This is a genomic window from Streptomyces sp. NPDC005803, from assembly GCF_040630435.1.
GTDB lineage: Bacteria > Actinomycetota > Actinomycetes > Streptomycetales > Streptomycetaceae > Streptomyces.
On the sequence record NZ_JBEXXO010000001.1, the window covers coordinates 1 to 57,453 of the forward strand.

The window sequence follows — 57,453 nt, forward strand, 5'->3', positions numbered from 1 at the left end:
ACAGCCGGCCGCGGTCGGCGCGGCCCGGGGGGCGGGGGGCGCCCCCCCGGTTACGGGAAGGGGCGGGGAGGGGACAAGGCCCGCCGCAGGCGCCCCCACCCGCACCCTGCCCCCACGACGCGGCAACGCCGGAGGGGGCTGGATCGGCGTCCAGCCCCCTCCGGCGTACAAACTCCATGCCCGGCCCAAGCCCGGCCCAGGCAACCCGGCCCCAAGCCCCCAGGAAGGACGTCAGTCCTCCGTGGACGCCGCAGAAGCCGCCTTCTTCGCCGTCGCCTTCTTGGCCGGAGCCTTCTTCGCCACGGTCTTCTTCGCCGCCGTCGTCGACTTCGTCGCCGAGCTGGCCGCCTTCTTCGCCGCGGTCGCCTTCTTGGCCGGCGCCTTCTTGGCCGTGGCCTTCTTCGCCGGAGCCTTCTTCGCCGTCTTCTTCTTGGCGGGCCCCTTGGCACGCTTCTCGGCGAGCAGCTCGTAGCCGCGCTCCGGCGTGATGTCCTCGACGCTGTCGTCGGTGCGCAGCGTGGCGTTCGTCTCGCCGTCGGTGACGTACGCGCCGAAGCGCCCGTCCTTGACGACGACCGGGGCCCCGCTCACCGGGTCCGTGCCCAGTTCCTTCAGCGGCGGCTTGGCGGCGGCCCGCCCGCGCTGCTTGGGCTGGGCGTAGATGGCGAGGGCCTCTTCGAGCGTGATGTCGAAGAGCTGGTCCTCGGAGGTCAGCGACCGCGAGTCCGTGCCCTTCTTCAGGTACGGGCCGTAGCGGCCGTTCTGCGCGGTGATCTCGACGCCCTCGGCGTCCTCGCCGACGACGCGCGGCAGCGACATCAGCTTCAGCGCGTCGGCCAGCGTCACCGTGTCCAGCGACATCGACTTGAAGAGCGAGGCCGTCCGCGGCTTCACCGCGTTCTTGCCGGTCTTCGGGGTGCCCTCGGGCAGCACCTCCGTGACGTACGGGCCGTAACGCCCGTCCTTGGCGATGATCTGGTTCCCGCTGACCGGGTCCGCACCGAGCTCGAAGTCGCCGCTCGGCTTGGCCAGCAGCTCCTCCGCGTACTCGACGGACAGCTCGTCGGGTGCCAGGTCCTCGGGGACGTCCGCGCGCTGGTGGCCCTCGGAGTCCTTCTCGCCGCGCTCGATGTACGGGCCGTACCGGCCGACCCGCAGCTTGATGTCGTTGCCGACCGGGAACGAGGAGATCTCCCGGGCGTCGATGGCGCCGAGGTCGGTGACGAGCTCCTTGAGCCCGCCGAGGTGGTCACCGTCGCCGTTGCCCGCGTCGGAGGCCCTTCCGGCACCGGCCGCGTCCTCGCCTGCCTGCGCGCCGAAGTAGAAGCGCTTCAGCCACGGCACGGACTGGGCCTCACCGCGGGCGATGCGGTCGAGGTCGTCCTCCATGCGCGCCGTGAAGTCGTAGTCCACGAGCCGGCCGAAGTGCTTCTCCAGCAGGTTGACGACGGCGAACGACAGGAACGACGGTACGAGCGCCGTGCCCTTCTTGAAGACGTAGCCGCGGTCGAGGATCGTCCCGATGATCGACGCGTACGTCGACGGCCGGCCGATCTCGCGCTCTTCGAGCTCCTTGACCAGCGACGCCTCGGTGTAGCGGGCCGGCGGCTTGGTGGCGTGGCCGTCGACCGTGACCTCGTCGGCGGTCAGCGCGTCGCCCTCGGCGACCTGCGGCAGCCGGCGCTCACGGTCGTCGAGCTCGGCGTTCGGGTCGTCGGCGCCTTCGACGTACGCCTTCATGAAGCCGTGGAACGTGATCGTCTTGCCGGACGCGGAGAACTCGGCGTCCCGGCCGTCGCTCGCCCGGCCGCCGATCTTGACGGTGACGGAGTTGCCGACCGCGTCCTTCATCTGGGAGGCGACGGTCCGCTTCCAGATCAGCTCGTAGAGCCGGAACTGGTCACCGGTGAGGCCGGTCTCGGCCGGGGTGCGGAAGCGGTCCCCGGAGGGGCGGATCGCCTCGTGCGCCTCCTGCGCGTTCTTGACCTTGCCGGCGTACGTGCGGGGCTTGTCCGGCAGGTAATTCGCCCCGTACAACTGCGTGACCTGGGCGCGGGCCGCGGAGATCGCGGTGTCCGACAGGGTCGTGGAGTCCGTACGCATGTAGGTGATGAAGCCGTTCTCGTACAGCTTCTGCGCGACCTGCATGGTGGCCTTCGCCCCGAAGCCCAGCTTGCGGCTCGCCTCCTGCTGGAGGGTCGTCGTGCGGAAGGGCGCGTACGGGGAGCGGCGGTACGGCTTCGACTCGACGGAGCGCACGGCGAACGCGGAGTCGGCGAGCGCGGCGGCCAGGGCGCGGGCGTTCGTCTCGTCCAGGTGCAGCGTCTGGCCGGAGCCGGCCTTGAGCAGGCCGTCGGGACCGAAGTCGCGGCCCTGTGCGATGCGGCGCCCGTCGACCGCGCTGAGGCGGGCGGTGAGCGTCGAGGGGTCGGAGGCGTCACCGGTCCGGCCGGTGGCGAAGGTGCCGGTCAGGTCCCAGTACTCGGCGGAGCGGAAGGCGATGCGCTCGCGCTCCCGCTCGACGACGAGGCGGGTGGCGACGGACTGGACGCGGCCCGCCGACAGCCGCGGCATGACCTTCTTCCAGAGGACCGGCGAGACCTCGTAGCCGTAGAGGCGGTCGAGGATGCGGCGGGTCTCCTGGGCGTCGACCATGCGCTGGTTGAGCTCGCGCGGGCTGGCGACGGCGGCCCGGATCGCATCCTTGGTGATCTCGTGGAAGACCATCCGGTGGACCGGGACCTTGGGCTTGAGCACTTCCTGCAGGTGCCACGCGATGGCTTCGCCCTCGCGGTCCTCATCGGTGGCGAGGAAGAGTTCGTCGGACTCGGCCAGAAGCTGCTTGAGCTTCCTGACCTGGGCCTTCTTGTCGGCATTGACGACATAGATCGGCTGGAAGTCGTTCTCGACGTCGACGCCGAGACGGCGTACCTCGCCGGTGTACTCGTCCGGCACCTCGGCGGCGCCGTTCGGGAGGTCGCGGATGTGCCCGACGCTCGCCTCGACGACGTATCCGGGGCCGAGATAGCCCTTGATCGTCTTCGCCTTGGCAGGCGACTCGACGATGACGAGTCGGCGGCCGCCCTGTGCGGTCTCGCTGGTCGGGGACAACTTCGCTCTTCTCTCCGGTCGACGCTCGGTGGGCATCAGGGCAGCGCGATGGCGCTGCCGACAGTGCTGTCGCTGCGGAGTGTGACGGTACAACCCGCCCCCGTGTCAAACGGCAAAAGCCCGCAACGGCCACTCGAACGGTAACCCGACTTCCGCCATTCCTGCCGCCCGGCCCGCTCCCTGCGCCCCGCACGCGGCCGCTGCCTGCGGGTTTCGGCGGCGCTGTGGCCGCCCTGCGGGTGCCGGGGGCGAGGGGCGGTCGGCCCGGGCGTGTTCCTGGGCCGGAGAGGGTGGCCGGGGCCGGAGCGGGTTCAGACGCGGGTGAGGCACCACACCCCGAGGACGAGAAAAAGTACGCCGAACACAGTGGCGAGTGCGGTGGAGGCGACGGGGCTCACCCTGTGCGCCACCGGCGCGCGGTGCAGCACGCGCGCCCCCGTCCACAGCAGCAGTGCGGCGCCGAACAGCGCGAACACCGCTCCGGCGAAGACAGCAGGTCCGCTCTCCATGCCCGTACGCCTCCCCGTCCCCCCGGCGCGGCCCGGCACGGTCCGCCCGCACGGTGCCGCTCGGATACCGGGGAGGTTCCCACCGCGGAACGGCGCGGGTGCGAACTCCGGATGAACAGCCGGCCGGACCTCGCGGGCGCGCCACCGCGGCACTCGGCCGGTCATGGCCGAATTCACATCACGTCGAGGGTCGCGCGCCGCCTGCTGCCGCGTTCGAACCATGTGAGCAGTACGACGGCGAGCAGGACGTACCCCGCCCCTGTCAGCAGCTCCGCGGCGATGCCCCGGCCGTCGAGGCCGCCGCCGGCGGACAACTCACGTGCCGCCGCGGCCGCGTGGGTCATCGGCAGGACGTCGCCGACGGCCCGCATCCACTCCGGGAGGCTCTCCCGCGGCACGTTCGCCCCGGTCAGGAGCAGGAGTCCGGAACTGGCCACGTTCGAGATGAGGAAGACATCACGGAACCGCAGTCCCAGCGCCCCCAGCGCCAGGCCGAAGGCGGAGCACCCCGCCGCAGCGGCGAGCAGGACCGCGGCCAGTCCGGGCAACGCCCCAAGCGGAATCCGGAGCCCGAGCAGCAGACAGGCCACCGTAAGCGTGAAGACGCTGATGACAAGGCCGTTCAGTACATACGGAAGAGCGCGACCGAACCAGAGCGGAGCCCGGTTCCGAGGGCTCAGCAACACGGCGCCGAGGGTCCCGTACCGGCGTTCGTTGGCGATGGCCATCGTGCCGCCGTACACACAGGCGGTCGACGCGGAGACGACGGCGTTGCCGAGCAGATAGAACCGGTCGTCGGCGACCTGGAGCTGCCGTCCCAGGAAGACGAAGAACAGCAGTTGCAGCAGCGGCCCGACCAGCAGGGTGCCGATGAACATGGGCGGTGTCGTCCAGTTGAAGAGGGCCCGGTAGGACAGTCCGCCGCCGATCACGACGAGACGCACCGCGGAAACGGTTCTCCGACGCAGGCCGGGCGCGGGGCCGAGATCGGGGGCGGAGGCGGGCGCCAGGTCTGCGACGGCCGGTGCCGGGGCCGATGTGGGCGAAGGCATGCGGGACAACTCCTGAGGTGGGGCGCGGCGGTAGGCCAGGGGTGGGCTTCAGGCGAGAAGGAGGAACTTCAGGCGAGGGAGAGCGTGGCGGCGGCCCGCGCACGCTGCTCGACCCGCCCCAGGACCAGGACGGCGACCGTCGCGTACAAGGTGCCGAGGGCGAGCGCCGCCGCCATCGGGACCAGCACCTCAGCGGTTCCCGCCCCGCCCGAGGTCGCCGCGTGCACCGCCCGCGAACCCCAGGTGGTGGGCAGCGCCCAGGAAACCGGACGCGTCCAGTCCGGCAGCACGGTGACGGGCACGAGCATCCCGGACAGCAGCCACACCGGCGCGTCGAGCGGGTTGGCGAGTGCGTTGGCGTTGCGCAGCAGCACGAACGTGGCCGCCAGCAGCAGCCCCATCATCCCGAGCGACAGGACGCACACGGGGACGGCGGCCAGGAAGAGCAGCGGGTGCGCGAAGTCCAGCGGCACGTCGAAGAGCACAGCGCCCCAGATCACCGTCGCCCCCATGGCGTACGTACCGATCACAGCGGTGGCCAGGGTGATCGGCAGCAGGACGAGGGAGAGCGGCGTGGGCGAGGCCACCAGCGTCTCCAGCGTGCCGAGCCACCGCTGATTCTGTACGGCTCCGCCCGATCCGAAGAGCACCGAGGACCAGATGCCCATCAGCCCGGCGCCGACGGCCGCCGCGAGCAGGCGGCCGGGGTCGTCGGCAGCGCGGAAGAGATAGACGGCGAGGGTCGCGTACACGAGGGGCACGAGGACGGCGAAGGTGATTTCGAGCGGTGAACGGCTCATGTACGAGACGTGGGTACGCACTCCGACGACGATCAGGCGCAAGGCCCGGGCGGCGGTCATGCCGCGGCCTCGTCGCTGGGACGGCCGGCCCGAACGGGCTGAGCGGCCACGGGCGCCGGCCCCCGACCGGCAGGCTTCTCCGTACGTCCACCGGCCCCCGTCTCCGCCCCCGAACCCGCGTCCTCGGCCTCCCCGTACGCCGCGTCCCCGTGACCGGTGCCCCCGTCGCCCGGGTCCCCGTGACCCGTGCCCCGTCCACCCGCGTCCCCGCTGCCCGCCTCCGCCTCCTGCTCTTCCACCGCCTCTGCCTCCGCCTCCTCGACGATGGCGATGTAGGCGTCCTCCAGCGTGGGTTCGCGCGTGACGACGCTTCCGACCCGAACGCCGGAAAGCTCCGCCAGTACCTGCGCGTGCAGTTCCGCGCCCCGTTCCGTCTGCACGATGACGGCCTGCCGGCTGCCCCGGTCCTCGGCGGCCACCCCGTGCACACCCTCCAGGCCTCGGATACGGCCGAGGTGTTCCTCGCCCGCCCCGTACGCCTCGATCTCCAGGATGCCGCGCTCCTGGACCCTGGACTTGAGCCGGTCCGGGGTGCCCAGCGCGCAGATCGTGCCACCGGCGATGACCGCGATCCGGTCGCACAGCTCATCCGCCTCGGCCATGTAATGGGTGGTCAGCAGCACGGTGGTCCCGCCGGCCCGCAGATCGGCCACGGTGCGTCGCAGATCGCGCGCCGCCACCGGGTCGACGCCGATGGACGGTTCGTCCAGGAACAGCACGTCGGGCCGGTGCAGCAGTCCGCGCGCGATGTGCAGCCGCTGCCGCATCCCGCGCGAGTAGCCCTCCACGCGCTCCCTCTCCCGGCCGGTGAGGCCGACCAGGTCGAGCAGTTCGGCTATCCGTCGCTTCTGGTCGCGTGGTTCGACGGCGTACAACTCGGCGAAGTAGCGCAGGTTGTCGAGGGCGGAGAGCCGGTCGTACAGACCCCGGTCGCCGCCGAAGACGTAGCCGATCCTGCGGCGTACGGCGACCGGATCGGACGCCACGTCGTGGCCCAGCACCCGGGCGGTGCCCGAGGTGGGCAGCAGCAGGGTGTTGAGCATCTTGATGGTGGTGGTCTTGCCCGCGCCGTTGGGGCCGAGGAGGCCGAAGAGCTCGCCGCGCGCCACCTCGAAGGTGACCCCGCGCACGGCCTCGGTCTCGGTGCGGCGCGGACGCAGGAAGCCGGTCCGGCTGGTGTAGGTGCGGCGCAGGTTCTTCGCCTCGATCGCAAGCATGGCGGGCACGCTAGGTCCGGCCGTGCCGCGCCCGCCATCAATTCGGGGGCCACCGAATCGTCCCGGCTTCCCGGCCCCCTTGGGCCTGCTTGTGCTGCCACCCCACGCTTACGGCTGCTCAGGACACCGCGCGGAGCACGTCCTCCCCCGAGAGCAGCGCGAGCAGGGCCCGGCCGGTGTCCGTGAGCTGGTAATACACGCTGCGGCCGACCCGGTGCCGGGTGACGACGTCCGCCTCGGCGAGGACCGACAGGTGCTCGGAGACCGTGCTGGGCGCGAGCCCCAGCCGGTCGGCTATCCCGGCCGTGGTGAGCGGCCCGCCCAGCTGTCGCAGGACCGAGGCGCGGCCCCTGCCCAGCAGCAGCCCGAGCCGGTCACCGCTCTCGGGGCGCTCCGCGGAGCGTTCGCGCAGCGCACCCGCACCGCGGGCCTGGAAGGAGACCGTCAGGACCTCGGGGTCGTCGGTGGAGTAGAGCCGGCAGCCCTCGGCGAAGACGAGCGGGACGAGCAGCAGCCGGCGCTCACCCGCCCGGTACTCCGCGTCGATGTGCTTCGTCAGTTCGAGGACGGGCGGCGTCCACCTGGCGCGGCTCTCCAGACCGGTGAAGAGCGCGTCGATGCCTTCGGTGGCGAAGGTACGGGCTCTGATCAGGACCTCGTCCTCGACGAGCCGGCGCATGGTGGGCCAGTGCGCCGCCATCGCGCCGTCCCAGTAGGCCGCGTACGCGTCGGCGAGATCCGCGCAGGCCGCCTCGGGGTCCTCCAGGTACGGGCGGACGCGGGGGTGGTCCTCGAGCCCCGGATAGTGCTCGGCGACCCCTGCCCGCACGACATCGCCCGGCGTCGCCCGGACGGTGTCCAGCTCCGCCTCGACCGACGTCGCGCCGACCGGACGGGGCAGCAGGAAGTCCGGGAAATTGTGCGGCCCGTCGATCAGCAGCCGCAAGGCGTCCGTCCGCTCGTCCTCCCGCAGCACCTCGCGGGCGCGCACCACCCACTCCTCGTAGGGCCGGGAGGGGAGGCGGTGCGGCATGGCCAGGTGCAGGCTGCAGAACGCGTCCCACAGGGGGCTGATGGCGATCCGTGTCGCGCCGAGCGACGCCTCGTCCAGCTCGATACGGATCATCCGGCCACCCGGCCGGCCGGGGGCAGGGGCTCCAGGAAGCCCTCCTCGACCAGCAGCCGGATGGCCTGGGGGGTGCGGTCGCGCAACAGGACCGGGTCCTCGTTCATCAACTGGGCGATCGCGTCCAGGATCCGGCCGGCCGGCAGCGACCCGTCGCACACGCCCGCGAACCCGGCGCCGACCGCGTCGACCTTCGTCGCGCGCCGCATACCGCGGTTCTGACGCAGCACCACATGCTCCGGGTCCTCGGCCCCCGGCAGCCCCACCTGCTCCTGTACGACCTCGGCGGCGAGGGAGAAGTGCGCGGCCAACAACCCCGCGTCGTCCTGTTCCCGCAGGTAGTCCTGGCGGGCGAAGTGCGCTTCCACGGCCGGTCCGAGCGGCTGCTCCACCGCGTGGGGCCACTCCTCGATCACGACCGAGGGTTCCCCGGCGGCCGCCGCGGCGGACTTGCGCAGGGTGATCCACCCGAAGCCGACCGCCTTCGTCCCGTGGGCCTCGAACTCGTCGAGCCAGGCGTCGTACCGCGCGGCGTACTCCGCGGGGTCCGTGCGGTGGTCGCCGCTGTCGCGGAGCCACAGCTCCGCGTACTGCGTGATGTCCTGCACCTCGCGCTGCACGATCCACGCGTCACAGCCGTACGGGATCCAGGACCGCAGCCTTTCCTGCCACTCCTGGTCCTCGGTGTGCTGCCAGTTGGCCAGGAAGTGGGCGTATCCGCCCTCGTTGAGGCGGTCGCCGGTCTGCTGCACCAGGGTCCGGCACAGGTCGTCGCCCGCCATGCCGCCGTCGCGGTAGGTGAGGCGGGCGCCGGGCGAGATGACGAAGGGCGGGTTGGAGACGATGAGGTCGTACGTCTCGGTGCCGACGGGGTCGTACAGGGAGCCCTCGCGGAGGTCGGCCGGGGCAGCGCCGGACAGGGCGAGGGTGAGCCGGGTGAAGTCGAGGGCACGCGGGTTGAGGTCGGTGGCGGTGACCCGGCTCGCGTGCTGCGAGGCGTGCAACGCCTGGATGCCGGAGCCCGTACCGACGTCCAGGGCGGACCCGACGGGCCTGCGGACGGTGATCCCGGCGAGTGTGGTGGAGGCTCCGCCGATCCCGAGGACGACGCCCTCCTCGTGTGAACCGATCCCACCGGCGCCGCCCACCGCGCAGCCCAGGTCGGAGACGATGAACCAGTCCTGGCCGTCCGGCCCGCTGTAAGGGCGCACGTCGACGGTGGCCCGCACCTCGCCGCCCGCCTCGGTCAGCCAGCCGTCGGCCACGCACTCCTCCAGCGGCAGCACGGCCGCTGCCCGCCCGGCCGGGACCGGGCGCTGGAGCAGGAAGAGGCGCACCAGCGTGTCGAGCGGCGCGTCACCGCGGGTGGCCCGCAGCGCCGGGACCGTCTCGCTGCGGGCGAGCGCGGCGTAGGCAGGTGCGCCGAGCAGGTCGAGGAGCCCGTCGGCGGTGAAGGCGGCGGCGAGCAGGGCTTCGCGGAGCCCGGTCGCGTGGTCTGCTGCGGGAAGGCTGGTCTTACTCACATGCCCATTGTGACGGCTCCCACTGACAACGGCAGCGGCCCGGCGCCCCGCCAGGGCGCCGGGCCGGTCCTACGCCTGCCGGACGGCGGACGCACAGCTGCTCGTGAAGGGTCCGCGACCCCGGCGGGAGCCGCCGGGTCACGACGCCTTGCTGGACGAGGCGGACGCCTCCTTGGAGGGCGTCGCCTCCTTCGACGAGCCGGCCGTGGGCGACGCGGAGGCCGTCGGCTTCTGGCAGCCCTTCTGCTTGGCCATCGCGGTACCGACCTCGCCGGACTGGAGCCTCTTCAGCGCCTGGTCACCATTGGTGCTGATCTTGTTCAGCTCGTCCGCGATGCCCTTGAGACCGTCGGCGAACTTCGCCTGGTCCTTCGTGTCCAGCGCGTCGACCTTCTTCTGCAGGTTCGCGTAGGCCACGGAGGAGGCGTTGAGCTCCTTCACGGCCTCCTTCTGCGTCGTCTCGCCGTCGTCGACCGGCGGCGGTCCGGCCGAGTCGACGGCCGTGCCCAGCGCCTTGTACGCCTGCGAGATCTGCTGGAAGGCGGCCGAGTCGGTCTCCTGGACGTCGGCGGGCTTGCTGTTGTCGGCGGTCTGCTGCTGGATGGAGGCGTTGGCGTTCGCGATCTTCTGCAGCTGGGGCTGGACCTGGTCACAGACCTTCTTGGCCCAGTCGTTCACCTTGTTGTCGCTGTCGTCGCTGCAGCCCGACAGCGTAAGTACCAGTACCGCACCGCCGGACAGTGCGGCCGCAAGCTTCTTGTTCACCGGATCGGTCCCTTCCAAGGCTCTCGGCCCCGGAACTTACACGCCGAACGCCCTCCATCCGGGTGCCGGGCGTCCGACGGGTGACCTTTTGAAGCCATTTGCACCAAGGGAAATGAGGGAGATACAACTCACCCGCACGGCCCGATACGTGGGAACTCCTGATCGATTCGTCACTCGCGCGGACAGGCGGCGGGCGGACAGGCGGCGGGCGGACCGGCAAAGGGGCGGGCGGGCGGACAGGCGGCGGGCAGACGGGCGGCGGGCGGACGTGACATCAGAGTGCCGCGTCCGCCCGCCTTCTGAAGGAGCGTCGCCTAGTGGGCGTGTACGCCGTGCGGCTGCCGGGTCACTGAGCGGCTGCCGGGTCAGCCGGCCTGGTGGCGCCCTCCCCGCCCCCGCCGTCGGAATCACCCTCGTCGCCCACTGCGATCCCCCGCCTCTTGGAGACGTAGACCGCGCCGACGATGACCGCGATGGCCAGCGCCGCCACCACCGCACGCACCCCCGCGCTCGCGTCCTCGCCGTAGCTGAACTGCACCACCGCGGGCGCGATGAGCAGCGCCACCAGGTTCATCACCTTGAGCAGAGGGTTGATCGCCGGCCCGGCCGTGTCCTTGAACGGATCACCGACCGTGTCACCGATGACGGTCGCGGCATGGGCGTCACTGCCCTTGCCACCGTGATGACCGTCCTCGACCAGCTTCTTGGCGTTGTCCCACGCGCCGCCGGAGTTCGCGAGGAAGACGGCCATCAGCGTCCCGGTGCCGATCGCGCCCGCCAGGTACGAGCCGAGTGCCCCGACCCCGAAGGTGAAGCCGACCGCGATCGGCGCCAGCACCGCCAGCAGACCGGGGGTGGCCAGCTCGCGCAGCGCGTCCTTGGTGCAGATGTCGACGACGCGCCCGTACTCCGGCTTCTCCGTGTAATCCATGATCCCGGGATGCTCGCGGAACTGCCGCCGCACCTCGTAGACCACGGCGCCCGCGGACCGGGACACCGCGTTGATGGCCAGGCCGGAGAAGAGGAAGACCACTGCGGCGCCCAGGATCAGGCCGACCAGGTTGTTGGGCTGGGAGATGTCCAGACTCAGCCCCATCTCCCCGGCCGAGGCGCCGACGTCGTCGACCGCGGTGGCGATCGCGTCACGGTAGGACCCGAAGAGGGCCGCCGCCGCCAGGACGGCCGTGGCGATCGCGATGCCCTTGGTGATGGCCTTGGTGGTGTTGCCCACGGCGTCCAGGTCGGTGAGGACCTGTGCGCCCGCTCCGGTGACGTCACCGGACATTTCGGCGATGCCCTGCGCGTTGTCGGAGACCGGACCGAACGTGTCCATGGCGACGATCACGCCGACGGTGGTGAGCAGCCCCGTACCGGCCAGTGCCACCGCGAAGAGCGCCAGCATGATCGACGTACCGCCGAGCAGGAACGCTCCGTACACGCCGAGCCCGATCAGCAGCGCGGTGTAGACGGCGGATTCGAGACCGATCGAGATGCCGGCGAGCACGACCGTTGCCGGTCCGGTCAGTGAGGACTTGCCGATGTCCCGGACAGGGCGCCGGTTGGTCTCGGTGAAGTAGCCGGTCAGCTGCTGGATCAGGGCTGCCAGCACGATGCCGATGGCGACGGCGACCAGCGCGAAGACCCGTGGGTCCCCGCCGTGCGAGGTGATGGCCCCTTCGGTGACCCCGTCCAGTTCCGCGTACGAGGACGGCAGGTAGACGAAGACCGCGACCGCGACCAAGGCGAGCGAAATGACGGCGGAGATGAAGAATCCCCGGTTGATGGCGGTCATTCCGCTCCGGTCGGCGCGCCGTGGAGCGACCGCGAAAATCCCGATCATCGCGGTGACCACACCGATCGCCGGCACGATCAGGGGGAACGCCAGCCCCGAGTCGCCGAAGGCCGCCTTTCCCAGGATGAGCGCGGCGACCAGCGTGACGGCGTACGACTCGAAGAGGTCGGCCGCCATGCCCGCGCAGTCCCCGACGTTGTCGCCCACGTTGTCGGCGATGGTGGCGGCGTTGCGGGGGTCGTCCTCCGGGATGCCCTGCTCCACCTTGCCGACCAGGTCGGCACCGACGTCCGCCGCCTTGGTGAAGATGCCCCCGCCGACCCTCATGAACATGGCGATCAGCGCCGCACCGAGTCCGAAGCCCTCCAGCACCTTCGGCGCGTCGGCGGCATAGACGAGCACCACACAGGAGGCGCCGAGAAGGCCCAGCCCTACGGTGATCATGCCGACCACCCCGCCCGTCCGGAAAGCGATCTTCATCGCTTTGTGCGAAACGGCGGTGAGATCCTTTTCCGGTTCGCCTTCCGCAGGAGTCGCCTCACGCGCGGCGGCCGCCACCCGGACATTACTTCGTACGGCCAACCGCATGCCGATGTATCCGGTGGCAGCCGAGAAGAGCGCACCCACCAGGAAGAACACCGAACGGCCGGCACGCTGCGACCAGTTGTCGGCCGGAAGCAGCAGAAGCAGGAAGAAGACCACGACGGCGAATACGCCGACCGTGCGCAACTGTCGCGCCAGATAGGCATTCGCGCCCTCCTGGACCGCCGCCGCGATCTCCTTCATGCGCTCGGTGCCCTCACCCGCTGCCAGCACCTGACGTACCAGCAGCTGGGCGACGATCAGTGCGGCGACGGCGACGGCCGCGACGACGATGACGATCACGCGGTTGTCATCGGTGAGTACCGCGGCCGCGAGAGTGGTGGGTGGGTCGGAAGGTACGGAATACTGCGTCAGTTCTGCCAGTGGTGTGGTGCCGAACCCCGCCATACGTCCTCCTTGACGCTCAGCGCTCAAGACGTGGACGGATTGTAGGGAGCGGAACACGATCAAAACAGTGCGCGGTAAATGTAATTGGTCTTCATCCACCGAACGGCAATTGATCGAGTTCTCCGCATGGACCGAATGCAGTAATGGGGCAGGCGCATTTCCGGAAGAGCACCGTCGGGGCAGACATGCAAAAAGGCCCTGCTCAGCAGGGCCTCAGAAAACTGGATCAGGGCCGGCCGACTACGCCGTCCGGGTGGCACGACCACCGCCTGACAGCCGCCGCCTCATGCAGAAAAGGCGGCCGCCCTCCGGTCGGCTCAGGCTGGGACGGCTGCCGACAGCCGACGCCTGCGGCTTCTTCGGCTACCTCAGCCGCCTCAGCTGCCTCAGGGGAGAACGGTGACCAGCGCCTCCAGCCACCTCTGAGGGCGAGAGCGGGGTTACAGCAGCGGCTGGCGCTCAGCCCACCTCAGAGGGGAGAGCAGCGGCATCGGGCGTCTCTGCCCGCCTCAGGGAGGTGACAGTGGGCAACGCCTCCGCCCATGTCAGGCGAGAAACGGCAGCCGACATCTCCGGCCGGCCCAAGGAACGGCAGCCGAGCCCTCGACCGACACACAGAACGGCGGCCGACGTCTTCGGCCGACTCACAGAACAGCGGCCGGTGTCTTCGGCCGACTCACAGAACGGCGGCCGGGGTCTTCGGCCAGCTCATACGGATGACTCCACCATCCGCACCCGACCTGACCTCCACGTCGTCGACCAGACCGCTGATGACCGCCAGGCCCATCTCGTCCTCACCGTCGGCGTCCGGCTCGGATTCGTCAGGTCCCACCCCGGGCGTGGCGTCGTGGTGTCCGGAGACGCTGCCGGGTACGGACCCGTCGGCACCCGGGCCCGGGACCTCGTCGCCGACCTCGATGGCGAAGGACTTCTCGTCCTCGATCAGGACGACCGTGACAGGTGCCGTGATGCCGTGGCTGCGGTGCAGCCCGACCGCGCGACTGCAGGCCTCTCCCACGGCGAGTCTGACCTCGTCGAGCACGGCTTCGTCGACCCCGGCCCGGCGCGCCACGGCGGCCGCCACGAGGCGGGCCGTTCTGACGTGTTCGGGCTGGGCGCTGAAGCGGAGTTCAACGGTGGCCATGCGATCCCCCTCGAGCGTACGTAAGTGCATCCTCAGGTGCCGGACACGCGGCCCACAATCCTGAGCTCTGTCTTCGGCGGCTGGTCGAGCGGTCGGCCCACCGGACCGACACCGCCCGGCCGTCCGTGCCGCCCGGACGACGAGCGCCGTCCGACCGTCGTTCGGCCGCCTGCCTGCCGCCGCACCGCAGACCGATCGCGCGCCCCTGCGGCAGCCGACAGATTAATGTCAGCCACGGGCCGCCGAACGGATGAAGGACCGCTGCCGGACATTCGGCCACCGGATCACCGGCCACCGATGAACGGCCACCGTCACCCCGGCCGCCCTGGTACGACACCGCTGTCGCACCGACCACCGCCGGGCCGGCTCAGAGCCGGCCCGACCGCGGGCGGGACGTCAGTCGGTCGCCGCCACGGCCTCATCGACCGTGGTGTGGATCGGGAACACCTTCGTCAGACCGGTGATCCGGAAAATCTTGAGAATGCGCTCCTGGTTGCACACCAGGCGCAACGAGCCCTCATGAGCCCGCACACGCTTCAAGCCACCCACGAGCACGCCGAGGCCGGTGGAGTCGAGGAAGTCGACACCCTCCATGTCGACAACCAAGTGGTAGCTGCCGTCATTCACCAACTCGACCAACTGCTCGCGCAGCTTGGGCGCGGTATACACATCAATCTCGCCACCGACCTCGACGACCGTACGGTCGCCACCAGGGCCGGACACATTGCGAGTCGACAAGGACAGGTCCACGGATCCTCCAGCACCTTGCTATCGAGCGGTCGCCCCTCGGTCTCCCCGGCGGAGCCAGGGGATGGATCGCCAGCCGCGATGGCATTCAATCACTTACGGGCAGCCATGCACGACGCCTTGGGACCATTGTCCGCCTCGCCAGTGACACACTCGGTGCCGATGGCCAAGAATCACCGCCCCAGTCGACCGCCCGAGAACGGGGGCTTCCGCCCCTCTCCCGAGGCGGTCCTCGACCGGCTCGCCGCAGGGGCGAGCCGGTCCGCGCGCATCACTCATACGGAGCACTTGCCCCCGCGTAAGGGAACCCATGCCATCTGGCCCGATCGCATCCGTCCGGAAGTGATCGCCGCCATCCAGAGGGCCGGTATCGATCACCCCTGGGCGCATCAGGCCACCGCGGCGGAGCACGCGCTGGACGGCGAGTCGGTCGTGATCGCCACCGGCACGGCTTCCGGCAAGTCGCTGGCCTACCTCGCCCCGGTCCTCAGCGCCCTCCTGGACGGCTCCGAGGCCCCGAACGGCCGTGGGGCGACCGCGCTCTACCTCTCCCCCACCAAGGCCCTCGCCGCCGACCAGCGGCGCTCGGTGAAGGAACTGGCGGCTCCGCTCGGCAACGGGATCCGGCCCGCCGTCTACGACGGCGACACCCCCGTCGAAGAACGCGAATGGGTACGCCAGTACGCCAACTACGTCCTCACCAATCCCGACATGCTGCACCGCGGGATACTCCCGTCCCATCCCCGCTGGTCCTCCTTCCTGCGCGCCCTGCGCTATGTCGTCATCGACGAGTGCCACACCTACCGGGGCGTCTTCGGCTCGCATGTCGCCCAGGTGGTGCGCCGGCTCCGCCGCCTGTGCGCCCGCTACGGCGCCGATCCCGTCTTCCTCCTCGCCTCGGCCACCGCCGCGGAACCCTCGGTCGCGGCAGGCCGTCTCACCGGCCTCCGCGTCACCGAGGTCGCCGACGACGCCTCCCCGCGCGGCGAGCTGGTCTTCGCCCTGTGGGAGCCGCCCCTGACCGAACTGTCCGGTGAGAAGGGCGCTCCCGTCCGCCGTACCGCCACGGCCGAGACCGCCGATCTGCTCACCGACCTGACCGTGCAGGGCGTACGCTCCGTCGCCTTCGTACGCTCGCGGCGCGGCGCGGAGCTCATTTCCGTCATCGCCAAGGAACGCCTCGCCGAGGTCGACCGCACCCTGCCTTCCAGGGTCGCCGCCTACCGCGGGGGTTATCTCCCCGAAGAACGCCGCGCCCTGGAGCGCGCACTGCACTCCGGCAGCCTGCTCGGCCTGGCCGCCACGACCGCCCTCGAGCTCGGCATCGACGTCTCCGGCCTGGATGCCGTCGTCATCGCGGGGTACCCCGGCACCAGGGCTTCGCTGTGGCAGCAGGCCGGCCGCGCCGGTCGGGCCGGCCAGGGCGCCCTCGCCATCCTGGTGGCCCGCGACGACCCACTGGACACCTTTCTCGTCCACCACCCCGAAGCGCTGTTCCAACAGCCCGTGGAGTCGACCGTCCTCGATCCGGACAACCCGTACGTCCTGGCCCCCCATCTGTGCGCCGCCGCCGCGGAACTACCGCTGACCGAATCCGACCTCCGCCTCTTCGGCCCCGCCGTGGCCGAGCTGCTGCCGCAGCTGGAAGCCGCGAAGCTGCTCCGCAAACGGACGTCGGGCTGGCACTGGACCCGGCGCGAGCGGGCCGCCGACCTCACGGACATCCGGGGCGAGGGCGGCCGCCCCGTCCAGATCGTCGAAGAGGGCACCGGCCGGCTGCTGGGCACCGTCGACGAGTCCGCCGCGCACACCGCCGTCCACGAAGGCGCCGTCCACCTCCACCAGGGCCGCACCTACCTGGTCCGGAAACTGGATCTGGAGGACTCGGTCGCGCTGGTCGAGGAGGCCAGTCCGCCGTACTCGACGACCGCGCGCGACACCACGGCCATCGCCGTCCTGGACACCGATACCGAGATCCCCTGGGGGGACGGGCGGCTCTGCTACGGCTCCGTCGAAGTGACCAACCAGGTCGTCTCCTTCCTCCGTCGCAGACTGATCACCGGCGAGGTGCTCGGCGAGACCAAGCTGGACCTTCCGCCCCGCACCCTGCGCACCCGGGCCGTGTGGTGGACGGTCACCCAGGACCAGCTCGACGCGGCACGGATCAACCCTGAAATCCTCGGCGGCGCGTTGCACGCCGCCGAGCACGCGTCGATCGGGATGCTGCCGCTCTTCGCCACCTGCGACCGCTGGGACATCGGCGGGGTGTCCGTACCCCTGCACCCGGACACCCTGCTGCCGACCGTATTCGTGTACGACGGCCACCCCGGCGGCGCCGGCTTCGCCGAACGCGCCTTCCACACCGCCCGGGCCTGGCTGACCGCGACGCGACAGGCGATCGCGTCCTGCGAGTGCGAGGCGGGCTGCCCCTCGTGTGTCCAGTCCCCCAAGTGCGGCAACGGCAATGAGCCCCTGCACAAGCGAGGCGCCGTCCGCCTGCTCACCGAACTCCTCCGGTCCTCGTCGCCGGACCCGGGTGCGAACTCCGCCGGCGAGCCAGATCCCGCGGAGGAACCGAACTCTTCGCGGTGATCCAGTCGCTTCTTCCCGTTCCCCGGCGTGGCAGGGCGGCCTGCTTGTCCCGCCCGAGCCGACCCTCGGGCGGGGCGGGGGTTCCTGGGGGGCCCACCACGGTCTCCGGAGGGACCGGGCTGCCGGCAGACCCGAGCGACCCGGTGGGCGCTGCCGTCGGCGGACCCGCCCGAGACCTGACCTCGGGCCCGTACGGTCCATGGCGCACCCGTGCCGTCACATCGGCGATCTCCCCCTGGACGACGCATCGCACCACCTCAGCCCCCTGCGCCGCTGCCACCTCCCGGGCCGACCGGCACGCGATGGCGGACCCCTCCAGAGCGCGGTCGGCCGCAGCCAGCGCGGCCAGGTCGGCCGCGCCTCCGGCCCGGTGCCGCACCACGACCACCTCTCCGAGAGTCAGGATCACCGCGAAGACCACGCACAGCGTCGCCGTGGTCACCGCAGCCCACACCGTCGCCAGCCCCTGATCCCGCCACCTCCCGCACACCCGCAACCGGCGCAACGCGTGCAAACCCAGGAGCAGCCGCCCAAGGCCGGGCCGTATTGCGGCGCCGTCCCCACCCCGGTGCAACTCCCTTCGGATCCGGGTTCGCGGACTGGGCCGCATCACAACGCCACCCCCCTCGCGGTCCAGGCCCAGAACTTGGCTTCGCGGACTGGGCCGCATCACGAGGCCGCCCCCGCCATAGCCTCGGTCGCCGCTGTGTCCTCTGCTGCCGCTGCGTCCTCCGCTGCCGCAGCGGCCTCCGAGCGCAGCGTCACGGCCAGCGGCCCGAGGCCGGGGGCTGGTGCGACCACGGTGACGTGCCACAACTCCCCGACCCGCTCCACGTCGACCCGGGCGCGCGCAGGCGCCGCCGAAAGGGCTGCCTCCCTCACCTGCGCCTCCGGTTCTGATCGGGCTGCCGCCCGGGCGCCGGCCCGAGCCGCGTCCACACACCGGATCTGGGCCGAGGCGGCCATCAATGCCCAGAGCAGGGCAAGTACGAAGATCACCAGAACCGGGACGGCCATGGCCGCCTCGGCCGTCACCGCCCCCTTGTCCTGTCGCCCCGCCGGCCCAGCCCTCGCCCGGTCCTGTCCGTGCCGGGCGTGTCTGACCCGCCCGCCTCTTTCGCCGCGGCCCTCCAGCTCTCCGGCACCGCTCTCAGAACTTCGCATCGAGCGCGTCCTTGAGCAGCGATTGCAGCTGTGCCATGACGGGCGGACTGGTGACCACCTTGTAGAGCACCGCGGCGAACGCACAGGCCGCGATGGTTCCGACCGCATATTCGGATGTCGTCATCCCGGTGTCAGCCCGTACCTTGCGAGCCACGGACCTCACCCAGCACGTGATTGTGCGCATCACTCAAAACCCCCGTAAAGCGTCGTTTCTCGGAAATTGCTTTCAACGAAATTGGGTGGATGATCAGGGCTGCAGCAGCCCTCCTGCCAGCCCGATCACCACAGGCGCCACACCCACGGTCAGGAAGGCGGGAAGGAAGCAGAGCCCGACAGGTGCCGTGATCAGCACGGCAGCCCGCTGGGCCCGCGCCACCGCCACGCTCGCCCTCTCCGCCCTCATGGCCTCGGCCAGTCGGGCCACCGATTCCGCAGCGGGAGCGCCGGTCGACCCAGCCCGGTCCAGGCAGCGCGCGAGGGCGGCTGCGCCCGGTATCGCCCCGAACCTCCCCCAGGCGATGCCCGGATCGCCGCCGAGCCTGATCTCTGCCGCCGTTCGGGCCAGTTGCTCACCTACCGGCCCGCCCAGCGACACACCGACCGCCTCGGCCGCCTCACGAGGACCAGCACCCGCCGAGATGCAGGCCGCCAGCAGATCGGCCGCCAGTGGAAGCTGACGCATCGACTCAATCCCTCGAGCCGCCTCCTCGGCTGCGGCTCGCGGTGCCTGCCTGAGTCGCGCCCGCTGCCACCTCCAAGTGCCGCAGGCCGCCACCAGCCCAGTAACCCACCCGGCGGGGCCACCCACCAGAACCCAGCCCGTCAGCACGGCACCCAGCACCACCGCCCACTGTTTGGCACCGGCAGCGGAGACGGAGACCGGCAGCAACCGCATGCGCCCCGAAGGCACACCCCTTCGGCCCGCGTGACCGCCCAGGGGCATGGGCGCGGTAGGGGATACGGCAAGGAGCGTCAGGCCTCGCCGCCGCACCCGCTGCCCGGTCCGGCGACGCGCCATGGCGAGAGCCGGCTGGACACACACGCCCAGCAGCAGTCCCACGACCGCCGCCCTGTGGACCACTTCACCGCCCAGGGTGCTCACGCCACTTCCCCTTTGCGGACGATCCGAGTCGCCCAGACCAACCCCACCGCTTCCAGCGACGCGCCCGCCATCAGACAGGCCAGCCCGACGGGCCTGTGCAGCAACACCTCCAGCGGATGCGCCCCTAGGGCCGCTCCCAGCCCCAGGCCCAGCACCGGAAGCAGGGCCAGCACCACGACGGTCGACCAGGCACCGGCCAGCTGTGCCCGCAGCTCCTCCCGTCGACGCCGCTCAGCTCGTAACGCGCCCTCCAGCCGGTCCAGACCGGCTGCGAGACCGGCGCCGCCATCGGCCGCCACCCGCCAGCAGGCGGCCACTCCCGCGAGGCCATCCAGGCCCGGCTCGCATGCCGCTTGCCCCAGTGCCCGCGGCACATCGCCCCCGAACCGCGCCGCAGCCGACACCCCCGGCCCCGCCGCGCCCAGCGCCTCCGTGCCGTGGACCGCGACAAGCAGCGCCTGCCCCGGTTCGTGCCCGGCCCTCAGCTCGCCCACCACCGCGCCGCACAGGTCCACCACCCCGTCGGCCCTGCGCTCCCGCTCCCTGCGCAGCTGCCTTGTCCGGAGCCACCGGCGCACCAGGGGGACCGCGACCATCCCCGCGATCACCGGCAACACCGACGCTCCAAGGATGGCCAGAAGCAGGGCCACCGGCAGGCACCACCACTCCCGCCGCCCCCGCAACCACGTTCCCAGCCTGATCCGGCCGCTCTCCCAGGTCTCCCGAACGGGCGTCTGCACCACCCCGTCGCCGAACAGCACCCGGGCTCTCCGGGGCCCCTGACTGCGCCCGGCCACCACCAGTCCGGCCGACGCCCCCGCACACAGCGCGGCCACGTACGCCGCGTCCGGCCCTCCCCCCGGCACACCGCTCACCGCTCACCGCCGATCAGCGCCCTCAGCCGCTCCCAGCCCCGCTCCCGCTCGAATCCGGCCGCCCCCCAGCGCAGTGCGGGGACGGTCACCACCAGCCCCGCCCTATCGCGCTCGAGCACCTGAATCTCGGAGATCCTCCGCCGGCCGGTCCGGTCCCGTACGAGATGGACCACCACCGACAACGCTGCCGCCAGCTGACTGTGAAGCGCCGTCCGGTCCAGACCCGCAGCGGTTCCCAGCGCCTCCAATCGGGCGGGCACATGTTCGGCGGCATTGGCGTGAACCGTTCCGCAGCCCCCCTCGTGTCCCGTGTTCAGAGCCGCCAGCAGTTCGGTGACCTCGGCGCCTCGCACCTCTCCGACCACCAGCCTGTCGGGCCGCATGCGCAGGGCCTGCCGCACCAGGTCCCGGAGAGTCACCAGCCCGGCCCCCTCCTGATTGGCAGGGCGCGATTCGAGGCGCACCACGTGCGGGTGGTCCGGCCGGAGCTCGGCCGAATCCTCGGCGAGCACGATCCGCTCCTGCACCCCCACCACACCCAGCAAGCTGGACAGGAGCGTCGTCTTTCCCGCTCCGGTCCCCCCACTGATGAGGTAGGAGACCCGGGCCTCCACCAACGCCCGCAACACCTGGTCGCCGCCCGGCGGCACCGTCCCCGCCACGACGAGTTCCCCCAGCGAGAAGGCCTTCGGCCGCACCACCCGGAGCGACAGACACGTCGATCCGACCGATACCGGCGGCAGCACGGCGTGCATCCGGGTGCCGTCCGGAAGCCGGGCGTCCACCCAGGGCCTGGCGTCGTCCAGGCGTCGCCCCGCGACGGCCGCCAGCCGCTGCGCGAGTCTGCGGATCGCCGCCGCGTCCGCGAAGGTCACCGCGGACAGTTCGAGCCCTCGGCCCCGGTCCACCCACACCCGGTCGGGAGCGGACACCAGCACATCCGTGACCGCCGGATCGGCGAGCAACGGCTCCAGCACACCGGTCCCGATCAGTTCGCCGCGCAGCTCGTCCGCCGCCCCGAGCACTTCGGTGTCTCCGAGCAACCGCCCCTGCGCCCGCAACGCGGCCGCCACCCCTGCCGGAGTCGGCGCCGCACCACTCTGTGCCAGCCGCTGCCGCACCGCGTCGAGCAAGCCCTCGGTCATGACACGCCCCCCACGGACCGGCCTCCGGCCCCCTCGCCGACGAGGGCCTGCTCCCAGAACGCCGAACAGAACCTGGCCAGCGGCCCACGGGGACTTCTACCGGGCGGCTCCCCCATGTCCTGTTCGGCCAGCAGTCCCGGCTCCAGGGGGAGTTCACCGACGAGCGGCAGCCCCATGGCGTGGGCCACCCACTGTTGGTCGAGGCCGGACGCGTACGGTCCGCGCGCCACCACACGGAGGTCCTCCAACACCATGCCCGCCATCGATGCCACCCGTTTCGCCGCGGCGACCGCCCGCAGCTCCCCGGGGACCACCAGGAGCCCGAGGTCCAACTGCGCCAGGGCCTCGGCCACCGCCTCGTCGATGCGGCGCGGCAGATCGACCACCACCACCCCGCCGAGCCTGCGCGCGGCTGCAAGGACTGCCTGCATGGCTTGCGGTGGGATGACCACCCAGTCGTCACGGCCCCAGCTGAGCACCCGCAGCCCGTGCAGGGCGGGCAACGACTCCTCCAGCGCGCCGCCACCGACCCGCCCCTTGGAATGGGCGAAATCAGGCCACCTCATTCCCTCGGCCCGTTCGGCGCCGAGCAGCACGTCGATGCCTCCACCCAGCGGATCGCCGTCGATCAGCATCGTCCGCCGCCCGGCCCTCGCCGCGGTCACCGCCAGCGCACAGGCCAGCGTGGACGCGCCGGAACCGCCCCGGCCACCGATCACCCCGACGGTCAGCGCGGGCCGGCCGACCCCCTCAGCCGCGTTGGCGATCTGATCGACCAGCCAGGTCTCCGAATCGGGTAGCCGCAGTACGTACTCAGCTCCGATCTCCACCGCCCTGCGCCACACGTCCGGAGCGTCCTGGTCCCGTCCGACAAGCATCACGCCCCGCCTGCGAGCCGCCCCGCGGCACCGCGCCGCCGCGTCGTCCCCCACGAGGACCATGGGGGCCTGCTCCCACCCCCCTCTGCGTTCCGGCAGGGTGTGGTGAACCTCGGGCTCCGCTCCGGCGGCCGCGCACAGCCTCAGCAGATCGTCGAGCAGTTCCAGATCCTCGGTCACGATCAGCGGTCCGCCCCGCCGCGCGTCGGCGGCCGGCAGACGATCTCGTGCACTCGATTCAGCCACGATCTCCGCCCCCTTCTTCACTCACCTTCACCGCGGTTCGCGGCGATCTCGGCGCTCCCGAGAACGGTGATTCCGGAACCCGTGGACTTCACGGGTGGAATCACGGTGCAGCGCTTCCGGAAATCGTGTGGATCTTGCTCGCAAACTGTGGACAACTCCACCGTTGTGAATAACTTCGTAGCTCGAACCGGCGACTTCCGAGAGCACCCCTTCCGCTACGCACCGTGACAGTGCATGCTGATGGCAGGCGTCCGCAGGCGCAGGCCATCACGGCCGAAAGGAGGAGAAATGCGTGATTCAGAGCGACAGAACAGCGGCAGAACCGTGTCCGGACATGCGACGACCCCCGCCGGGGGGGAGAGCGGGGGTCGTCCCCACGGCCGACTCGGGGGGGGAGGAGTCGGACCGGGTTAGCACGGTCGCGAACGATCCGTGACTTCCATGGTGTACCCGAGAGCTCTCTCAGGCAAACCCACGCACCGGAGTTTACGCCGAATGGCGGGCCCCTATGCTCTGCCTTGTGGAAAACCGCTTCTTGCCGCGCACAGCCGCCTTCTTCGATCTGGACAAGACGGTCATTGCGAAGTCATCGACGCTGACCTTCAGCAAGTCCTTCTACCAAGGCGGGCTGATCAACCGCCGCGCCGTACTGCGCACGGCGTACGCACAGTTCGTGTTCCTTGCCGGGGGCGCGGATCACGACCAGATGGAGCGGATGCGTGAATATCTCTCGTCACTCTGCAAGGGCTGGAACGTGCAGCAGGTGAAGGAGATCGTCGCCGAAACGCTGCACGATCTGATCGACCCGATCATCTACGACGAAGCAGCGACACTCATCGAGGAGCACCACACCGCCGGACGCGATGTGGTGATCGTGTCGACCTCGGGCGCCGAGGTGGTCGAACCGATCGGGGAGCTGCTGGGCGCCGACCGAGTCGTCGCCACCCGAATGGTCGTCGGGGACGACGGATGCTTCACGGGCGAGGTGGAGTACTACGCGTACGGGCCGACGAAGGCCGAGGCCATCAGGGCTCTCGCTGTGTCCGAGGGCTACGACCTCGCCCGCTGCTACGCGTACAGCGATTCAGCCACCGACGTCCCCATGCTGGAATCCGTCGGCCATCCACATGCGGTCAATCCGGACCGCGCACTGCGGCGCGAGGCGACTCTGCGGGAATGGCCGATTCTCGTCTTCAACCGCCCGGTGCGGCTCAAGCAACGCCTGCCCACCCTCTCGATGCCGCCACGGCCGGCACTCGTGGCCGCTGCGGCGGTGGGCGCAGCGGCCCTCACGGCCGGGCTCGTCTGGTACACCGCCCGCCGCCGCGCCACCGCGCCCTCGGCGTGAAGGGTTCCGCGCAGGGGGCCGCCGGGTTCGCCGCCCTGCGCAGAGGCCATACCCGTACGGCGTCGGACGCCGGGGAAGCAGCATGCAGCGGCACCCAACCTGCCCCTGCCCGCAGCTGCCCATGTGGGCTCGGCGCCGAGCCCACACCGAGTCCCCGGCTCGCAGCTGCTCGTTTGGGCCGACTCGTCCGTAATTGAACCTAAAAGTAAAGAAGTGCGGCCAGCACTTCCGCTCTCCCAGCGCCTGGAGTACAAAGGAGTCAACGGCCCGCGAGACCAAGGACATCCGAGAGGATGACCTGTAACGCAGAGAAGGCCCCACGGACCGCGCATGAACGCCGGGCACCCACGCGACGTCGACCCGTCGATTACGGGCCAGCCGCACCAGGGACGGGCAAAGCACCCGACCTGATGGGCATATATCGAGGACGCTTGGTAACCGGGTGGTCATGCCAGCGGCGGTACCGAGGACGGTACCGCCGCAACCCTTGCCACCGGCACAAGCCGACCCGCCCGCAGGCCACTGAGGACCGGTCGACAGAGCGTGCTAACAGCAGGCGCCGTGCCCCCTCCCGCGGTGGGTTAAGCGGCTCCGCGCTGCAGCGCCTCACACACAGCGGTCGACTCCCGGACTCCCAGTTCCGCCGCCCGCCCGCAATGGGCGATCCAGGCGCCCATACCTTCCGGCGTCCCCGCCAGGTACCCCTCGAAAGCCGCGACGTAAGCGGCCCGGCCCTGCTCTGCGTGCCCGACCTCGGATGGGCAGATCGCCTTCGGATCGAGCCCGCTTCCGATCAGGACGATCCGCTCGGCAGTCCGCGCCACCAGGCCGTTGTACGAACCGAAGGGGCGCAGCGCCAGCAACTCGCCGTGCACGACGGCGGCCGTCACCAGGGCGGGCGCGGCACCGCCCGAAAGAATGATGCCGCTGAGCCCTTCGAGCCGCCCTGCGACCTCGTCAGCGTCCGGCAGGGGCGCCTCGATCAGTGGCTCATCCACCGGCTCGCCTGCCAGCCGGGGCCGCCCGACCGCGTCTTCAGGCGCCGCACCACCAGCTGCCACCAGATGAAGCCGCGCGAGGACGCGCAAGGGTGACTGCCGCCAGATGGAGAGGAGTTGGCCCGCTTCGGCCGTCAGCCGCAGAGCCGCCCCGATCACGTGCGCCTCACCGTCACCACTGAAGTCGGTGCGGCGGCGCACCTCCTCGAGATTCCAGTCGGCACCGGAAAGCGCAGCCGAACCACGCGCGCCCCGCAGGGCCGCCTCGGCGGTCACCTCATTGCTGCGACGCCGCATGACACGGTGTCCGTAGACCCGGTCGACAGCCTTGCGCACGGAGTCCACCGCGTCGGCCACCCCTGGCAAGGTGCCCAGGGCGGCGAGCGGGTCCGGGGAAGTCGTACTCATAAGTAGCGAGGCTACGCGCCCCCGGTGGACCTACCGGCTCGAAGTGGCCTTCTTCACGAACCCTGACAACGGAATGCGTTCATACCGCTACCGTAGGTGAACATGAAGATCGCTTTCGTAGGGAAGGGCGGCAGCGGAAAGACCACGCTGTCCTCGCTCTTCATCCGCCACCTTGCCGCCAATGAGGCTCACGTCATCGCGGTGGACGCCGACATCAACCAGCATCTCGGGGCCGCGCTCGGCCTCGCCGAAAGGGAGGCGGCCGACCTCCCTGCCATGGGAGCGCAGCTGCCACTGATCAAGGAGTATCTGCGGGGCAGCAATCCTCGCATCGCCTCCACCGAGACGATGATCAAGACGACACCGCCGGGCGAGGGATCCCGGTTGTTGCGGGTGTGCGAGGACAATCCCGTCTACGACGCCTGCGCCCGCACGGTCGCTCTCGACGACGGGGACATCCGGCTGATGGTCACGGGGCCGTTCACCGAGTCGGACCTGGGAGTGGCCTGCTACCACTCCAAGGTCGGCGCGGTCGAGCTCTGCCTCAACCACCTCGTCGACGGGCAGGAGGAGTACGTGGTGGTCGACATGACCGCCGGTTCGGACTCCTTCGCCTCCGGGATGTTCACCCGTTTCGACATGACCTTCCTGGTTGCCGAGCCGACCCGCAAGGGCGTCTCCGTCTATCGCCAGTACAAGGAGTACGCACAGGACTTCGGCGTTGCGCTGAAGGTGGTCGGCAACAAGGTGCAGGGAGAGGACGACCTGGAGTTCCTGCGCGCCGAGGTCGGCGACGATCTACTGGTCACGATCGGTCACTCCGACTGGGTGCGCGGCATGGAGAAGGGACGTCCTGCCCGCTTCGAGCTCCTGGAGGCGGACAACCGGATGGCCTTGCAGGCCCTGCAGAACGCCGCGGAGGACTCGTACGGCCAGCGGGACTGGGAGCGCTACACGCGGCAGATGGTGCATTTCCATCTGAAGAACGCGGAGAGCTGGGGCAATGAGAAGACGGGGGCCGATCTAGCCGCCCAAGTGGACCCCGCCTTTGTCCTGGACGAGCGATACGCGCAGGCCGAGGCCGTCCAGCCCGCCTGAGCTACCGCCGCTCGGGCTGGTGTGCCCTGTCCCGGCCGGCGGGGTACGACGTCTACCCGCCCCGGCTGGCCGGGCACGGCATCTACCCCGTCGGCTGGCGGGGCAGGGCAGGCCCTGAGGGAACAGGCCAGCGGCCGCCCCACCCCCCGAGGTCGCCCGATGCCCGAGGTCGCCCGCTTCCCCGAGGGCAGTCCAGCAGCCGCCCGCTTCCGCGCGGGCGGCTCAGCAGTCGGCCTAGCGGCCTGCCTGCCTGCCCTCGGGGCCGGCGGGCGCCTTCGCCTCAGCCCGGCCCTCGCCTTGGCCCGCGCTCTTGCCGGGGCTCGCGGCCCCGCCGAGGAACGACGCCCAACCCGTCTTCGGTGCCTTGCCGACCTTCAGCGTGCCGAGCTTGGCGAGCGTGGCCGGGTCCTGGGCGTCCAGCCAGTCCGCGAGCTGCCGGAAGGACACGCAGCGCACGTCCTCCTTGGTGCACACCCTCGCGATCGTCTCCTCGATGGCGCGCATGTACGTGCCGCCGTTCCAGGACTCGAAGTGGTTGCCGATGATGAGAGGGGCACGGTTCCCGTCGTAGGCACGGTCGAAGGCCTGGATCAGGCCGTCCCGCATCTGCTTGCCCCAGTACTCGTGCTGGTCGGGGTCACCCTGGGTCGTACCGGACTGGTTGAACATGAAGTTGTAGTCCATCGACAGCGTTTCGAATGCACGCCCCGGCACCGGCACGAGCTGCATCGAGAGGTCCCAGATGCCGTCCTTCTTCTTCGGCCAGACCTGGTCGTTGACTCCACTCGAGTCGTAGCGGAAGCCCAACGAACGCGCCGCCGCGACCATGTTCTTCTGACCTTCCAGACAGGGAGTCCGGCCGCCGATCAGCTCCTTGTCGTAGTCGAAGGGCAGCGACTTCTCGTTCTTGAGGTCGGGGTCGTTGCTCTTCCAGCCCTTCACGAACGACTTGGCCTGACTGATCTCGCTCTTCCACTCGTCGACGGACCAGGTGCCGACCCCACCGTCCTGGCCGCAGAAGTGACCGTTGAAGTGGGTACCGATCTCGTTGCCGTCCAGCCAGGCACCACGGACCTGGGTCAGGGTGTCCCTGATGCCTTCGGTGTCGTTGAAGCCGATGTCGGAACTGCCCGCGTTGTGCTTGGGCGGGTCGTAGAGCTTGCGCTTCGCCTCCGGCAGCAGGTACACGCCGCTCAGGAAGTACGTCATGCTCGCGTGATACTTCTTGCCCACCTCACGGAAGTGCGAGAAGAGCCGCTGGCTGTCCTCTCCTGCGCCGTCCCAGGAGAACACCACGAACTGTGGGGGTTTCTGGCCGGCCGCGAGGCGGTGTACGGCCGGCTGCTTCGGCTGAGCACCCGTGAAGGCGGTCGACCCGTCGCCGATGAGCCGGACCGCGCTCTTGGGAGCCGCTTCCGCCGCCTTCTTCTTCGCCCCCGCAGCACCGTTCGCGGCACCGAGGCCGGGGTCGCCCGGATCAGAATCCGCCCCGGCACAGCCGGCCACTCCAGCGGCCAACGCCACGGCCACGACGCCCCAGGCGAACCTCTTCGTGGCGGCCATCATCCGCCCACCCTCTTCCTTGCAGAACTTGCACTGAAGTGCCGAAGTGCCGACACGGCGCGGCCAAAGTCGCACGCACTGCACATGAATTCGAGCGACAAGCCGCATGAAAAGATGCTTATTCACTGGAACGGGTGCTTAAATGACCCATTTGCCCCCAACCCTGGACACACCTCTTTACTCTCCATTACGATCTGTTTACCGAGAGTTGAGATATCCCGCCGCTGCACGCCGTGACCCACGGCCGCGTCCCCACGTTCCGCGACCGCGCTGCCCCGGAGGAGACGGGAAACATGTCTGCCTGCGTCCCCACTCGCCATGACCACTCATCCCGCAGTTCGCGCCCTCCCCGATCATCGGGAGTCAAGCGACCGCACAGCCCGCCCCCGCCGCACCGCGGTGGACGATTCCGCATCGCGGGCGCCGACCTGTCCGCATCGATCACTGTCTTCCTGCTTGCCGTCCCCATGTCGCTCGGCCTGGCCGTCGCCATGGACGCACCGTTGGAGGCAGGCCTCATCTCCGCAGCAGTCGGCGGCATCGTCGCCGGACTGCTCGGGGGAACCCCTCTGCAGGTCTCCGGCCCGTCCGCCGGACTGACTGTGGTGACAGCCGAGTTGATCCAGATCTACGGCTGGCGCACCACCTGCGCGATCACCATCGGCGCGGGACTGCTGCAAATCGTCCTGGGCTCGCTGCGGACCGCCCGCAGCGCACTGGCCGTCAGCCCCGCCATCGTCCATGGCACGCTCGCCGGTATCGGCGTGGCGATCGCACTCGCTCAATTGCACATCGTGCTCGGTGGATCGCCACAGAGCTCGGCCGTCTCCAACGCCCTGCATCTCCCCGCCCAGTTGGAGCGGGTGGCCCCGGCAGCACCGTTGATCGGCGGGCTCACCGTCGCCGTCCTGGTGCTGTGGCCGCGGATTCCGGGGCGGGCCGGGCGGATCATGCGGCGCATCCCCGCAGCCTTGGCCGCGGTGGCCATGGCCACCGCCGTGGCCGCGCTCGCGGCCCCCTCGATCGCCCGGGTCGATCTGCCGTCCTGGCGTTCACACGCACTGCCGGAATGGCCTCAGGGCCCTGTGCTCGGCCTGGCCACGGCGGTATTCACGATGATGCTGGTAGCCAGTCTGGAGTCCCTGCTCGCCGCCGTCGCGGTGGACAAGCTGGCTGCGGACCGGAGCCGTGAGCGGTCAACCGCGTCCGTCGTCGCGGGCGACGACAGACAGCCTGCCGAACCGGCCACCGGCATCCCCGGAGCGAATCCCGTCGCGGCCGCTCCCCCGGTCAAACGCGCCGACCTCGACCGTGAGCTCCGCGCCCAGGGCATCGCCAACGCCGTCTCCGGCCTGCTCGGCGGACTGGCGGTCTCCGGCGGGGCGGTGCGCAGTTCGGCGAACGTACGGGCCGGCGCGACCGGGCGCGCCTCGACGGTGCTGCACGGCGTCTGGGTCCTGCTCGCCACGGGCTTTCTGGTCACCGCACTCGAGTGGATCCCGCTGGCCGCCCTTGGCGCGCTCGTGATGGTGGTCGGCATCCAGATGGTGAACTTCGCGCACATCCGTAACGTCCACCGGCACCGTGAATTCCTGGTGTACGGCGCGACGATCACCGGAGTTCTGCTCTTCGGCGTGCTCAAGGGTGTGACGATCGGGATCGCCGTAGCGGTGGCCGTCGCGTTGCAGCGACTGGCCCGGACCCGGATCACCGTCTCCGACCATGCGGGACAGCATGTGGTGAGCGTGCGGGGGCAGTTGACTTTTCTCGCCGTTCCCCGTCTCAGCAGGGCACTGGGCCAGCTCCCACAGGAGGCGGACGTAGTGGTCGAGTTGGACGGTTTCTTCATGGATCACGCGGCCTACGAACTGATCCATGACTGGAGCAACGCGCATGCCGCCCATGGTGGCCGGGTCGCCTTCACCGGCAGGTCCGGGGGGAAAATCGCCGAACCCCCCTCTGCGGCACACTCCTGCTGCCGCCCCTGGACCCCGTGGCGCAACCACCACTGTCACGACCGGCCCGAGAACATGCCCGTTGCCGCCCCGGCTGCGCGTACACAGGCACACGGAGGCACGGGTACGAGCGCGGCGTTGCCGGTGACCGCCACTGCCCTTGCGGTTACCCCTGAGACTGCCTCCGACGCCGACCCCGTCCCTCCCGCTGTCGCCCCACCGGAACCAGGCCCCGCACATGCGGTGTCGCATGCACACGGGGCGGACTTGGACGGGACACGGCCCGGCCCCTTCCCACCCACCCCGCAATCACTCCACCGTACGCAGGGAGACACGCCGCAGGCCGCGCCCGATCACCCAGGCGACTTCACACCCGACCACCGCGCCGCCCGGACGTCGCCGACCGGCAGTCAACGGCTGATCAGTGGCCTCACCTCGTTCCAGCGCCATACGGCTCCGCTGGTCCGTGAGGAGCTGGCGAGACTGGCCAGAGAAGGCCAGCACCCCTCGCAGTTGTTCATCACCTGCGCGGATTCCCGACTGGTCACGAGCATGATCACGGCAAGCGGCCCCGGCGACCTGTTCACCGTCCGCAACATCGGCAATCTCGTGCCTCCACCCGACTCCGAGACCGGCGACCACTCGGTCGGTGCGGCCATCGAGTACGCGGTGGACGTGCTGGGGGTCGAATCCATCACCATCTGCGGGCACTCAGGCTGCGGGGCGATGAACGCGTTGCTGGGCACCAGGCCCGAGGGTCCGGCAACGGCCCTCTGGCGGTGGCTCCGGCACGGACTCCCCAGTCTGGAGCGGATGGCCTCGCGCGACCGGGCCTGGGCCCGGATTTCCGGCCGGATGCCCGCCGATGCGCTGGAACAGCTCTGCCTCACCAACATCGTCCAGCAGCTCGACCATCTACGGGCGCACACCTCGGTGGCGCGACGCCTCGCAGAGGGCACCATCCAGCTCCACGGCATGTATTTCCATGTGGCCGAGGCACAGTCGTATCTGCTGACCGAGGGCGCGAGTGCCGGCAGCGGGTTCGACGAGGTGTTCGATCCGATCACCCCGTCCTCTCCGTCTCCGGCTCCGTCTCCGTCAACCGACACCATTGACCCGGCTGACCAGTCCCACTCCTCTCACCCGTCCCACCCATCTGATCCGTCCCATTCCCACCTCGCTCATCCGTCTCATCTCTCTCACCCCTCCCACTCGGCCCACCCGGGCAGCGCGGGGGACCGATCGCATCCGGGTGACCCGCCCGACCCGGCCACGTTGGCGCGTACCGGCGCCTGAACCACCTGACCCTCGGGTCCGTGAGACCTTGTGGTCCCGCTTCCGCACGCATCACCGCACACACCAGCACCGCACCGCACACCAGCACGGCGCACCAGCTACAGCTACAACCGCACCAGCCCGAGCAACGTGCACCACAGCCCCGCCGCGGAAGCGGGATCGTGCCTCCATACACGAAGACACAGGTCTAAACCAATTCCCGGCAGACACTTGTCACCTGGCCGTCGGCCTGATGAGCTATGCCCCGGGACACAACGGACACCCTGGGAATGGGAGATGTCGTGAGCAACGAAAGCTTGGCCAATCTGCTTCGTGAGGAGCGGCGGTTCGCACCGCCTGCCGATCTGGCCGCGAACGCCAACGTCACAGCGGAGGCGTACGAGCAGGCCAAGGCGGACCGGCTGGGCTTCTGGGCCGAGCAGGCCCGCCGCCTGACCTGGGCCACCGAGCCGACCGAGACGCTCGACTGGAGCAATCCGCCCTTCGCGAAGTGGTTCGCGGACGGCGAGCTCAACGTCGCGTACAACTGCGTGGACCGTCACGTCGAGGCGGGCAACGGCGACCGGGTCGCCATTCACTTCGAGGGCGAGCCCGGCGACAGCCGTTCTCTCACCTACGCGGAGCTGAAGGACGAGGTCTCGCGCGCCGCCAACGCCCTCACCGAGCTCGGTGTCGTCAAGGGCGACCGGGTCGCCGTCTACCTGCCGATGATCCCCGAGGCCGCCATCGCGATGCTGGCCTGCGCCCGCATCGGCGCCGCCCACTCGGTCGTCTTCGGCGGCTTCTCCGCCGACGCCATCGCCACCCGCATCCAGGACGCGGACGCGAAGATCGTCATCACGTCCGACGGCGGATACCGCCGCGGCAAGCCCTCAGCCCTCAAGCCGGCCGTCGACGAAGCGGTCTCCCGCATCGAGAGCGTCGAACACGTTCTCGTCGTCCGCCGCACCGGCCAGGACACCGCCTGGACCGAGGGCCGCGACGTCTGGTGGCACGAGATCACCGCCCGCCAGTCCACCGACCACACCCCCGAGGCCTTCGAGGCCGAGCAGCCGCTGTTCATCCTCTACACCTCGGGCACCACCGGGAAGCCCAAGGGCATCCTGCACACCTCCGGCGGATACCTCACGCAGGCGGCGTACACCCACCACGCGGTCTTCGACCTCAAGCCCGAGACCGACGTCTACTGGTGCACCGCCGACATCGGCTGGGTCACCGGGCACTCGTACATCGTCTACGGCCCGCTGGCCAACGGCGCGACGCAGGTCATGTACGAAGGAACGCCCGACACCCCGCACCAGGGACGCTTCTGGGAGATCGTCCAGAAGTACGGCGTCACGATCCTCTACACCGCGCCGACCGCCATCCGCACCTTCATGAAGTGGGGTGACGACATCCCCGCCAAGTTCGACCTGTCGTCACTGCGCGTCCTGGGTTCGGTCGGCGAACCGATCAACCCCGAAGCCTGGATGTGGTACCGCAAGCACATCGGCGCCGACAAGTGCCCCATCGTGGACACCTGGTGGCAGACCGAGACGGGCGCGATGATGATCTCGCCGCTCCCCGGAGTCACCGAGACCAAGCCCGGCAGCGCCCAGCGCGCCCTGCCCGGCATCAGCGCCACCGTCGTCGACGACGAAGCACGCGAGGTCCCCGACGGCGGCGGCGGCTACCTCGTCCTCACCGAACCGTGGCCCTCGATGCTGCGCACCATCTGGCGCGACGATCAGCGCTTCCTCGACACCTACTGGTCCCGCTTCGAAGGCAAGTACTTCGCGGGCGACGGCGCCAAGAAGGACGAGGACGGCGACATCTGGCTGCTCGGCCGGGTCGACGACGTCATGCTCGTGTCCGGGCACAACATCTCGACCACCGAGGTCGAGTCGGCACTCGTGTCCCACCCGGCGGTCGCCGAGGCCGCCGTCGTCGGCGCGGCCGACGAGACGACCGGCCAGGCCATCGTCGCGTTCGTGATCCTGCGGGGCACCGCCACCAGCTCGGACGAACTGGTCGCCGAGCTCCGCAACCACGTCGGCACCACACTCGGCCCGATCGCCAAGCCGAAGCGGATCATGCCGGTCGCCGAACTGCCCAAGACCCGCTCCGGCAAGATCATGCGACGCCTGCTCCGCGACGTCGCGGAGAACCGAGTCCTGGGAGACGTCACCACGCTCACCGACTCCTCGGTCATGGACCTTATCCAGAACCAGCTCCCCCAGTCCCCCTCCGAGGACTAGGACCGAAACCCGGGCCACACAGAGCACCCGAAGCCCCGGACCACGGAGCGCCCGAAGCCCCGGGCCGCAGAGCACCCGAGGCCCGGGGCCACAAAAGCACCCGAGCCTCCGGGCCGCCGAGCACCCCAAGCTCCGGCCCGGGACAGGCTCCGAAAGACAGGGCCGCCCCCGAAGGGCATCCGCAACGCGCCGGATGCCCTTCGGGCATTTAGTGTGAAGATCACCGGTCACCGCCCCACGAGCCCCGGGTACAGTGGGCAGCTGATCAACAAAAAACGACAAGAAGTCTCCACAGGGTGTGCCGGGAAGTCTGGTCGGCAAGTGCATCAGCCATGCCATCGCTGCCGTACCGACCCGGAGGTCTTCCCCCGTGGCCACGCCCACACCCCCGCCCCCCTCTGCCCGCCGTACCTTCCTGGCACGCCTGCCACTCCCCGAGCGCAACTACCTCACGGACGCCCTGCGTACGGAGACCGTCGGTGGAGTCATCCTGCTGGTCGCCGCCGTGGCCGCGCTCGTCTGGGCGAACACCTTCGGATCGAGCTATACGGCCGTCAGCGACTTCCACTTCGGGCCGGGGGCGCTCGGCCTCGACCTGTCCGTGGCGCACTGGGCGTCCGAGGGTCTGCTCGCCATCTTCTTCTTCGTCGCGGGTGTCGAGCTCAAGCGTGAACTGGTCGCGGGGGAACTCCGGGACCCCAGGGCCGCCTCGCTCCCGGTGATCGCCGCGTTGTGCGGCATGGCCGTGCCGGCGGTCGTCTACACGCTGGTGAACATCGCCGGCGACGGATCCACGGTCGGCTGGGCCGTCCCCACGGCCACGGACATCGCCTTCGCACTGGCCGTCCTCGCCGTCATCGGCACCTCGCTTCCGGCCGCGCTCCGCGCGTTCCTGCTGACGCTCGCCGTCGTCGACGACCTCTTCGCGATCCTGATCATCGCGGTCTTCTTCACCGAGGACATCGACTTCGTGGCGCTCCTCGGCTCATTCGTCGGCCTCGCCGTCTTCTACCTGCTGCTGCGGTTCGGTGTCCGTGGCTGGTACGTCTACGTACCGCTCGCCCTGGTCATCTGGGGGCTGATGTACAACAGCGGCATCCACGCCACCATCGCCGGTGTCGCCATGGGCCTGATGCTGCGCTGCACCCGGCGCGAGGGGGAGGACCGCTCGCCCGGCGAACGCATCGAGCACCTGATCCGTCCGCTGTCGGCCGGTTTCGCCGTGCCGCTGTTCGCGCTCTTCTCCGCCGGCGTCTCGCTCTCCGGCGGAGCGCTGGCCGGCGTGTTCACCCGGCCCGAAACGCTCGGGGTCGTCCTGGGTCTCGTCGTGGGCAAGACGATCGGCATCTTCGGCGGTACGTGGCTGGCCACCCGGTTCACCAAGGCGGAGCTCAACAAGGACCTGGCCTGGGCCGATGTCTTCGCGGTCGCCTCACTCGCCGGCATCGGTTTCACGGTCTCGCTGCTGATCGGGGAGCTCGCCTTCACCGGCGACGACGAAATGATCAACGAGATCAAGGCGTCGGTTCTGCTCGGCTCCGTGATTGCCGCCGTACTCTCCGGTGTACTGCTCAAACTGCGGGTACGCACCTACCGGACGCTGTTCGACGCCGAGGAACTCGACGAGGACGCGTCCGGTGTTCCGGACATCTACGAACAGGACGATCCGGAGTACCACCTGCGGATGGCCGCGCTCTACGAGAAGAAGGCGGCCGAGCACCGCCGCCTTGCCCGACTGGCGGGGGCAGCGAGCAGCAAGCCGGACAGTCCGGCATGATCTGACATCGGACGTGTTGAACAGGAGAGGGAGTCAGGGATGAGCGACCCCGGCAATTACGCGGGCAGCGCGGACCGCAGTCTCGGCCAGTTGGTCGCCTCGGCGACGGCGGAATTGTCGGCGCTGGTGCACGACGAGATCGCCCTGGCCAAGGCCGAGGTGCGACAGGACGTCAAGCGCGGCGCGATCGGCAGCGCGGCCTTCATCGTCACGGGCGTGCTGCTTCTGTTCGCGATCCCGGTGCTGAGCTTCGCGGCCGCGTACGGAATCCACAACCTGGGCCTGGGGCTCGCCTGGTCGTTCCTGATCGTGGGCGGTGCGTTCATCCTGCTGGGCATCCTGCTCGCGCTCTTCGGGTACGCCAAGTTCAAGAAGGTCAAGCCGCCGGAGAAGTCCATCGCCTCGGCCAAGCAGACCGCCGCCGTCCTGCAGGGCGTCAAGCCGCACCCCCGTGCGAGCATCGGCGCCGACGTCATCCTGCCGGTGGGCGGCAGCACAGTTTCGGACAAGGCGATCGAGAACCGTCCGGTCCAGGACAAGGCGTCGGTTGTGGCACGCTCATCCACATGACGGTCCCCGATTCCAGCGCATTCCGCCCTGTGGGCCCGCACGACCGGGCGGGCGAGAGGCCGGCCGGTCCGGCAGGCCCCGCCCCCGCCCCGTCCGCCCCGGTTCCCGGTGGCCCGCAGGGCCCCGCGGCCATCACCGGCGGGCCCGTGCGTCTCGACGGCCCCTGGACGCACCGGGACGTCGCGGCCAACGGCGCCCGCTTCCACATCGCCGAAATGGGTGAGGGGCCGCTGGTGCTCCTCCTGCATGGCTTTCCGCAGTTCTGGTGGACCTGGCGCCACCAGCTTCCGGCACTCGCCGACGCGGGCTACAGGGCCGTGGCGATGGACCTGCGTGGGGTGGGCGGCAGCGACCGGACGCCACGCGGTTACGACCCCGCCAACCTGGCGCTCGACATCACCGGCGTCATCCGCTCGCTCGGCGAACCGGACGCCGCGCTGGTCGGCCACGACATGGGCGGCTACCTGGCCTGGACGGCCGCGGTGATGCGGCCGAAGCTGGTGCGCCGCCTGGTGGTCTCCTCGATGCCGCATCCGCGCCGGTGGCGCTCCTCGATGCTCTCCGACTTCGCCCAGTCCCGTGCGGGCTCGTACGTCTGGGGCTTCCAGCGCCCCTGGGTGCCGGAGCGTCAGCTCGTGGCCGAGGACGCGGCGTTGGTGGGACGCCTGATCCACGAGTGGGCGGGTCCGGGCACGGCGGAGTTCCCCGACGAGGCGACGGTGGACGTCTACCGGCGCGCCATGTCCATCCCGTCGACCGCGCATTGCTCGGTCGAGCCCTACCGCTGGATGGTGCGTTCGCTGGCCCGCCCGGACGGCATCCAGTTCAACCGGCGCATGAAGCGGCCGGTGCGGGTGCCGACACTGCATCTGCACGGTTCACTCGATCCGGCGGTCCGTACCCGGAGCTCGGCAGGGTCCGGCGCGTACGTCGAGGCGCCGTACCGTTGGCGACTTTTCGACGGTCTGGGGCACTTCCCCCACGAGGAGGATCCGGCCGGGTTCTCGGCCGAACTCATCAACTGGCTCAAGGATTCCGAGCCCGACCGGTAGCCGCCGGGCACACATGTCCGACGAACAGCCACTTGCCCGCCGCATAGGCCAATTGGCTGGCGGATGGGCGGTTACCGACCATGCGTCACGGGCAGACGTCCGGGTATGGGCTGGACGCACGACTTCGGTGACGCAGCACGCAATCGTCGCTCGACCGCCACGGCGGCACCGGGCATTCATGAGGGGGGCGGCCTCCAGGGCCGGGTGCACGCTATGCATGTTCTGCATGATCCCCGGCTCGGCATCCCGCACATTCTCCGCCGCCGGGCCCGCTGGGTCTCGGCGCGGCTGCGCCACCCGCGCGGATGACCTGCGGCCCCACCGCATTCACAGGCTTTCCCCGCCACGCTCCGGGGGCCGGCAGCTCGTCCGGAGCAGCCCTCAGAGCGCGCACCCCTGGCTGTCGACCTGCTGGTTGGCGGCACGGCCCTGCGCGATGTCCTGGCGGATCTCGTCGGCCGTGAGGGCGTAACCGGTGTCGGGGTCGTCGAGCGATTTGGCGAACACGACTCCGTACACCTTGCCGTCGGGGGTCAGCAGCGGACCGCCGGAGTTGCCCTGACGGACCGTCGTGAAGAGTGAGTACACATCACGGCGGACGGTACCGCGGTGGTAGATGTCGGGCCCGTTCGCGTCGATGCGGGCCCGGACCCGCGCGGAGCGCACGTCGTACGAGCCGTTCTCCGGGAACCCCGCGACGATCGCGCTGTTCCCGGTCGCGGCATCGTGGTCGGTGTCGGTGAACCGCAGCGGCTCCGCGTCGAGGTCCGGCACGTCGAGTACGGCGATGTCGCGCCGCCAGTCGTAGAGGACGACCTTCGCGTCGTAGAGCCGTCCCTCGCCGCCGATCTGCACGGTCGGCTCGTCGACGCCGCCGACGACGTGGGCGTTGGTCATCACCCGGCGGTCGGAGAAGACGAACCCGGTGCCTTCGAGGACCTTGCCGCAGCTGGGGGCCGTACCGACGACCTTGACGATCGACTGCTTGGCGCGAGCCGCCACGGGGCTGCCGGCCAGCGCCGGGTCGGGGGCCCTGACCTCGGTGATGGGCTCGTTGGCGAACGGGCTGAAGACCTGCGGGAAGCCGTTCTGCGCGAGGACCGAGGAGAAGTCCGTGAACCAGGTCGAGGCCTGGGGCGGCAGCACCCGGGAGATGCCGAGCAGGACCGAGGAGCTGCGGACCTCCTTGCCCAGCGTCGGCAGGGACGTACCGGCCAGCGCGGAGCCGATCAGCCAGGACACCAGCAGCATCGCCACGACGTTGACCAATGCGCCGCCGGTCGCGTCGACGGCACGCGCGGGCGACCATGTGATGTACCGGCGGAGCTTGTTCCCCAGGTGGGTGGTGAAGGCCTGGCCCACCGAGGCGCACACGATCACGATGACGACCGCGACGATGGCGGCGCTCGACGAGACGTCGGAGCCGTCCGTCACCTGGTCCCACAGGATGGGCAGCAGGTAGACGGCGACGAGGCCGCCGCCCAGGAACCCGATCACCGACAGAATGCCGACGACGAACCCCTGGCGGTAGCCGATGACCGCGAACCACACGGCGCCGGCCAGCAGCAGGATGTCCAGCACGTTCACCGTCTATTGCCTCGCAGATTCGTCACCGGGCCCGTACGTCTCCCCATGGCCGGGCAGGCCCGGAGCAGCGGAGCACGGGAGTCAGCCTGTCATGCGCGCCAGTCGAGCGGCACCTGCTTGGCTCTGTCCCAGGGGCGCTCCCAGCCCGCGAAGTGCAGAATCCGGTCGATCACACCTGCCGTGAACCCCCATACGAGTGCGGATTCGACCAGAAATGCCGGGCCGCGGTGGCCGCTGGGGTGGCGTGTGGTCACCCGGTTGGCCGGATCCGTGAGATCCGCCACGGGGACGGTGAAGACCCGGGCGGTCTCCCCCGGGTCGACGACCCCGACCGGACTGGGAGAACGCCACCAGCCGAGGACGGGCGTCACCACGAAGCTGCTGACGGGGATGTAGAGCCGGGGCAGCACGCCGAAGATCTGCACTCCGCGCGGATCGAGGCCGGTCTCCTCCTCGGCTTCGCGCAGCGCGGCCCTGAGCGGCCCCGTCGTCTCCTGGTCGCCGTCGGCAGGGTCGAGGGAGCCGCCGGGGAAGGAGGGCTGGCCCGGGTGGGAGCGCAGGCTTCCGGCCCGCTCCATCAGGAGCAGCTCCGGCCCACGGGGGCCCTCGCCGAACAGCACGAGCACGGCGGACTGCCGTCCGGCGCCGCTCTCGGGCGGCAGGAAGCGGCTGAGCTGCTGCGGCTCGACGGTCCGCGCCGCCCGTGCGACGGGCTCCAGCCAGCTGGGCAGGTTCTCGGTCGTGATGTCGATCGCGGCGTCGGCCGCGGCACCGCCCCTGGTGCCGTCCCCGGCGTCGCGCGCGCCCGGTGACGCGGCCTGTGCGGCGGCGGCACCGGGCGTGGCCTGTGCGGCGGTGGCCGCGTCCGTGCTGTGTTCATGCGTCTTCATAGGCACCCCTCGTCTCACAACGCCTGTCCTCACGCATTTCGTTCCGGCGCGGCCCGTCGTGTCAGCCGGCGCCCAGGGCGGGGGCGGGACTGCCCGGGTAGTCCGACGGCGGCTTCAGCCGCTGACCCGGCTGGCCCCCCATCTCGTACTTCAGCAGCTTCTGGGCCTTCTCGGGATCCGTCTCGCCCTCCCCGTAGGAGGGGCAGAGCTGGGCGACCGGGCAGGCGCCGCAGGCGGGCCGACGGGAATGACAGACGCGGCGGCCGTGGAAGACGACGCGGTGCGAGAGCATCGTCCACTCGCTCTTGGGGAAGATCGCCGCGACCTCGGCCTCGACCCTCTCCGGATCCTCCTGCTCGGTCCACTTCCACCGGCGGACCAGTCGGCCGAAATGCGTGTCGACCGTGATGCCCGGTACGCCGAAGGCATTGCCGAGGACGACGTTGGCGGTCTTGCGGCCGACCCCGGGCAGCGTCACGAGATCGGCCAGGCGTCCGGGCACCTCACCACCGAAACGGTCCCGGAGGGCGACGGAGAGGCCTATGAGCGACTTGGTCTTGGCGCGGAAGAACCCGGTCGGCCGGATGATCTCTTCCATCTCCTCCGGGACGGCCATCGCCATGTCCTCCGGAGTGGGGTACTTCGCGAACAGCGCCGGCGTCGTCTGGTTCACCCGCAGGTCCGTCGTCTGCGCCGACAGCACGGTGGCCACCAGCAGCTCGAACGGCGTCTCGAAGTCGAGCTCGGGATGCGCGTACGGATACGTCTGGGCCAGGACGCGGTTGATCTTCCGCGCCCGCCGCACCATCGCCAGGTGCGACTCCGGCTTCGCGGCCGCCTTCACCGCCGGTTCGACCGCGGACTTCCGGACCTTGCTCTCTGCCATGCACGAAGGCTACGCCGAAGGTGCGACACGACGGGGCGGTTCACGAGCCGGTCACGATGCCGGCATCTCCCCTCCGCGGCCCGCCGAGCGTGCCGTCCCGCACCGGAGGAAGAGCGAAGCACGCCCGGCCGCGCACGCGTCAGTGCCGGTGGTCTTCCCCGTGCTCCGCGGACGCCGAGGCGGACGGGGTGGACGGGGTGGACGGGGTGGCCGCGTCCTCCGGGCCGTCGGCGGCGGTGACCGTGAAGGCGGCGGTGCGGACCACGCCCCCGTGCCGGAAGTCCAGGAAGAGTCGGTAGCCGCCCCGGCTCGGCGCGGTGGTGGTGAAGGCGATGTCCGGGCCGGGCGCGGTGCCGGAGTCCCCCGGCTCCCCGTCGGGGTGAACGTGCAGGTAGGCGAGGTCACCGGCCCGCAGGGCGACCAGGTGGCCGTACGCGCCGAGGTAGGGCTGCAGGTCGGTGACGGGCTTGCCGCCCCTGGTGACGGCGAGGCTGAGCCGGGTGGGCCGGCCGGGGGCCAGGTCGCCGGTCAGGGTGACGCGGTAGCCGTCGACCGTGACGGTGCGTCCCGTCTCCGCCGGGGGTGCCGGGCGCAGGTGACCGGCGGCGTGCAGATCGGCGCCGAGGGTGAGGCCCTGCGAGGCGCCGGCCGGCGTGAAGTCGGTGAAGACGCGGTACTCGCCGGCGGCGGGCAGCGCGGCGGTGGCACGCCAGGTGCCGTCGGCGGCACGGGTGGGGTGCAGGTGCTGGAAGGTGGAGAGGTCACGCGGGGCGACGACGAGGTGCAACTCCTTGCCGTGCGCCGGCCGGTAGGCGGTGACGGGCTTGCCGTCCGCTCCGATGATCCGGAAGCGCAGGTCGATGGGGGCGCCCGCGGTGACGTAGGCGTCGTCGAGGCTGAGTGTGTAGCCGCGTTCGGAGATCTGCAGACCACCGGGGAGGTGGTCGGCTCCGGTGGACGCGCCGTCGCCGCCCTGGGAAGCCGGATCCGAAGGGGCGGCGGACGCGTGCGCCGCGTGGCCGGCGGCGGACGGCCTCGTGGACGTGTCGCCGGTGGCGTACCCGATGCCGTACGAGGCGCCGAAGACGGTGGCGAGGCCGGCAGCGAAGGCTGTGACCTTCAGGGCGGTGTTCATGACGGACTCCTCATGGATCGGGCGGGAGAGGCGAAGGGGCGGGCCGTCGGCGGGTCGCAGCCGGGCGACGGTCGGCAAGGGCGCGGGCCCCCGTCGTCACGGCTGGGACGGGCATGCGGGGCCTCCTCGTATCCGGCACGCGGCGCGGCAACACGCCCAGTACATACCCCCCTGGGGTATCGAGTCAACCGGGTATCGCGTCAACCGAAATCCGACGACGAACCGGGGTCGCCCGACCCCGGCACACTCCGCACCGGCGCACAGCACCCCCTCCCTTCGACCGCCGCACCCCACCCCAGCGCCCACCCCCCTCGACCGGACGGACGGCGCCGCCACGCCCCCCAGGCGACGGACTTCCGCACGGCCGACCCGCACACCGAGGACTCCGGCCCAGCCCGGCCCACACCACCCCCACCCCGCGTGGCCCACCCCGGCGGGCCATTTGTCGGATTTTCCCGACCTGGACGCAGTGTTCGCCCACAGCGGAATCGTGCCCCCGCGTCACCCGGCCGGCCCCCTCGGCCCTTGCTCCCACCGGCGCTCCGGTCACCCGGCCGGCCCAGCGGCTGCTGCCGGCATCCACCCCGTTGACCGGTGATCCGCCGCCAATCGGCCCCCTGCCGTACGCTCCGGCACGCGCGTGCGTCAAACTGGTTTGTGATCGATCGCACTGTTTTACCGTCCGGCATGATGGGGACCACGGTTCCCTGAACAGGCCGACAAGGAGAGAACTCGTGGACGACGTTCTGCGGCGCGCCCCGCTTTTCGCGGCGCTCGATGACGAGCAGGCCGCGGAGCTCCGCGCCTCGATGAGTGAGGTGACCCTCGCGCGCGGCGACGCGCTGTTCCACGAGGGTGACCCCGGCGACCGCCTCTATGTGGTCACCGAGGGCAAGGTGAAGCTCCACCGCACCTCCCCCGACGGGCGCGAGAACATGCTGGCGGTCCTCGGCCCCGGCGAACTGATCGGTGAGCTGTCGCTCTTCGACCCGGGCCCGCGTACCGCCACCGCGACCGCGCTGACCGAGGTCAAGCTCCTCGGCCTCGGCCACGGCGACCTTCAGCCCTGGCTGAACGCCCGCCCCGAGGTGGCCACGGCCCTGCTGCGCGCCGTCGCCCGGCGCCTGCGCAAGACCAACGACCAGATGTCCGACCTGGTCTTCTCCGACGTGCCGGGCCGTGTCGCCCGCGCGCTCCTCGACCTGTCGCGCCGCTTCGGCGTCCAGTCGGAGGAAGGCATCCACGTCGTGCACGACCTGACGCAGGAGGAGCTGGCCCAGTTGGTCGGTGCCTCCCGCGAGACGGTCAACAAGGCCCTCGCCGACTTCGCCGGCCGCGGCTGGCTGCGGCTGGAAGCCCGCGCGGTGATCCTGCTGGACGTGGAGCGGCTGGCCAAGCGGTCCCGCTGACCCGCGTCGTACGCGACGTCCGAGGGGCCCCGCCGTGCCGGCGGGGCCCCTCGCGCGTGCGGCGACCGCCGGTCCGGCTCCGGCCGGCCTGCCGGCCCGAAGCGGGGCCCGCCGGGCGTGGAGCCGTGGCGCCGGCGCTGCCCCTCAGATCAGCCCGTGCTCACGCAGGTACTCCAGCTGCGCCCGTACCGACAGCTCCGCCGCGGGCCACAAGGACCGGTCCACGTCCGCGTACACATGGGCCACCACCTGGGACGACGTCACACAGCCGGCCTCCACGGCCGTCTCCACCTGCGCCAGGCGGTGTGCGCGGTGCGCCAGGTAGAACTCGACCGCGCCCTGCGCGTCCTCCAGCACCGGCCCGTGTCCGGGCAGCACCGTGTGCACCCCGTCGTCGACTGTCAGCGAGCGCAGCCGCCGCAGCGAGTCGAGGTAGTCCCCCAGCCGCCCGTCCGGGTGCGCCACCAGCGTCGTACCGCGCCCGAGGATCGTGTCCCCCGTCAGTACCGCGCGGTCGGCGGGCAGATGGAAGGAGAGCGAGTCCGCGGTGTGGCCCGGGGTCGGCACCACGTACATCTCCAGCCCACCGGTCGTGATCACGTCACCCGTGCCCAGGCCCTCGTCACCGAGCCGCAGCTGCGGGTCCAGGGCCCGCACCTTCGTACGGGTCAGCTCGGCGAACCGCGCCGCGCCCTCCGCGTGGTCGGGGTGGCCGTGGGTGAGGAGGGTGAGCGCGATCCGGCGCCCCGCCCGCTCGGCCGTGTCGATGACGGCCCGCAGATGCGCGTCGTCCAGCGGGCCCGGATCGATGACCACGGCGAGGTCCGAGTCGGGCTCGGCCACGATCCAGGTGTTGGTGCCGTCCAGCGTCATCGCCGACGCGTTGGGCGCGAGGACGTTGACCGTACGGGTCGTGGCGGCGCCGGACAGCACACCGCCTCTCGGCTGCCCGGGCAGCGCGGCCGCGTCGCTCATGCCGCCCCGCCACTCGTGCTCCCCGTGGGGATGTGCTGGGTGAACTCGTCATGCCCCGGCCAGCTCAACACCAGTTCGTCGCCCTCCAGACGGGCCTGTGCGAGCACGGGGGTGAGGTCTTGGCCCGATGCCGCCTCCAGCGCCTGCGCGGCGGTGGCGTACGGCCTGAGCGCACGCAGCGTCGAGATCGTCGGCGGCATCATCAGCAGCTCACCCCGGTCGTACCCGTCGGCCGCCTCGCCCGGACCTGTCCACACCGTGCGGTCGGCCTCCGTCGAGGCGTTGCGGGTGCGCTGGCCGGCCGGAAGCGCGGCGACGAAGAACCAGGTGTCGTAGCGGCGCGGTTCGAACTCCGGAGTGATCCAGCGCGCCCACGCGCCGAGCAGGTCCGAGCGCAGCACCAGGCCGCGCCGCTCCAGGAACGCGGCGAACGACAGCTCCCGCGCCACCAGCGCCTCGCGGTCGGCCTCCCAGTCCGCCCCGGTGGTGTCCGTGACGACCGTGCCCGCGGTCGGGCCGGCGAGCAGGACGCCCGCCTCCTCGTACGTCTCGCGGACCGCTGCGCAGACGATCGCCTGCGCCTCGGCCGGCGTCCCGACGCCCAGTCGCCGCGCCCAGCTCTCCAGCGTGGGTCCGGCCCAGCCGACGAGCTTGTCGTCGTCGCGCGGGTCCACCCCGCCACCCGGATAGGCGTACGCCCCTCCGGCAAAGGCCATGGAGGTGCGCCGGCGCAGCATGTGGACCGCGGGGCCGGACCCGGTACCCGGCGCGGCGTCCCGGAGCAGCATGACGGTGGCAGCCCGCCTGGGGGTCGCCGCCGTCAGTTCGCCTGCGGCGAGGGCCCGGATCCGGTCGGGCCATTCCGGTGGATACCACTGACCATTGGACATGGCCGGAGGCTATCCGGAACCGCGACGATGTTCGAGGGGCGCGGGGATCCGTACATGCCCCGTACACGGACGATCCCGCCCGGTCCTCGGACCGGACGGGACCTCCGCCGACCGGCGCCGGAGCGCCGGCCGGGGTACGGCTCAGACGCCGGTCAGCTCGACCTGGACCTCGACCTCGACGGGCGCGTCCAGCGGCAGCACGGCGACGCCCACAGCGCTGCGGGCGTGCACGCCCTTGTCGCCGAGCACCGCGCCGAGCAGTTCGCTCGCGCCGTTGATCACGGCGGGCTGGCCGGTGAAGTCCGAGGCCGAGGCGACGAAGCCGACGACCTTCACGACGCGTGCGATCCGGTCCAGGTCGCCGGCGACCGACTTCACGGCGGCCAGCGCGTTGAGCGCGCAGGTCTTCGCCAGTTCCTTCGCCTCGTCGGGCGTGACCTCCGCGCCGACCTTGCCGGTGACGGCGAGCTTGCCGTCGACCATCGGCAGCTGGCCCGAGGTGTACACGTACACCCCGGACTGCACGGCCGGCTGATACGAGGCGAGCGGCGGCACGACGTCCGGCAGCGCGAGACCCAGTTCGGCGAGCTTCGCCTCGACGGCGCCCGCCACTACTGCTTCTCCCGCTTCAGGTAGGCCACGAGCTGCTCGGGGTTGTTCGGGCCGGGAACGACCTGGACCAGCTCCCAGCCGTCCTCGCCCCAGGTGTCCAGAATCTGCTTGGTCGCGTGCACGAGAAGGGGCACGGTCGCGTATTCCCACTTGGTCATGGCCCGACTGTAATGCCTGGGCAATCCATGGGACGCGCAGCCTCGTGCGTAGCCTGCGGCGCGACTGGTTAGGCTCGAATACGTGAGCAGGTTCCAGGTCGTCAGCGGCAAGGGCGGTACCGGTAAGACCACGGTCGCCGCCGCCCTCGCGCTCGCCCTCGCGACCGAGGGCAGGCGCACCCTCCTCGTCGAGGTCGAGGGCAGACAGGGCATCGCCCAGCTCTTCGAGGCGGACTCCCTCCCCTACGAGGAGCGCAAGATCGCCGTCGCGCCGGGCGGCGGCGAGGTGTACGCCCTCGCGATCGACGCCGAGCGCGCCCTCCTCGACTACCTCCAGATGTTCTACAAGCTCGGCAGCGCGGGCCGGGCGCTCAAGAAACTCGGCGCGATCGACTTCGCCACCACCATCGCGCCCGGCGTCCGGGACGTCCTGCTGACGGGCAAGGCGTGCGAGGCGGTGCGCCGCAAGGACAAGCGGAATCGGTTCGTCTACGACTACGTGATCATGGACGCCCCGCCGACCGGCCGCATCACGCGCTTCCTCAACGTGAACGACGAGGTGGCGGGCCTGGCCCGGATCGGCCCGATACACAATCAGGCGCAGGCCGTGATGCGGGTGCTCAAGTCGCCCGAGACCGCGGTGCACCTGGTGACCCTCCTGGAGGAGATGCCGGTCCAGGAGACCGCGGACGGCATCGCGGAGCTGCGGGCCGCCGAACTGCCGGTGGGCCGGGTCATCGTGAACATGGTGCGCCCGCACCTGCTGGACGAGGACTCCCTGCGCACCGCCGCGGGCGGCCGGCGCAAGGAGATCGCGAAGACGCTCACCCGGGCGGGCGTGACCGGCTCCGCAGGGCTCGTACGCCCCCTCGTCGAGCAGGCGGCCGAGCACGCCCGGCGGGTGGAACTGGAGCGCGAGCAGCGCGCCGTTCTCGCGGGGCTGGGACTTCCGGGGTACGAACTCCCGCTGATCGGCGAGGGCGTGGACCCGGCGGGGCTGTACGAGCTCTCGGTCGAGCTGCGCAAGCAGGGCGTGAGCGAAGGGGCGGCGGAACAAGGGGTGGGTTCATGACATCGGACGCGGGTGCCGGTACGGAGACGGAGACCGGCACGGAGACGGGTGCCGGCACGACGGCGGGGGCCGGCACGGACACGGGCGTGAAGTCGGGGGCACGCGCGCGCAAGGGCCGGCCGGACCCGGACCCTGGCCCCGGCCTCACCCCCGCACCGGCCCCCGCCCTGGACGTCGACGCCCTGCTCGACGACCCGGGCATCCGGATCGTCGTGTGCTGCGGCTCGGGCGGAGTCGGCAAGACGACGACCGCGGCGGCCCTCGGCGTACGCGCGGCGGAGCGCGGTCGCAAGGTCGTCGTCCTCACCATCGACCCCGCGCGCAGGCTCGCCCAGTCCATGGGCATCGACTCCCTGGACAACGTCCCCCGTCGGGTGCGGGGCATCGGGACGCGGGGCGCCGGTGAGCTGCACGCCATGATGCTCGACATGAAGCGGACCTTCGACGAGATCGTCGAGGCGCACGCGGACGGGGAGCGGGCCCGCGCGATCCTGGATAACCCCTTCTACCAGTCCCTGTCGGCCGGTTTCGCGGGCACGCAGGAGTACATGGCGATGGAGAAGCTCGGTCAGCTGCGGGCGCGCGAGGAGTGGGACCTGATCGTCGTGGACACCCCGCCCTCGCGGTCGGCGCTGGATTTCCTGGACGCGCCGAAGCGGCTGGGCTCGTTCCTGGACGGAAAGTTCATCAAGCTGCTGATGGCCCCGGCGAAAATGGGCGGCCGGGCCGGCATGAAGTTCCTCAACGTGGGCATGTCGATGATGACCGGCACACTGGGCAAGTTGCTCGGTGGCCAGTTCCTGCGGGACGTGCAGACCTTCGTCGCCGCCATGGACACCATGTTCGGCGGGTTCCGCACCCGCGCCGATGCCACGTACAAGCTCCTCCAGGCACCGGGCACGGCGTTCCTCGTCGTCGCGACACCGGAGCGGGACGCGCTCCGCGAAGCGGCGTACTTCGTGGAGCGACTGGCCGCGGAGGACATGCCACTGGCCGGTCTGGTGCTCAACCGGGTCCATGGCAGTGACGCCGCCCGGCTCTCCGCGGAGCGCGCGCTGGCCGCCGCAGAAAATCTTGAGGCCGACGGCATTGTGGATCAGGGGGCCGGGAAGGCTGGACTTCGTGAGCCCGCCGAATCCCCCGCGGCCGGTTCCGTCCAAGCCCCGGACACCGCAGGAGCCGCCACTCCCGAACCACCCGAGCAGGACGCGGAGTTCGCACCCACAAGCGTCTCGGACGTCGACGCAGAAACCGAGGCAGGCACAGAAGCCGCTGCCGATACGGGCACGGAGGCCCGCACGGACGCCGTGCCCACCGCCCCCTCGACCACAGATCATCTGACCACGGATCGTCTGACCCCCGACTCCGCGACCGCAGATTCCGGGCGCGCAGGCTCCGCGACCGCAGACCTCGTGACCGTCGAGCAACTGACGGCAGGTCTGCTGCGTCTGCACGCCGAACGGATGCAGGTGGTCGCGCGCGAACAGCGCACCCGCGACCGCTTCACCGCGCTGCACCCCGAGGTGGCCGTGACCGCGGTGGCCGCGCTGCCCGGAGATGTCCATGACCTCGCGGGGCTGCGAGCCATCGGCGACCGGCTCGCGACCGGTTCCGCCCCGTCCGGGGCGGCGTAGCCTCCCCGTCGTCCGCCCGGCCTACCCGACGGCGGCGAACGTTTCGTGCAGTTCGTCGTCCTCCAGCCCGATCGCCACGGGCAGGATGCCCGTGGACCGCTCGTACTCACTGCGCGCGGTCTCCAGCAGTCGGCGCCAGGACGTGACCGTCGGGCGCCGGCGCAGCAGTGCGCGGCGCTCCCGCTCGGTCATTCCGCCCCACACGCCGAATTCGACGCGATTGTCGAGCGCATCGGCCAGGCACTCGGTCCGCACCGGGCATCCGGTGCACACCGCCTTGGCCCTGTTCTGCGCTGCCCCTTGTACGAACAGTTCATCCGGATCGGTAGTGCGGCAGGCTGCCTGCGCACTCCAGTCGGTTACCCAGCCCATCCCGGCGCCGTCCTCTCCCGAATCGAGGCTCCCCCACGGCGGTAGCGGCATATTCACCGCTGCCAGTTGAGGACGTTACGGAAGGTGGCGACAGCACAACACCCCCTTCGGGCCCAATCTTGAATGGCCCGAACGGACTATGCGTATGCGGCAGATCACCCAGGGGAGTGAGGTGAGGACATGCGCGACTATCCCGGAAGAATCGGGACAGTTCACCTGGATCACAACGGACGTTCGATGACACACGAGGCGAATTCGGGAGCGCCTGAACTCGTGGCCGGGTGGTGCAGGGGGGTTGATACGGAACCGGACTGCTGTGACAGTTGAGAGCAGCTTAGGCCAAGGCATATACGTGTGTCCGGCGAATGAGAACGTAGGCTGCCCCCATGCCAAAGAAGCGCTCGGGCGGGGGTCTCACGACGACCCAGCAGGCCGCCAAGTTCCTCGGTGTCGCCGCACTCTCCGGAGTGGTCCTGGCGGGCATCGCGCTGCCGGCCGCCGGAGCACTGGGTCTCGCCGCCAAGGGAACCGTCAACGGGTTCGACGAGATCCCGGCCAATCTGAAGACTCCGCCGCTGAGTCAGCGCACCACGATCCTGGACAACCAGGGCGGCCAGATCGCGACGGTCTACTCGCGGGACCGCACGGTGGTGCCGCTGACGAAGATCTCCCCGTACATGCAGCAGGCGATCATCGCGATCGAGGACGCCCGCTTCTACGAGCACGGGGCGGTCGACCTCAAGGGCATCCTGCGCGCGATGAACCGCAACGTACAGGCGGGCGGGACCGCGCAGGGCGCGTCGACCCTCACCCAGCAGTACGTGAAGAACGTCTTCGTCGAGGAGGCGGGCGACGACCCGACCAAGGTCGCCCAGGCCACCCAGCAGACGCTGGGCCGCAAGGTCCAGGAGCTGAAGTACGCGATCCAGGTCGAGGAGGAGCTCGGCAAGAAGAAGATCCTGGAGAACTACCTCAACATCACCTTCTTCGGCCAGCAGGCATACGGCGTCGAGGCGGCCTCCCAGCGCTACTTCTCCAAGTCGGCGAAGGACCTGAAGCTGGAGGAGGCGGCGATGCTGGCCGGCATCGTGCAGTCGCCCAGCCGCTACGACCCCGTCAACGACACGGAGGAGGCGACCAAGCGTCGCAACACCGTGATCCAGCGGATGGCCGATGTCGGCAACATCTCGCAGGAAGAGGCCGACAAGGCCAAGGGGACCCCGATCAAGCTGAAGGTGAAGCGGCCGAAGAACGGCTGCATCACCGCGGTCAGCGGTTCCGGGTTCTTCTGCGACTACGTCCGCCAGATCGTCACCAGCGACCCGGCCTTCGGCAAGACCGCGAAGGACCGTGCCAAGCTCTGGGCGACCGGCGGGCTGACCATCAAGACGACGCTGGACCCGCGCTCCCAGGCCGCCTCCAACGAGGCGGCCACCTCCCGGGTCAACGAGAGCGACAAGGTCGCGACCTCGGTCGTCCAGGTCCAGCCCGGCACCGGCCGGATCATGGCGATGGCCCAGTCCCGGCCCTACGGACTGGACGCGTCCAAGCACCAGACGGTGCTGAACCTCTCCGTCGACCACAAGATGGGCGGCAGCTACGCCGGCTTCCAGGTGGGATCGACCTTCAAGCCGATCACCGCGGCGGCGGCGCTGGAGAAGGGCATCAGCCCGGCCCAGAGCTTCACCACGGACCACACCATCACCCTGCCCGGTGACAGCTTCCGCACCTGCGACAACCAGCCCGCGGACACCATCCCGTGGGACGTCGAGAACGAGTTGGAGTCGGAGAAGGGCACCTTCGACATGACCAGCGCGCTGGGCAAGTCGATCAACACCTACTTCGCCAAGCTGGAGCAGCAGGCCGGCCTCTGCGAGACGCTCTCGATGGCGAAGAAGGTCGGCTACATCCGCGGCAACAACAAGCCGCTGCAACAGGTCGCCTCCACCACCCTGGGCGGCCAGGAGTCGACGCCGCTGGCGATGGCCTCGGTATACGCCACCTTCGCCAACCGCGGCACGTACTGCTCCCCGGTCGCGATCCTGTCGGTGACCAAGCCGGACGGCAAGAAGATCGGCGTACCGAAGTCGCAGTGCAGCCAGGCCATGAGCGAGCACACCGCCGACACCATCAACCAGATGCTCAAGGGCGTCGTCGAGGACGGCACCGGAACGTCGGCCGGCCTCAGTGACCGCGACAACGCGGGCAAGACCGGTACGACCGACGAGCGCAAGAACGCCTGGTTCGTCGGCTACACGCCGAACCTGTCCACGGCGGTGTGGGTCGGCAGCGACGGCGCCAGGCAGATCCCGATGAGCAACATCACCATCGGCGGCCAGTACTACGAAGACGTCTGCGGTGGCTGTCTGCCCGGCCCCATCTGGCGGACGGCGATGACCGGCTCCCTGAGCGCCTCCGAAACCCCGGCCTTCACCCCGGTCGACGTACCGCGGGCGAAGCCGAAGGAGGACAAGGACAAGAACAAGGACCGGGACAAGAACAAGCCGGGTGAGGGCGACGACAAGCCCGGCGACGACAGCCCCTTCCCCGGCATCAGCATCTCGCCGGACCTGATCGGCGGAAACGACGGCAACGGCCGCGGTCAGAACAACGGCGGGGGGAACGGTCCCTGACCTGCCCGGTCCCCGCGTACGTCGGACATGAAGGTGGGGCGTCCCCGTCCGGGGGCGCCCCACCTTCATGTCCGTCTTCCGTCCGCCGCATCGCGGCCCGGCGGCCTCAGCCCGCGAGGAGCTTCTTCACCGCGGCGGCCACCCGGCCGCCCTCGGCGCGCCCCGCGACCTTCGGGTTCACGATCTTCATGACGGCGCCCATCGCGCGCGGCCCCTCGGCCCCGGCGGCCTTCGCCTCGTCGACGGCGGACGACACGATCGCGGTCAGCTCGTCGTCGCTCAGCTGCTGCGGGAGGTAGGCGTCGAGCAGCTCGCCCTCCCTCTTCTCCCGCTCGGCCTGCTCGGTCCGACCGCCCTTGGTGAAGGCCTCGGCCGCCTCGCGGCGCTTCTTGGCCTCCTTGGCGATCACCTTCTGCACCTCGTCGTCGGAGAGTTCGCGCGCCGTCTTGCCGCCGACCTCCTCCTTGGTGATCGCGGTGAGGGTCAGCCGGAGCGTGGACGAGGTCAGCTCGTCACGCGCCTTCATGGCCGTGGTGAGGTCTTCCTTGAGCTTGGACTTGAGCGTGGTCATGAGGTGATTGTGGCAGGTGCGGGGTGTTCGCCGCCCGCCGGTTTTCCTGTGGGCGCGTGCCGTCTGCGACGATGGGCCCATGCGCGCACGCTACGGAGTACCCCTGAAAATCACGGCGGTCACCGCCGCGGCCGCCGCGGCCGGTCTCGCCTACGCAGCCGGGTTCGAGGCCCGCTCGTTCCGTCTGCGCAGGGTCGCGGTCCCGGTACTCCCGCACGGGGCACGGCCGTTGCGCGTCCTGCAGATCTCCGACGTCCACATGGTCAGCGGCCAGCGCAAGAAGCGCGCCTGGCTCCAGTCGCTGGCCGGACTGCGCCCGGACTTCGTCGTGAACACCGGCGACAACCTCTCCGACCCGGACGCCGTACCGGAGCTCCTCGACGCGCTCGGTCCGCTCATGGAGTTCCCGGGTGTGTACGTGTTCGGCTCGAACGACTACTACGGCCCCACGCTCCGCAACCCCGCCCGCTACCTCCTCGAGAAGGCCGCGGGCAAGCACGGGCTCAACGGGAACGCCCCGGCCGTCGGCGTCGTCCACAACCCGTGGGAGCCGATGCGCGACGCCTTCGACGACGCGGGCTGGCTCAACCTGTCCAACGCCCGCGGCCGCCTGAAGCTCGACGGCCTGGAGCTGGCCTTCACCGGCCTCGACGACCCGCACATCAAGCGCGACCGCTACGCGGAGGTCTCGGGCGGCCCCGAGACGGGCGCCGACCTCTCCATCGGCGTCGTCCACGCCCCCTACCTGCGCTCACTCGACGCCTTCACCGCGGACGGCTACCCACTGATCCTGGCCGGCCACACCCACGGCGGCCAGCTGTGCATCCCCTTCTACGGAGCGCTGGTCACCAACTGCGACCTGGACACGGACCGGGTGAAGGGGCTCTCCAGCCACACGGCCGACGGCCACCGCGCCTACCTCCACGTCTCGGCGGGCTGCGGCACCAGCCGCTACACCCCGGTCCGCTTCGCCTGCCCTCCGGAGGCGACCCTGCTGACCCTGACGGCACGGGACGCGTGACCGGGGGCGGCCCGCGCCATCGGCACAAAAAGCGGATTTCGTCTCCGGGCGCGGGTGGGCTAAAGTAATCGATGTCGCCGGGAGACCGGCGGCGATCGGGGTGTAGCGCAGCTTGGCAGCGCGCTTCGTTCGGGACGAAGAGGTCGTGGGTTCAAATCCCGCCACCCCGACAGCCGTAAGACCAGGTCAGGGGCCTGATCCACTTGGTGGATCAGGCCCCTGAGTGGTTTCCGGGGGCGTCTTGGGAGCCGTTTGGGAGCTGACTTCGGAATGCGGCTCCCAGGGAGCCGCCGAGGAGTGCGCCGAGCAGACCTCGTCGATGCCCCACAGGCGATTGCCCGACGGAGTTACCCGCAGTCAAGCAGCGGACTTCATCGATGCGATTTTCCGATACAGGTTGTGCTGAAGCGAGCACAGACGGTACTACCGTGCCATGCACCGTTGGTTCGCCCCCAAGCTGACACCACATGCTGGCCCTCCCAGCCGACAGGCAGCATCCTCGTCTGCGGTTGCGAAGCCCTCGCACCCCTCACCGGCCTCGATTGGCGCGGCCCTGATCACCAGGCGCACGAGGCCGGCCGCTTCCTCCGCGTCCCGAACCCGAGTGACGGGGAGCGGGCCCGCTACCGGCGGGCATGCGACGCTGCGCGGCAATGCGCCCCCGAGGGGTACCACCTCAGGCACACCGGGTGGGAGAGGGGTGATTTCGTTCTCGGCCTGCTCAGGATGACCGGCGAGGACGACACCGAGTGGAATCGGATTCGCCTGGCGCGCAGACGAGTGATCACCGACGTTGAGGACGTGGTCGCCACGGTCACCGCAGACCACAGTGCCTTTGAGATCTCCGAGGAGGTCCTCCCTCGGGTGATCGTACTGCTCCGTCTCCTCACCGAGCAGGCCCTCGTTCGCCATGGCGAGATCGCGGTGTCCAAGAAGCGCAGGCAGGCGCGCCCCCTGCTGACGGGTCCACGGCAGGACGGACGAGGTCACCTTCCGCGAGCGGCAGAAGCAGGTCAGGTACGTGCCCAAGCAACCGGGCCGGCGTACGTACTTACGGAGCCTTGAAGCAGGCTGTCCGGGCTCGCGGCGACATTTCAGCAACCCCACAGCTCGCAAGAGATCCAAATTTCGTGCGAAACCCGGAAGCCGTCGAAAAGGCTTTGAAGATCTACAACGGGATCATTCCATGATGTATAACCTGCTGGTTGCCGGCGCGATGGAATCACGCATACTGGTATCCGTTCTGGCATCATCCTTTGACGTGAGTGTCTCGGATGTGGATGTATCCGAGTCCTTCGGTGATCCCGACCTGAGGAACTGGGAAGCCGCCGTCTCATGCCAGTACAGCACCCTTCGCGGGGACCTCTCTTGGGGGTTGGACATCTATGCGCAGGAGTTTGTTGCCGACCCTCCCTCAGAATCGGCGTTGGCTCAGCATGTAGCCACAGCAACCGAACTGGTGGTCCTCTTCCCTGCCGAGTCGATGCCGCCAAGCGCCTATTGGGCAGCCACTCCCGAAGGAGACATCACGCGGGTACGCCTCTACGAATCCGACGAAGAAGCCCCCGTCTATGTGGTTGATGCCGTGGAAATCCCGGTTCGGCAGCTGCCGAATGCAAAGGTGATGAGGATCCCGGAGGTTGTCCGGGAGTTGAGGATCCCCACTCCCATCACGGACAGCTTCCGCGAGCAGATGCCTGCACATTTCCTGGCCCAGCAAGGCCCTGAGTGGGAGTTGTCGGACTGTCTGGCAGCGTGGGAAATGCTCGTCGCCCACATGGCATCGGGGTGGGCCGGATCGGGCTGGTGCCCCCAGGACATGTACCGGACACGGCTGGCCGCGCGGGACGGGCTGACCACCGTCCCTGACACACTTCCCCCTCCTGCCGTGGCCGTACTCCGACAGGGACTTGAGCAGCTGGACAGCACCTACGCCCACCTCACCACGGAGGACCCGCAGGGCTCACTGATCGGACTGCTCCTGGGCGCGGAGGCGCGTGGCAGGCAACTGGGCTGGTGGTGGCATCGGCGGCCCGAGCCACTGCCCTGGTAACTCGAATCGGGTCGACTCCGTCCGCAACGTCTTCTCCGCGATTCCCAAGGGCGCCGCGGAGAGAGTCGCCGCGGCAATCCGCACACTCTTCGCTCAGTCCACCGGCGGAGCCGTCCGGGCCCACCTCGCCACCGTCGCAGACGTGCTCGGCAAGCAGTTCCTCAAGGTCAGAAAGATGCTCTTACACGCGAACCCGAGGAATTCGCCGCTGTATACAGCAGAGTCGAGCAACGTTTTCGCGCTCCGGGAAACAGGGCGGAACAAGGGGTTCCAGAAGCACCGGATCCAGCGGGATCCATCCCTGCGCCCCGCCACGGACCACGATCACGTGCTGATCTCCACGCTCATGCGCAAGCTCGACGACGCACGCTGACCGCTTCCCGGGAAGCCATTTGGGAGCCGAGCCACCCTCCAAGCCCCTTCGAGACCACCCGACACCACTCCACCCCAACGCCCTGACCAGCCAAAACAGCAAACCACCCGGCGGCAATCACGCCCGGCCCTCATTCGGGACGAAGAGGTCGTGGGTTCAAATCCCGCCACCCCGACAGCCGTAAGACCAAGTCAGGGGCCTGATCCACTGAGTGGATCAGGCCTCTGAGTGGTTTCCGGGGTCCGCAGGGGAGCCGTCCAGGGGCCAAGGGTGGTGGAAGACGGCTGCCCCACTCGCAGAGGGGCGGTCACCTTGTCGTCGGGGGCGGCCCGGCGCCGATGACGTCGTCGACCGGCTGGGCATGGAGCACGGTCTGCCACCCCCGCCCGGCCCGGCCTCCCCCGGCGGGGGCGGCCCGTCGGCTCCTCACGCGTGGGGCGGGTTCCGGCGGGCGGAGGCCGTGAGCCGTTCGGCGAGGGCCTCCACGAGGGCACGGAGTTCGTCCGGGCGTTCGATGACGAAGGGGCGGTCCAGCGAGGCGAGTACGGCAGGCAGCCAGTCGAGCCGCTCCACCCGCAGGTCGACGCGGGCCCAGCGTTCGGCTTCCGGCTCCGCGTCCGCCGGCGGCGGCAGTTCCTCCACCACCGCGATGCCGGCGGGAAGCCGGGTGTGGATCTGCTCGGCCGTCCCCTGCACCCGCAGGGTCACCTCGTGCCGGTACGGAGCCGTGGCGAGGGCGGTCAGTACGCGCTTCGCCGGGTCGGCTCCGGTGCGGGGTTCGAATGAGCCGGGCAGGGCCCTCACCCCGCTGATGCGATCCAGCCGGAACGTCCGGTCCTCGCCCACCGTGAGATCCGCAGCCGTGACGTACCACCTCCCGGAGTGGGCGACGAGCCCGTGCGGGTGCAGGGTGCGTTCGCTGCGCCGGCCGTCGGCGGCGGTGTACCGGATCGAAACCGGCCGGTGACGGGTCACCGCGTCGGCGATCGGAAGCAGCACCGCGGAGTCCGGCGGGTCCGCCTCGCTGGGCGGAGCAGTGAAGGAGAGCGAGCCCAGCACGGCGTCGAGTCTGAGTCTCAGCCGCTCGGGAAGTACGCGCCGGATCTTGGCCGTCGCCGTCTCACCCGCCGCGCCCGTGGCCGTCGTCAAGCCGGACCGGCGGCCCGCCACCAGGCCGAGCAGTACGGCGAGCGCTTCGTCGTCACTCAGCATCAGCGGTGGCATGCGGAAGCCGGGGGCCAGCCGGTAGCCGCCGTAGCGGCCTCGTACCGACTCGACGGGCACGTCGAGGTCGATGAGGTGGCCGGCATAGCGCCGTACGGTGCGCTCGTCGACGCCGAGCCGATCGGCGAGTTCGGTCACGGTACGGGTGCCACCCGACTGCAGGAGCTCCAGCAGGGTGAGGACGCGAGCGGTGGGTCCGGGCATGGGGAGAAGTCTCCCGCATATACCGGGCGGGTTCTGCCCGGTATTGCTCGTAACGTGCGTGTCGGAAGCACCCCCCGACCAGGAGAAGACCATGAATTTCGCCTCTGTCCGCATCATCACGGGCGACGTCGCCCGCCTCGTCGCCTTCTACGAGCGCGCCACCGGCCTGTCCGCCCAGTGGTTCACCGAGGACTTCGCCGAGCTCAGTACCGCCTCGGCCACCCTCGCGATCGGCAGCACCCGGACCGTTCCGCTCTTCGCCCCCGGTTCCGCCCGCCCGGCCGAGAACCACAGCGTCACCCTCGAATTCCTCGTCGCGGACGTGGACCGCGTGTACGAGAACCTGACCGGCTTCGTGCGGGACTTCGTCAACGAACCCACCACGATGCCCTGGGGGAACCGCGCGCTCCTGTTCCGCGACCCCGACGGCAATCTCGTCAACTTCTTCACCCCGGTCACGCCGGCCGCCATCGAGAAGTTCGAGAAGTTCTCCCGTTGATGCGCACTCCTTCGCGCCTCCGGGCGGCGCGGGTACATTACTAAACGTTTACTTAAACTAAACGATCTACTAGACAACGTTGTCACCACCCGTCACAGTGGCCTGCGGGGCGAGG

The 57,453-nt window shown here is 70.3% G+C and carries 49 protein-coding genes and 1 tRNA gene; 19 read left to right on the forward strand and 31 right to left on the reverse strand.

Annotated features, from left to right (window positions below; genetic code table 11):
- Positions 1-231: 231 nt before the first annotated feature.
- From topA to ABZ454_RS00055, 11 genes are all read right to left on the reverse strand, one after another.
- The gene (topA, locus tag ABZ454_RS00005) at positions 232-3,111 is read right to left on the reverse strand and encodes a type I DNA topoisomerase (protein WP_359535089.1); all 2,880 of its coding nucleotides are present in this window, start codon (positions 3,109-3,111) and stop codon (positions 232-234) included.
- A gap of 311 nt (positions 3,112-3,422) precedes the next feature.
- Complete coding sequence (locus tag ABZ454_RS00010; RefSeq protein WP_356319476.1) at positions 3,423-3,620, reverse strand: hypothetical protein; 198 nt, start codon at positions 3,618-3,620, stop codon at positions 3,423-3,425.
- Between the two features lie 173 nt (positions 3,621-3,793).
- On the reverse strand, positions 3,794-4,672 hold the full coding sequence (locus ABZ454_RS00015) for an ABC transporter permease (RefSeq protein WP_359535092.1): 879 nt from the start codon (positions 4,670-4,672) through the stop codon (positions 3,794-3,796).
- A 68-nt stretch (positions 4,673-4,740) separates the two neighbouring features.
- Positions 4,741-5,532, reverse strand: coding sequence for an ABC transporter permease (locus ABZ454_RS00020; protein ID WP_359535095.1), 792 nt, complete (start codon positions 5,530-5,532; stop codon positions 4,741-4,743).
- Positions 5,529-6,749, reverse strand: a complete 1,221-nt coding sequence (locus tag ABZ454_RS00025) for an ABC transporter ATP-binding protein (protein ID WP_359535098.1) — start codon at positions 6,747-6,749, stop codon at positions 5,529-5,531. The genes ABZ454_RS00020 and ABZ454_RS00025 overlap by 4 nt, the downstream gene beginning before the upstream one ends.
- 118 nt (positions 6,750-6,867) lie before the next feature.
- Positions 6,868-7,875, reverse strand: coding sequence for a helix-turn-helix domain-containing protein (locus ABZ454_RS00030; RefSeq protein ID WP_359535101.1), 1,008 nt, complete (start codon positions 7,873-7,875; stop codon positions 6,868-6,870).
- Entirely contained in the window at positions 7,872-9,398 is a 1,527-nt protein-coding gene (locus tag ABZ454_RS00035; RefSeq protein ID WP_356319481.1) for a methyltransferase, read from the reverse strand. Before ABZ454_RS00035 ends, ABZ454_RS00030 begins: the two co-directional genes overlap by 4 nt.
- Positions 9,399-9,536: 138 nt before the next feature.
- On the reverse strand, positions 9,537-10,163 hold the full coding sequence (locus tag ABZ454_RS00040) for a small secreted protein (protein ID WP_359535104.1): 627 nt from the start codon (positions 10,161-10,163) through the stop codon (positions 9,537-9,539).
- Between the two features lie 346 nt (positions 10,164-10,509).
- On the reverse strand, positions 10,510-12,945 hold the full coding sequence (locus ABZ454_RS00045) for a sodium-translocating pyrophosphatase (RefSeq protein ID WP_359535106.1): 2,436 nt from the start codon (positions 12,943-12,945) through the stop codon (positions 10,510-10,512).
- A gap of 676 nt (positions 12,946-13,621) precedes the next feature.
- Positions 13,622-14,089: an ATP-binding protein gene (locus ABZ454_RS00050; protein WP_359535109.1), complete on the reverse strand. Its 468-nt coding sequence runs from the start codon at positions 14,087-14,089 to the stop codon at positions 13,622-13,624.
- 396 nt (positions 14,090-14,485) lie between these two features.
- Positions 14,486-14,839 (reverse strand): STAS domain-containing protein, encoded by a 354-nt coding sequence (locus ABZ454_RS00055; RefSeq protein WP_003967428.1) that lies wholly within the window; start codon positions 14,837-14,839, stop codon positions 14,486-14,488.
- Positions 14,840-14,917: 78 nt separating this feature from the next.
- On the opposite strand from ABZ454_RS00055, the gene ABZ454_RS00060 reads away from it, so the two are divergent.
- Entirely contained in the window at positions 14,918-17,428 is a 2,511-nt protein-coding gene (locus ABZ454_RS00060) for a DEAD/DEAH box helicase (RefSeq protein ID WP_359535111.1), read from the forward strand.
- Here the strand turns inward: ABZ454_RS00060 and ABZ454_RS00065 are convergent.
- From ABZ454_RS00065 to ssd, 7 genes are all read right to left on the reverse strand, one after another.
- Complete coding sequence (locus ABZ454_RS00065; protein ID WP_359535114.1) at positions 17,337-18,098, reverse strand: Rv3654c family TadE-like protein; 762 nt, start codon at positions 18,096-18,098, stop codon at positions 17,337-17,339. The genes ABZ454_RS00060 and ABZ454_RS00065 overlap by 92 nt on opposite strands.
- Entirely contained in the window at positions 18,098-18,463 is a 366-nt protein-coding gene (locus ABZ454_RS00070; RefSeq protein WP_359535116.1) for a TadE family type IV pilus minor pilin, read from the reverse strand. The genes ABZ454_RS00065 and ABZ454_RS00070 overlap by 1 nt, the downstream gene beginning before the upstream one ends.
- A 115-nt stretch (positions 18,464-18,578) precedes the next feature.
- Complete coding sequence (locus ABZ454_RS00075; protein ID WP_359535119.1) at positions 18,579-18,776, reverse strand: DUF4244 domain-containing protein; 198 nt, start codon at positions 18,774-18,776, stop codon at positions 18,579-18,581.
- Between the two features lie 63 nt (positions 18,777-18,839).
- The gene (locus ABZ454_RS00080; RefSeq protein ID WP_359535731.1) at positions 18,840-19,610 is read right to left on the reverse strand and encodes a type II secretion system F family protein; all 771 of its coding nucleotides are present in this window, start codon (positions 19,608-19,610) and stop codon (positions 18,840-18,842) included.
- Between the two features lie 80 nt (positions 19,611-19,690).
- On the reverse strand, positions 19,691-20,569 hold the full coding sequence (locus ABZ454_RS00085) for a type II secretion system F family protein (RefSeq protein ID WP_359535121.1): 879 nt from the start codon (positions 20,567-20,569) through the stop codon (positions 19,691-19,693).
- Positions 20,566-21,714: a TadA family conjugal transfer-associated ATPase gene (locus ABZ454_RS00090; RefSeq protein WP_359535124.1), complete on the reverse strand. Its 1,149-nt coding sequence runs from the start codon at positions 21,712-21,714 to the stop codon at positions 20,566-20,568. The genes ABZ454_RS00085 and ABZ454_RS00090 overlap by 4 nt, the downstream gene beginning before the upstream one ends.
- On the reverse strand, positions 21,711-22,772 hold the full coding sequence (ssd, locus tag ABZ454_RS00095; protein WP_359535732.1) for a septum site-determining protein Ssd: 1,062 nt from the start codon (positions 22,770-22,772) through the stop codon (positions 21,711-21,713). Before ssd ends, ABZ454_RS00090 begins: the two co-directional genes overlap by 4 nt.
- A 574-nt stretch (positions 22,773-23,346) precedes the next feature.
- Between ssd and ABZ454_RS00100 the strand changes: the two genes are divergently transcribed.
- On the forward strand, positions 23,347-24,186 hold the full coding sequence (locus ABZ454_RS00100) for an HAD-IB family hydrolase (RefSeq protein ID WP_356321399.1): 840 nt from the start codon (positions 23,347-23,349) through the stop codon (positions 24,184-24,186).
- 581 nt (positions 24,187-24,767) lie between these two features.
- Here ABZ454_RS00100 and ABZ454_RS00105 read toward each other — a convergent pair.
- Positions 24,768-25,592, reverse strand: a complete 825-nt coding sequence (locus ABZ454_RS00105; RefSeq protein ID WP_359535126.1) for an oxidoreductase — start codon at positions 25,590-25,592, stop codon at positions 24,768-24,770.
- Between the two features lie 102 nt (positions 25,593-25,694).
- Between ABZ454_RS00105 and ABZ454_RS00110 the strand changes: the two genes are divergently transcribed.
- Positions 25,695-26,690 carry an ATP-binding protein gene (locus ABZ454_RS00110; protein WP_359535128.1) on the forward strand — a complete coding sequence of 332 codons (996 nt, stop codon included), beginning with the start codon at positions 25,695-25,697 and terminating at the stop codon, positions 26,688-26,690.
- 234 nt (positions 26,691-26,924) lie between these two features.
- On the opposite strand, the gene ABZ454_RS00115 is transcribed toward ABZ454_RS00110, so the two are convergent.
- The gene (locus ABZ454_RS00115) at positions 26,925-28,256 is read right to left on the reverse strand and encodes a hypothetical protein (protein ID WP_359535130.1); all 1,332 of its coding nucleotides are present in this window, start codon (positions 28,254-28,256) and stop codon (positions 26,925-26,927) included.
- 290 nt (positions 28,257-28,546) lie between these two features.
- Between ABZ454_RS00115 and ABZ454_RS00120 the strand changes: the two genes are divergently transcribed.
- From ABZ454_RS00120 to ABZ454_RS00145, 6 genes are all read left to right on the forward strand, one after another.
- The gene (locus ABZ454_RS00120) at positions 28,547-31,504 is read left to right on the forward strand and encodes a SulP family inorganic anion transporter (protein WP_359535132.1); all 2,958 of its coding nucleotides are present in this window, start codon (positions 28,547-28,549) and stop codon (positions 31,502-31,504) included.
- A gap of 239 nt (positions 31,505-31,743) precedes the next feature.
- Positions 31,744-33,741, forward strand: a complete 1,998-nt coding sequence (gene acs, locus ABZ454_RS00125; RefSeq protein ID WP_359535133.1) for an acetate--CoA ligase — start codon at positions 31,744-31,746, stop codon at positions 33,739-33,741.
- A 370-nt stretch (positions 33,742-34,111) separates the two neighbouring features.
- Positions 34,112-35,518 carry a Na+/H+ antiporter NhaA gene (nhaA, locus tag ABZ454_RS00130; protein ID WP_359535134.1) on the forward strand — a complete coding sequence of 469 codons (1,407 nt, stop codon included), beginning with the start codon at positions 34,112-34,114 and terminating at the stop codon, positions 35,516-35,518.
- A gap of 39 nt (positions 35,519-35,557) precedes the next feature.
- Positions 35,558-36,088, forward strand: a complete 531-nt coding sequence (locus tag ABZ454_RS00135) for a phage holin family protein (RefSeq protein WP_359535136.1) — start codon at positions 35,558-35,560, stop codon at positions 36,086-36,088.
- On the forward strand, positions 36,085-37,140 hold the full coding sequence (locus ABZ454_RS00140) for an alpha/beta hydrolase (RefSeq protein WP_359535137.1): 1,056 nt from the start codon (positions 36,085-36,087) through the stop codon (positions 37,138-37,140). Before ABZ454_RS00135 ends, ABZ454_RS00140 begins: the two co-directional genes overlap by 4 nt.
- 105 nt (positions 37,141-37,245) lie before the next feature.
- Complete coding sequence (locus ABZ454_RS00145) at positions 37,246-37,449, forward strand: hypothetical protein (protein ID WP_356321415.1); 204 nt, start codon at positions 37,246-37,248, stop codon at positions 37,447-37,449.
- Between the two features lie 72 nt (positions 37,450-37,521).
- On the opposite strand, the gene ABZ454_RS00150 is transcribed toward ABZ454_RS00145, so the two are convergent.
- From ABZ454_RS00150 to ABZ454_RS00165, 4 genes are all read right to left on the reverse strand, one after another.
- Positions 37,522-38,727, reverse strand: coding sequence for a MarP family serine protease (locus tag ABZ454_RS00150; RefSeq protein ID WP_356321417.1), 1,206 nt, complete (start codon positions 38,725-38,727; stop codon positions 37,522-37,524).
- Positions 38,728-38,816: 89 nt separating this feature from the next.
- Positions 38,817-39,617, reverse strand: coding sequence for a CoA pyrophosphatase (locus ABZ454_RS00155; protein ID WP_359535140.1), 801 nt, complete (start codon positions 39,615-39,617; stop codon positions 38,817-38,819).
- A gap of 61 nt (positions 39,618-39,678) precedes the next feature.
- Positions 39,679-40,503 (reverse strand): endonuclease III, encoded by an 825-nt coding sequence (gene nth, locus ABZ454_RS00160; protein ID WP_359535142.1) that lies wholly within the window; start codon positions 40,501-40,503, stop codon positions 39,679-39,681.
- Between the two features lie 139 nt (positions 40,504-40,642).
- Entirely contained in the window at positions 40,643-41,638 is a 996-nt protein-coding gene (locus ABZ454_RS00165; protein ID WP_359535145.1) for a hypothetical protein, read from the reverse strand.
- A 734-nt stretch (positions 41,639-42,372) separates the two neighbouring features.
- Between ABZ454_RS00165 and ABZ454_RS00170 the strand changes: the two genes are divergently transcribed.
- Positions 42,373-43,047 carry a Crp/Fnr family transcriptional regulator gene (locus ABZ454_RS00170; RefSeq protein ID WP_014046869.1) on the forward strand — a complete coding sequence of 225 codons (675 nt, stop codon included), beginning with the start codon at positions 42,373-42,375 and terminating at the stop codon, positions 43,045-43,047.
- A 144-nt stretch (positions 43,048-43,191) separates the two neighbouring features.
- Here the strand turns inward: ABZ454_RS00170 and ABZ454_RS00175 are convergent, their stop codons facing one another.
- The 4 genes from ABZ454_RS00175 to ABZ454_RS00190 all read right to left on the reverse strand — a co-directional run bounded on the left by ABZ454_RS00175 (position 43,192) and on the right by ABZ454_RS00190 (position 45,682).
- Entirely contained in the window at positions 43,192-44,022 is an 831-nt protein-coding gene (locus tag ABZ454_RS00175) for an MBL fold metallo-hydrolase (RefSeq protein ID WP_359535147.1), read from the reverse strand.
- Entirely contained in the window at positions 44,019-44,912 is an 894-nt protein-coding gene (locus ABZ454_RS00180) for an NUDIX hydrolase (protein ID WP_359535149.1), read from the reverse strand. Before ABZ454_RS00180 ends, ABZ454_RS00175 begins: the two co-directional genes overlap by 4 nt.
- A gap of 141 nt (positions 44,913-45,053) precedes the next feature.
- Positions 45,054-45,524 (reverse strand): RidA family protein, encoded by a 471-nt coding sequence (locus ABZ454_RS00185; RefSeq protein ID WP_356321428.1) that lies wholly within the window; start codon positions 45,522-45,524, stop codon positions 45,054-45,056.
- Positions 45,524-45,682: a DUF4177 domain-containing protein gene (locus tag ABZ454_RS00190; protein ID WP_003991873.1), complete on the reverse strand. Its 159-nt coding sequence runs from the start codon at positions 45,680-45,682 to the stop codon at positions 45,524-45,526. Before ABZ454_RS00190 ends, ABZ454_RS00185 begins: the two co-directional genes overlap by 1 nt.
- A gap of 82 nt (positions 45,683-45,764) precedes the next feature.
- Between ABZ454_RS00190 and ABZ454_RS00195 the strand changes: the two genes are divergently transcribed.
- Both ABZ454_RS00195 and ABZ454_RS00200 read left to right on the forward strand, forming a co-directional pair.
- Positions 45,765-46,754, forward strand: a complete 990-nt coding sequence (locus ABZ454_RS00195; protein WP_356321430.1) for an ArsA-related P-loop ATPase — start codon at positions 45,765-45,767, stop codon at positions 46,752-46,754.
- Positions 46,751-48,388, forward strand: coding sequence for an ArsA-related P-loop ATPase (locus ABZ454_RS00200; RefSeq protein ID WP_359535152.1), 1,638 nt, complete (start codon positions 46,751-46,753; stop codon positions 48,386-48,388). Before ABZ454_RS00195 ends, ABZ454_RS00200 begins: the two co-directional genes overlap by 4 nt.
- A gap of 21 nt (positions 48,389-48,409) precedes the next feature.
- On the opposite strand, the gene ABZ454_RS00205 is transcribed toward ABZ454_RS00200, so the two are convergent.
- Positions 48,410-48,760 carry a WhiB family transcriptional regulator gene (locus ABZ454_RS00205; RefSeq protein ID WP_018551136.1) on the reverse strand — a complete coding sequence of 117 codons (351 nt, stop codon included), beginning with the start codon at positions 48,758-48,760 and terminating at the stop codon, positions 48,410-48,412.
- 386 nt (positions 48,761-49,146) lie between these two features.
- Here ABZ454_RS00205 and ABZ454_RS00210 point away from each other — a divergent pair, with 386 nt between their 5' ends.
- Positions 49,147-51,393 (forward strand): transglycosylase domain-containing protein, encoded by a 2,247-nt coding sequence (locus ABZ454_RS00210; RefSeq protein ID WP_359535154.1) that lies wholly within the window; start codon positions 49,147-49,149, stop codon positions 51,391-51,393.
- A 106-nt stretch (positions 51,394-51,499) separates the two neighbouring features.
- Here ABZ454_RS00210 and ABZ454_RS00215 read toward each other — a convergent pair whose 3' ends face one another.
- Complete coding sequence (locus ABZ454_RS00215) at positions 51,500-51,964, reverse strand: GatB/YqeY domain-containing protein (RefSeq protein WP_359535156.1); 465 nt, start codon at positions 51,962-51,964, stop codon at positions 51,500-51,502.
- Between the two features lie 79 nt (positions 51,965-52,043).
- Between ABZ454_RS00215 and ABZ454_RS00220 the strand changes: the two genes are divergently transcribed.
- From ABZ454_RS00220 to ABZ454_RS00240, 5 genes are all read left to right on the forward strand, one after another.
- Entirely contained in the window at positions 52,044-52,985 is a 942-nt protein-coding gene (locus ABZ454_RS00220) for a metallophosphoesterase (protein ID WP_359535159.1), read from the forward strand.
- 96 nt (positions 52,986-53,081) lie between these two features.
- Positions 53,082-53,155, forward strand: a tRNA-Pro gene (locus ABZ454_RS00225).
- 556 nt (positions 53,156-53,711) lie between these two features.
- Positions 53,712-54,050 carry a hypothetical protein gene (locus ABZ454_RS00230; protein ID WP_359535160.1) on the forward strand — a complete coding sequence of 113 codons (339 nt, stop codon included), beginning with the start codon at positions 53,712-53,714 and terminating at the stop codon, positions 54,048-54,050.
- A 124-nt stretch (positions 54,051-54,174) separates the two neighbouring features.
- Positions 54,175-55,038, forward strand: coding sequence for a hypothetical protein (locus tag ABZ454_RS00235; RefSeq protein ID WP_359535163.1), 864 nt, complete (start codon positions 54,175-54,177; stop codon positions 55,036-55,038).
- A complete protein-coding gene (locus ABZ454_RS00240) occupies positions 54,983-55,411 on the forward strand; it encodes a transposase (protein WP_359535165.1) in 429 nt (142 codons plus the stop codon). Before ABZ454_RS00235 ends, ABZ454_RS00240 begins: the two co-directional genes overlap by 56 nt.
- Before the next feature lie 426 nt (positions 55,412-55,837).
- On the opposite strand, the gene ABZ454_RS00245 is transcribed toward ABZ454_RS00240, so the two are convergent.
- Positions 55,838-56,839, reverse strand: coding sequence for a YafY family protein (locus ABZ454_RS00245; RefSeq protein WP_359535167.1), 1,002 nt, complete (start codon positions 56,837-56,839; stop codon positions 55,838-55,840).
- Between the two features lie 91 nt (positions 56,840-56,930).
- On the opposite strand from ABZ454_RS00245, the gene ABZ454_RS00250 reads away from it, so the two are divergent.
- The gene (locus ABZ454_RS00250; protein WP_359535169.1) at positions 56,931-57,338 is read left to right on the forward strand and encodes a VOC family protein; all 408 of its coding nucleotides are present in this window, start codon (positions 56,931-56,933) and stop codon (positions 57,336-57,338) included.
- Positions 57,339-57,453 lie beyond the last annotated feature (115 nt).

What these genes read in the sequence shown, in the direction of transcription:
- ABZ454_RS00110 (WP_359535128.1), top strand. Translation starts at nt 25,695, where the DNA reads ATGAAGATCGCTTTCGTAGGGAAGGGCGGCAGCGGAAAGACCACGCTG.
- ABZ454_RS00065 (WP_359535114.1), bottom strand. Translation starts at nt 18,098, where the DNA reads ATGCGGCCCAGTCCGCGAAGCCAAGTTCTGGGCCTGGACCGCGAGGGG.
- ABZ454_RS00205 (WP_018551136.1), bottom strand. Translation starts at nt 48,760, where the DNA reads ATGGGCTGGGTAACCGACTGGAGTGCGCAGGCAGCCTGCCGCACTACC.
- ABZ454_RS00145 (WP_356321415.1), top strand. Translation starts at nt 37,246, where the DNA reads ATGGGCTGGACGCACGACTTCGGTGACGCAGCACGCAATCGTCGCTCG.
- ABZ454_RS00010 (WP_356319476.1), bottom strand. Translation starts at nt 3,620, where the DNA reads ATGGAGAGCGGACCTGCTGTCTTCGCCGGAGCGGTGTTCGCGCTGTTC.
- ABZ454_RS00210 (WP_359535154.1), top strand. Translation starts at nt 49,147, where the DNA reads ATGCCAAAGAAGCGCTCGGGCGGGGGTCTCACGACGACCCAGCAGGCC.
- ABZ454_RS00100 (WP_356321399.1), top strand. Translation starts at nt 23,347, where the DNA reads ATGCTCTGCCTTGTGGAAAACCGCTTCTTGCCGCGCACAGCCGCCTTC.
- ABZ454_RS00075 (WP_359535119.1), bottom strand. Translation starts at nt 18,776, where the DNA reads ATGCGCACAATCACGTGCTGGGTGAGGTCCGTGGCTCGCAAGGTACGG.
- ABZ454_RS00230 (WP_359535160.1), top strand. Translation starts at nt 53,712, where the DNA reads ATGACCGGCGAGGACGACACCGAGTGGAATCGGATTCGCCTGGCGCGC.
- ABZ454_RS00115 (WP_359535130.1), bottom strand. Translation starts at nt 28,256, where the DNA reads ATGATGGCCGCCACGAAGAGGTTCGCCTGGGGCGTCGTGGCCGTGGCG.
- ABZ454_RS00015 (WP_359535092.1), bottom strand. Translation starts at nt 4,672, where the DNA reads ATGCCTTCGCCCACATCGGCCCCGGCACCGGCCGTCGCAGACCTGGCG.
- ABZ454_RS00080 (WP_359535731.1), bottom strand. Translation starts at nt 19,610, where the DNA reads ATGGCGCGTCGCCGGACCGGGCAGCGGGTGCGGCGGCGAGGCCTGACG.
- ABZ454_RS00060 (WP_359535111.1), top strand. Translation starts at nt 14,918, where the DNA reads ATGGCATTCAATCACTTACGGGCAGCCATGCACGACGCCTTGGGACCA.
- ABZ454_RS00180 (WP_359535149.1), bottom strand. Translation starts at nt 44,912, where the DNA reads ATGTCCAATGGTCAGTGGTATCCACCGGAATGGCCCGACCGGATCCGG.
- ABZ454_RS00245 (WP_359535167.1), bottom strand. Translation starts at nt 56,839, where the DNA reads ATGCCCGGACCCACCGCTCGCGTCCTCACCCTGCTGGAGCTCCTGCAG.
- ABZ454_RS00215 (WP_359535156.1), bottom strand. Translation starts at nt 51,964, where the DNA reads ATGACCACGCTCAAGTCCAAGCTCAAGGAAGACCTCACCACGGCCATG.
- ABZ454_RS00050 (WP_359535109.1), bottom strand. Translation starts at nt 14,089, where the DNA reads ATGGCCACCGTTGAACTCCGCTTCAGCGCCCAGCCCGAACACGTCAGA.
- ABZ454_RS00235 (WP_359535163.1), top strand. Translation starts at nt 54,175, where the DNA reads ATGTATAACCTGCTGGTTGCCGGCGCGATGGAATCACGCATACTGGTA.
- ABZ454_RS00105 (WP_359535126.1), bottom strand. Translation starts at nt 25,592, where the DNA reads ATGAGTACGACTTCCCCGGACCCGCTCGCCGCCCTGGGCACCTTGCCA.
- ABZ454_RS00175 (WP_359535147.1), bottom strand. Translation starts at nt 44,022, where the DNA reads ATGAGCGACGCGGCCGCGCTGCCCGGGCAGCCGAGAGGCGGTGTGCTG.
- ABZ454_RS00025 (WP_359535098.1), bottom strand. Translation starts at nt 6,749, where the DNA reads ATGCTTGCGATCGAGGCGAAGAACCTGCGCCGCACCTACACCAGCCGG.
- ABZ454_RS00020 (WP_359535095.1), bottom strand. Translation starts at nt 5,532, where the DNA reads ATGACCGCCGCCCGGGCCTTGCGCCTGATCGTCGTCGGAGTGCGTACC.
- acs (WP_359535133.1), top strand. Translation starts at nt 31,744, where the DNA reads ATGCCCCGGGACACAACGGACACCCTGGGAATGGGAGATGTCGTGAGC.
- ABZ454_RS00220 (WP_359535159.1), top strand. Translation starts at nt 52,044, where the DNA reads ATGCGCGCACGCTACGGAGTACCCCTGAAAATCACGGCGGTCACCGCC.
- nth (WP_359535142.1), bottom strand. Translation starts at nt 40,503, where the DNA reads ATGGCAGAGAGCAAGGTCCGGAAGTCCGCGGTCGAACCGGCGGTGAAG.
- ABZ454_RS00135 (WP_359535136.1), top strand. Translation starts at nt 35,558, where the DNA reads ATGAGCGACCCCGGCAATTACGCGGGCAGCGCGGACCGCAGTCTCGGC.
- ABZ454_RS00250 (WP_359535169.1), top strand. Translation starts at nt 56,931, where the DNA reads ATGAATTTCGCCTCTGTCCGCATCATCACGGGCGACGTCGCCCGCCTC.
- ABZ454_RS00045 (WP_359535106.1), bottom strand. Translation starts at nt 12,945, where the DNA reads ATGGCGGGGTTCGGCACCACACCACTGGCAGAACTGACGCAGTATTCC.
- ABZ454_RS00140 (WP_359535137.1), top strand. Translation starts at nt 36,085, where the DNA reads ATGACGGTCCCCGATTCCAGCGCATTCCGCCCTGTGGGCCCGCACGAC.
- ABZ454_RS00155 (WP_359535140.1), bottom strand. Translation starts at nt 39,617, where the DNA reads ATGAAGACGCATGAACACAGCACGGACGCGGCCACCGCCGCACAGGCC.
- ABZ454_RS00200 (WP_359535152.1), top strand. Translation starts at nt 46,751, where the DNA reads ATGACATCGGACGCGGGTGCCGGTACGGAGACGGAGACCGGCACGGAG.
- ABZ454_RS00190 (WP_003991873.1), bottom strand. Translation starts at nt 45,682, where the DNA reads ATGACCAAGTGGGAATACGCGACCGTGCCCCTTCTCGTGCACGCGACC.
- ABZ454_RS00090 (WP_359535124.1), bottom strand. Translation starts at nt 21,714, where the DNA reads ATGACCGAGGGCTTGCTCGACGCGGTGCGGCAGCGGCTGGCACAGAGT.
- ABZ454_RS00120 (WP_359535132.1), top strand. Translation starts at nt 28,547, where the DNA reads ATGTCTGCCTGCGTCCCCACTCGCCATGACCACTCATCCCGCAGTTCG.
- ABZ454_RS00165 (WP_359535145.1), bottom strand. Translation starts at nt 41,638, where the DNA reads ATGAACACCGCCCTGAAGGTCACAGCCTTCGCTGCCGGCCTCGCCACC.
- ABZ454_RS00030 (WP_359535101.1), bottom strand. Translation starts at nt 7,875, where the DNA reads ATGATCCGTATCGAGCTGGACGAGGCGTCGCTCGGCGCGACACGGATC.